The 57,671-nt window shown below is 44.3% G+C and carries 40 protein-coding genes and 1 pseudogene (1 of these 41 running past the window's edge); 21 read left to right on the forward strand and 20 right to left on the reverse strand.

The window, feature by feature from the left end; genetic code table 11:
* Positions 1-275 precede the first annotated feature (275 nt).
* Complete coding sequence (locus tag NX845_RS17940; protein WP_260257057.1) at positions 276-2,018, forward strand: diguanylate cyclase domain-containing protein; 1,743 nt, start codon at positions 276-278, stop codon at positions 2,016-2,018.
* A 132-nt stretch (positions 2,019-2,150) separates the two neighbouring features.
* Positions 2,151-2,873, forward strand: a complete 723-nt coding sequence (locus tag NX845_RS17945; RefSeq protein ID WP_260257058.1) for a tRNA (adenine(22)-N(1))-methyltransferase TrmK — start codon at positions 2,151-2,153, stop codon at positions 2,871-2,873.
* 151 nt (positions 2,874-3,024) lie between these two features.
* Here the strand turns inward: NX845_RS17945 and NX845_RS17950 are convergent, their stop codons facing one another.
* Positions 3,025-3,969, reverse strand: a complete 945-nt coding sequence (locus NX845_RS17950; RefSeq protein ID WP_260257034.1) for an acyltransferase — start codon at positions 3,967-3,969, stop codon at positions 3,025-3,027.
* A gap of 343 nt (positions 3,970-4,312) precedes the next feature.
* On the opposite strand from NX845_RS17950, the gene NX845_RS17955 reads away from it, so the two are divergent.
* The 3 genes from NX845_RS17955 (at position 4,313) to NX845_RS17965 (ending at position 6,731) form a co-directional block, all read left to right on the forward strand.
* Positions 4,313-5,116, forward strand: coding sequence for a ferredoxin--NADP reductase (locus NX845_RS17955; RefSeq protein WP_260257035.1), 804 nt, complete (start codon positions 4,313-4,315; stop codon positions 5,114-5,116).
* A 66-nt stretch (positions 5,117-5,182) separates the two neighbouring features.
* Positions 5,183-5,515, forward strand: coding sequence for a DUF1971 domain-containing protein (locus NX845_RS17960; RefSeq protein WP_260257036.1), 333 nt, complete (start codon positions 5,183-5,185; stop codon positions 5,513-5,515).
* Positions 5,516-5,738: 223 nt separating this feature from the next.
* Entirely contained in the window at positions 5,739-6,731 is a 993-nt protein-coding gene (locus tag NX845_RS17965; RefSeq protein ID WP_017081793.1) for a 2-hydroxyacid dehydrogenase, read from the forward strand.
* A gap of 120 nt (positions 6,732-6,851) precedes the next feature.
* Here NX845_RS17965 and NX845_RS17970 read toward each other — a convergent pair whose 3' ends face one another.
* The 8 genes from NX845_RS17970 to ltnD all read right to left on the reverse strand — a co-directional run bounded on the left by NX845_RS17970 (position 6,852) and on the right by ltnD (position 16,117).
* On the reverse strand, positions 6,852-7,724 hold the full coding sequence (locus NX845_RS17970; RefSeq protein ID WP_076649263.1) for a patatin family protein: 873 nt from the start codon (positions 7,722-7,724) through the stop codon (positions 6,852-6,854).
* 217 nt (positions 7,725-7,941) lie between these two features.
* On the reverse strand, positions 7,942-9,393 hold the full coding sequence (locus NX845_RS17975; protein WP_102492340.1) for a catalase: 1,452 nt from the start codon (positions 9,391-9,393) through the stop codon (positions 7,942-7,944).
* Between the two features lie 200 nt (positions 9,394-9,593).
* A complete protein-coding gene (locus tag NX845_RS17980; RefSeq protein ID WP_260257037.1) occupies positions 9,594-10,760 on the reverse strand; it encodes a glycerate kinase in 1,167 nt (388 codons plus the stop codon).
* A gap of 113 nt (positions 10,761-10,873) precedes the next feature.
* Positions 10,874-12,328 carry a GntP family permease gene (locus tag NX845_RS17985; protein ID WP_054545884.1) on the reverse strand — a complete coding sequence of 485 codons (1,455 nt, stop codon included), beginning with the start codon at positions 12,326-12,328 and terminating at the stop codon, positions 10,874-10,876.
* Positions 12,329-12,490: 162 nt separating this feature from the next.
* On the reverse strand, positions 12,491-13,267 hold the full coding sequence (gene otnI / locus NX845_RS17990) for a 2-oxo-tetronate isomerase (protein WP_065682626.1): 777 nt from the start codon (positions 13,265-13,267) through the stop codon (positions 12,491-12,493).
* Complete coding sequence (locus NX845_RS17995) at positions 13,267-13,932, reverse strand: aldolase (protein WP_370736682.1); 666 nt, start codon at positions 13,930-13,932, stop codon at positions 13,267-13,269. The genes otnI and NX845_RS17995 overlap by 1 nt, the downstream gene beginning before the upstream one ends.
* Before the next feature lie 11 nt (positions 13,933-13,943).
* Complete coding sequence (gene otnK, locus NX845_RS18000) at positions 13,944-15,200, reverse strand: 3-oxo-tetronate kinase (RefSeq protein ID WP_065682625.1); 1,257 nt, start codon at positions 15,198-15,200, stop codon at positions 13,944-13,946.
* 2 nt (positions 15,201-15,202) lie between these two features.
* Positions 15,203-16,117 (reverse strand): L-threonate dehydrogenase, encoded by a 915-nt coding sequence (gene ltnD / locus NX845_RS18005; RefSeq protein WP_065682624.1) that lies wholly within the window; start codon positions 16,115-16,117, stop codon positions 15,203-15,205.
* Between the two features lie 280 nt (positions 16,118-16,397).
* Between ltnD and NX845_RS18010 the strand changes: the two genes are divergently transcribed.
* Together NX845_RS18010 and NX845_RS18015 are read left to right on the forward strand one after the other, a co-directional pair.
* Positions 16,398-17,162 carry a DeoR/GlpR family DNA-binding transcription regulator gene (locus NX845_RS18010; protein WP_004732187.1) on the forward strand — a complete coding sequence of 255 codons (765 nt, stop codon included), beginning with the start codon at positions 16,398-16,400 and terminating at the stop codon, positions 17,160-17,162.
* Between the two features lie 226 nt (positions 17,163-17,388).
* On the forward strand, positions 17,389-18,288 hold the full coding sequence (locus NX845_RS18015) for a GyrI-like domain-containing protein (protein WP_065682623.1): 900 nt from the start codon (positions 17,389-17,391) through the stop codon (positions 18,286-18,288).
* An 81-nt stretch (positions 18,289-18,369) separates the two neighbouring features.
* Here NX845_RS18015 and NX845_RS18020 read toward each other — a convergent pair whose 3' ends face one another.
* From NX845_RS18020 to NX845_RS18030, 3 genes are all read right to left on the reverse strand, one after another.
* A complete protein-coding gene (locus NX845_RS18020) occupies positions 18,370-18,708 on the reverse strand; it encodes a Fis family transcriptional regulator (protein WP_065682622.1) in 339 nt (112 codons plus the stop codon).
* Between the two features lie 198 nt (positions 18,709-18,906).
* The gene (locus tag NX845_RS18025; RefSeq protein WP_065682621.1) at positions 18,907-19,881 is read right to left on the reverse strand and encodes a Gfo/Idh/MocA family protein; all 975 of its coding nucleotides are present in this window, start codon (positions 19,879-19,881) and stop codon (positions 18,907-18,909) included.
* A gap of 3 nt (positions 19,882-19,884) precedes the next feature.
* A complete protein-coding gene (locus tag NX845_RS18030) occupies positions 19,885-20,208 on the reverse strand; it encodes a putative quinol monooxygenase (protein ID WP_260257038.1) in 324 nt (107 codons plus the stop codon).
* 106 nt (positions 20,209-20,314) lie between these two features.
* Between NX845_RS18030 and NX845_RS18035 the strand changes: the two genes are divergently transcribed.
* Complete coding sequence (locus tag NX845_RS18035; protein ID WP_065682620.1) at positions 20,315-21,172, forward strand: LysR substrate-binding domain-containing protein; 858 nt, start codon at positions 20,315-20,317, stop codon at positions 21,170-21,172.
* A 28-nt stretch (positions 21,173-21,200) separates the two neighbouring features.
* Here NX845_RS18035 and NX845_RS18040 read toward each other — a convergent pair whose 3' ends face one another.
* The 3 genes from NX845_RS18040 to NX845_RS18050 form a co-directional block, all read right to left on the reverse strand.
* Positions 21,201-22,409 (reverse strand): winged helix-turn-helix domain-containing protein, encoded by a 1,209-nt coding sequence (locus NX845_RS18040; RefSeq protein ID WP_065682619.1) that lies wholly within the window; start codon positions 22,407-22,409, stop codon positions 21,201-21,203.
* Between the two features lie 34 nt (positions 22,410-22,443).
* Positions 22,444-23,091 (reverse strand): DsbA family oxidoreductase, encoded by a 648-nt coding sequence (locus tag NX845_RS18045; protein WP_065682618.1) that lies wholly within the window; start codon positions 23,089-23,091, stop codon positions 22,444-22,446.
* Positions 23,092-23,272: 181 nt separating this feature from the next.
* Positions 23,273-24,070 carry a Cof-type HAD-IIB family hydrolase gene (locus tag NX845_RS18050; RefSeq protein ID WP_065682617.1) on the reverse strand — a complete coding sequence of 266 codons (798 nt, stop codon included), beginning with the start codon at positions 24,068-24,070 and terminating at the stop codon, positions 23,273-23,275.
* Positions 24,071-24,349: 279 nt separating this feature from the next.
* Here NX845_RS18050 and NX845_RS18055 point away from each other — a divergent pair, with 279 nt between their 5' ends.
* The gene (locus NX845_RS18055; protein WP_065682616.1) at positions 24,350-25,513 is read left to right on the forward strand and encodes a glycosyltransferase family 2 protein; all 1,164 of its coding nucleotides are present in this window, start codon (positions 24,350-24,352) and stop codon (positions 25,511-25,513) included.
* Entirely contained in the window at positions 25,510-26,172 is a 663-nt protein-coding gene (locus tag NX845_RS18060; protein ID WP_065682615.1) for an START domain-containing protein, read from the forward strand. Before NX845_RS18055 ends, NX845_RS18060 begins: the two co-directional genes overlap by 4 nt.
* Positions 26,173-26,248: 76 nt before the next feature.
* Here NX845_RS18060 and NX845_RS18065 read toward each other — a convergent pair whose 3' ends face one another.
* Positions 26,249-26,824, reverse strand: a complete 576-nt coding sequence (locus NX845_RS18065) for a TetR/AcrR family transcriptional regulator (RefSeq protein WP_065682614.1) — start codon at positions 26,822-26,824, stop codon at positions 26,249-26,251.
* 139 nt (positions 26,825-26,963) lie between these two features.
* Here NX845_RS18065 and NX845_RS18070 point away from each other — a divergent pair, with 139 nt between their 5' ends.
* The 3 genes from NX845_RS18070 to arsB all read left to right on the forward strand — a co-directional run bounded on the left by NX845_RS18070 (position 26,964) and on the right by arsB (position 29,125).
* Complete coding sequence (locus NX845_RS18070; protein ID WP_065682634.1) at positions 26,964-27,488, forward strand: HPP family protein; 525 nt, start codon at positions 26,964-26,966, stop codon at positions 27,486-27,488.
* Between the two features lie 134 nt (positions 27,489-27,622).
* Positions 27,623-27,964 carry a helix-turn-helix transcriptional regulator gene (locus tag NX845_RS18075; protein WP_065682613.1) on the forward strand — a complete coding sequence of 114 codons (342 nt, stop codon included), beginning with the start codon at positions 27,623-27,625 and terminating at the stop codon, positions 27,962-27,964.
* Positions 27,965-28,069: 105 nt separating this feature from the next.
* A complete protein-coding gene (arsB, locus tag NX845_RS18080) occupies positions 28,070-29,125 on the forward strand; it encodes an ACR3 family arsenite efflux transporter (protein ID WP_046223233.1) in 1,056 nt (351 codons plus the stop codon).
* Between the two features lie 77 nt (positions 29,126-29,202).
* Here arsB and NX845_RS18085 read toward each other — a convergent pair whose 3' ends face one another.
* Positions 29,203-30,093 carry a LysR family transcriptional regulator gene (locus NX845_RS18085; RefSeq protein WP_260257039.1) on the reverse strand — a complete coding sequence of 297 codons (891 nt, stop codon included), beginning with the start codon at positions 30,091-30,093 and terminating at the stop codon, positions 29,203-29,205.
* Between the two features lie 130 nt (positions 30,094-30,223).
* On the opposite strand from NX845_RS18085, the gene NX845_RS18090 reads away from it, so the two are divergent.
* Positions 30,224-30,655, forward strand: a complete 432-nt coding sequence (locus NX845_RS18090; RefSeq protein WP_102498100.1) for a PACE efflux transporter — start codon at positions 30,224-30,226, stop codon at positions 30,653-30,655.
* Positions 30,656-30,713: 58 nt separating this feature from the next.
* Here the strand turns inward: NX845_RS18090 and rtxA are convergent, their stop codons facing one another.
* From rtxA to NX845_RS18105, 3 genes are read right to left on the reverse strand one after another with little or no spacing between them, the layout of a single operon-like run.
* Positions 30,714-45,341, reverse strand: a complete 14,628-nt coding sequence (gene rtxA / locus NX845_RS18095; RefSeq protein WP_260257040.1) for an MARTX multifunctional-autoprocessing repeats-in-toxin holotoxin RtxA — start codon at positions 45,339-45,341, stop codon at positions 30,714-30,716.
* A 21-nt stretch (positions 45,342-45,362) separates the two neighbouring features.
* Positions 45,363-45,824, reverse strand: a complete 462-nt coding sequence (rtxC, locus tag NX845_RS18100) for an RTX toxin-activating lysine-acyltransferase RtxC (RefSeq protein WP_017078533.1) — start codon at positions 45,822-45,824, stop codon at positions 45,363-45,365.
* A gap of 26 nt (positions 45,825-45,850) precedes the next feature.
* Entirely contained in the window at positions 45,851-46,195 is a 345-nt protein-coding gene (locus NX845_RS18105; protein ID WP_004732223.1) for a hypothetical protein, read from the reverse strand.
* A gap of 351 nt (positions 46,196-46,546) precedes the next feature.
* Here NX845_RS18105 and NX845_RS18110 point away from each other — a divergent pair, with 351 nt between their 5' ends.
* The 7 genes and pseudogenes from NX845_RS18110 to glpD form a co-directional block, all read left to right on the forward strand.
* A complete protein-coding gene (locus tag NX845_RS18110; protein WP_104214806.1) occupies positions 46,547-48,652 on the forward strand; it encodes a peptidase domain-containing ABC transporter in 2,106 nt (701 codons plus the stop codon).
* Positions 48,649-50,010 carry an HlyD family type I secretion periplasmic adaptor subunit gene (locus tag NX845_RS18115; RefSeq protein WP_004732228.1) on the forward strand — a complete coding sequence of 454 codons (1,362 nt, stop codon included), beginning with the start codon at positions 48,649-48,651 and terminating at the stop codon, positions 50,008-50,010. The genes NX845_RS18110 and NX845_RS18115 overlap by 4 nt, the downstream gene beginning before the upstream one ends.
* 104 nt (positions 50,011-50,114) lie before the next feature.
* Positions 50,115-52,205: pseudogene (locus tag NX845_RS18120) on the forward strand (type I secretion system permease/ATPase); the annotation flags it as partial.
* 590 nt (positions 52,206-52,795) lie between these two features.
* Positions 52,796-53,650, forward strand: coding sequence for an MIP/aquaporin family protein (locus NX845_RS18125; protein WP_004732234.1), 855 nt, complete (start codon positions 52,796-52,798; stop codon positions 53,648-53,650).
* Positions 53,651-53,709: 59 nt separating this feature from the next.
* On the forward strand, positions 53,710-55,233 hold the full coding sequence (gene glpK, locus NX845_RS18130) for a glycerol kinase GlpK (protein WP_004732235.1): 1,524 nt from the start codon (positions 53,710-53,712) through the stop codon (positions 55,231-55,233).
* A gap of 292 nt (positions 55,234-55,525) precedes the next feature.
* On the forward strand, positions 55,526-56,311 hold the full coding sequence (locus NX845_RS18135; protein WP_004732237.1) for a DeoR/GlpR family transcriptional regulator: 786 nt from the start codon (positions 55,526-55,528) through the stop codon (positions 56,309-56,311).
* 268 nt (positions 56,312-56,579) lie between these two features.
* Positions 56,580-57,671: the 5' portion of a glycerol-3-phosphate dehydrogenase gene (gene glpD, locus NX845_RS18140; RefSeq protein WP_102569525.1), read on the forward strand. Its footprint extends 468 nt past the window's final position; only the first 1,092 of its 1,560 coding nucleotides appear in the window; it begins with the start codon at positions 56,580-56,582; the stop codon falls past the right edge of the window.

The following is a 57,671-nucleotide window of genomic DNA, read 5'->3' on the forward strand; positions in this document are numbered from 1 at the left end:
CCTGACTCCGATAGAATATCGAACTCAGGCCTTGAAAGCCGCTTAACAGAAATGTCCAACTTTACGGGGTCACTTCACGTGAGCAGGCTTTTTTGTTAGCCGAATATCACAGAAATCATTCATTTATATGGAATCATTTGCATTGATGTGATTACGAAAACTGTTTAGTATGGCCGTACTATAAAAATGAATCTATAACGTCTTTGGATATCATGGCTTTACCTAAAACATTAATTCGGCTTTTTAAACCATACATCATTTTATTAACTGGAGGGATGCTCTATCTTGCTGTGGCTCAGCTTGAAAAAGTAGAAACAGCAGCAACCGAACAATCATCATCAAATATTCGAATCGCAAGCTCCACGATTCGTTCCAACATCGAAGCCACATTTGGCAAGCTCTATTTTCTAGAAACCAGTCTAGGCTTACCTAAAACGGCTCCAATCGGTGATCGAAAATTCAGAGAACTGAGTGATAACATTCTAAAAAGAACACCTAACTTCTCCGATATCGTTCGATACCAACCTCAAACCCAACAATATATATCAAGTCGTGGCTTACCTCTTTCCAATGAACAAGTTGGCTCCATCAAATGGAATCCAATAGACAGTGTTGTTGACAATTTTTATATCTCTTCTATTTATCAAAAGCCCGATGGTCGTTGGGTATTCGCGGTAAAACATACAGCGGAAAGATTGAACGAAGAGATATGGATTGAGTTTGATCTATTGCACACAACCCAAGGATTAAGAGACTTAAAAACGCTTAATCACGGCTATGTGTTTGTGGTTGATCGAGCAACAGAACGACTTGTCTTTCACCCTAATCCAAAACGTATCGGCTCTAAATCGATCAGCTACCACGCTGGAATAAGCCACCAACTCTCGCAAGGCGAAACCGTCGGTAAACACGAATACTACTATCAAGATAACTTCAAAATATCGGTATTCGATGCTGACAACAGCTTGAACTGGGTGTTCATCGCAGGTACCGATCGTCACGATATCCTAACCAGCTCATATCAATTCACATTAACTGGTGTCGTACTTGGTTCTCTGATTCTGTTGTGGGTTGGGGCAAACTATTTGTCTTATCGCTTGAACGTATCTTTATCTCAACTGAATAAGGTCGATGACCTCGTAAGCTTTAAGCGAGAGTTGAAATCCATACTGGCTAGCTTTACCTACCAAAAAGGGATTCAATTCTGTCTCTATCAGCCTGAAAACCACGCATTCAGTACCATCGACTATCACGGAAACAAATCAACGGTACATTGTGACAAGGCCCTTGCAGAACGATTTACACCAGACACCATGGCTTATCGAAGTGGTAAGTACGCCGATCCTCTGGCATGTAAACTCAAAATACACCAACGTCACTACTGCATTCCTTTGCACTCTCGCAAACAGTTGGTCGCAGTACTTTATGTGAACGCGAACTTACCGATCAGCCAGAGTATTCTGCGTATGATCAGAGATTACACCGAGGTCTCGCTGTCTAACTTACTGCTCCACCATCAATTGAGCAGTAAAGACCTGATGACTCAGTTGGACAACAAAAGCAGTTTCAATATCGCATTGGAAAACTACGCCGACGAGCCAGATACCTATGTTGCTCTGCTCGACATCGATAACTTTGACCACGTTAATCGCGCCTATGGTGAGGCGGTCGGTGACAAGATGATCAAGCTGACTGCAGAAGCGATACGCTCATACTTCCCTAAACCTAAAGGGCTTTGTCTAGCACGTATTGGAGGCAAGGAGTTCGCTGTATTGTTCAAAGCAAATGATGTGAAGGATGCCAAATTCCAGCTGGACCAATGTCGAATTGGAGTTAGTGAGCAAGCCGTTGCCACGCCAGATATCACGTTATCATTAGGTGTCAGCGTCGGATTCTCGCAAATAGTAGGTGAAACGGATTCGGCTTTAGCGCTTGCGGAACAGGCGAAACTCATCGCTCAACAGCTCGGAAAGAACCGAGTGGAAGGCCATATTAGAGCCGTCGCGCAAGCTTCATAATCCGCCGCAGATTCACGTGTACACATAAAGCACCTAGAATTTAACCTCTAGGTGCTTTTGTTTTTGTATAAAGTCATTACAATGCGCCTTCGATACGACAACGCCCTATCACTTTCTAACGACACGAATCTTATGAAGCTCAGCAACCGACTGCAAACTCTCCACTCTCTTGTCAGCAATGACTACCAACACATTTGGGATTGTTGCTGTGATCACGGCTTTTTGGGTGTTCAACTGTTGTCGGATAATAAAGCGCCTCAGATTCACTTTGTCGATATTGTTCCGTCTCTGATGAATGAACTGGAAGACAAGCTAACTCGTTACTTTCCCCAAGATAATTCAGACCAACAAACGGTTACCAGCCAATGGCAAGTTTACTGCATGGATGTCGCCGCTATTCCACTCCAGAAACATACTGGTAAACACCTGGTTATTATTGCGGGCGTCGGTGGCGATCTCACTCAGAAGCTCGTCGATGATATTCATCATCAACATCCAGACAAAGATATCGATTTTTTGCTTTGCCCAGTCCATCAGCAGTTCGAGCTAAGAAGCCATTTAAAAGCGCTCAAGTTCGGTCTTATTGATGAAGTGCTGATCGAAGAAAACCGTCGTTATTACGAAATTTTATTGGTCAGCAATAACCAAGGCGAAGCTGAAAAGAACCAAGCTGTTAGTGATATATCAAACGTGGGTGACAAGATCTGGGCGCCGAGTTGCGAACAGCAGTTACAGATATCTCAGCAATACAAAGCCAAAACATTGCAGCACTACTTACGCATCCATCAAGGACAAGAGAAGCAAGGCAAACCGAGCCAAGTGAAGCACATCATCAATGCTTACCAAGCGATTTAACTTTGCACTCTCTTTGAGTATCTTCACTTTAAAAAGTTAAGAACATAGTAAGCACTAACTTCACTGTTCAAGCCGATGAAACCGATTCAATAAAAAAGCCGACAGTTCAATGAACTATCGGCTTTTTTGATGCTATTTGTTTGGTTTGATCTTACTGCTCTTGCTTCTTATCAACTGTATCAACTGTATCAACTGTATCAACTGTATCAACTGTATCAAGAGCATAAACCGTATCGAGATACTCGTCTTTCTCTTTCCACGTGTTATTCAACCAACTGTGGAAACGGCGCTTAAACGCTTTGTCTTCAAAGTAATTGCCGTTCACGTTCTCATCCATCGGATGCAATTTAATACGCACGACCACCTTTTTCATCTTACCTTTCAGCATGTCTTCAAACGGAGATATCTGATTCTCTGGATAAGCCAGAGTAACATCGACGATACCATCTAAGATTGGGCCCATCGCAGACAGAGCAAACGCCACACCGCCGGTTTTTGGTTTGAGTAGATGTCGATACGGTGTTTTCGCTGTCGCCAGCTTCTCGTGATTTGCACGTGTCCCTTCGACAAAGTTGACCAATGTTGTTGGTGCCCATTTGAACTTAGTGCATGCCTTGTTGATTGCGTCGAAGTCATCATTACGACGCTCAGGGTTACGAATCAAAAACTCACGCGAGTGACGTCTCATGAACGGCATATCCAAGCCCCAACAGGCCAATCCAACAAAGGGAACATACAACAGTTCGTGCTTGAGGAAGAACTTAGTCATCGGCATCTTGTCTTTCAAGATTGATGACAAGATCACGATATCCGCCCAGCTCAGGTGATTCGACATCATCAGGTACCACTGCTTGGTCGAGATATCTTCCCCTCCTTCGACTTGCCACTCGATATCGTTATTCACATTCAACATCCAAAGGTTAAGCGAAGCCCAACACCAAAATGTGAAGTTCGCTAAACGAGTACATGACTTTTGAACAATAGAGATTGGAAGAATCAGTTTGATGAGGCCAAAGAAGCTCACGGTAAACGCAGTCATTGCGGTATTGATAGTCACGAACAATACGTTCAAGACCATACGAAGATTATCAAGCATAAAACACGGCTATATTGAGATCGAAAGCCGACATTATACTCATCTGTAAAATATTCTCTTTAGTAATTGGTTGAATACCCTGGGGGTCAAACCACTGTATCAATTTTGGTCTGTGTCCATAGAGCAACTCATCGTTCTTAATCACAAGGAACCACATCAAAAAACAACAAAGATGTCATTTAGACACAGTAAATACGAAGTCTATTTGACATCATTTAAGTTCATTCTCACCGAATCGACAGTATTGATAAGCATTCTCATTAATGGCATGGTACATGCAACTCCAAAGTGTAAATAGTTGAGTATCCTTAATGAGATAACTTCTCTAAGTAAAGGTGATGATATGACAGATATTCCTCATGGTTTGGTAACTGGCAAAGTCTTACATAAAACACAATGGACAGATCAACTGTTCTCGCTGCAAGTCAGTGCTCCCGTCTCTCCCTATCAGGCGGGTCAGTTCACGAAACTTGGCTTGCTTAACAGTGAGGATGAGTTCGTAAGGCGAGCCTATTCGATGGTGAATGCGCCAGAGCACAAACAAGGTCACCAACACCTGGAGTTTTTGATTATTAAGGATCAGAACGGTCAGCTTTCACCTCAACTTCATGAGTTGAAGGTAGGCGATGACATCTTTGTTGGCAAAGACCCAAGCGGCTTTATGACCTTAGATGAGATCCCAGAGATCGCCGAGGATCTATGGATGCTTTCAACCGGGACGGCCGTTGGGCCTTTTATCTCGATGCTCGAAAGCATGCAGATACAGCAGCAAAACGGCTCAGATGTCGAAAAAGTAATGTCATTCAAAAACCTTGTACTGGTTCATGCCGTAAGAACAGAACAAGACCTGACTTATCGAGACCGTATCGCTCAACTCGTTAATCACTTCCAAGGGAAACTACAATATGTGCCAATTATTTCTAGAGAATCAGTCACCGGAACTTTGCGCGGACGAATCCCAAGCTTGTTACTTGGAGGCGACCTTGAGCAAACCACGTCTGTCGCTTTCAATCAAACCCGCAGTTTTTTCTACCTTTGTGGCAATCCGCAAATGGTTCGCGACACAAGTGAAGCACTAACCAGCTTAGGTTTCGAGAAGCACTTACGCCGAAAACCCGGCCAATTCAGCAGTGAAAACTACTGGTAATCACGGTCACCAATTCAATCAAAGCTAAAGCTTGTATTTAAAATACAGACAGATAAGAGGTTTTATATGAGTCATTTACGTATTCCGTCACACTGGAAAATTCAACGTTCAACGCCATTTTTCACCAAAGACAACATACCGACTGCGCTTCTCAATCATCACAATACCGCTGAGGGCGTATTCGGCCAGATTTGTGTAATGGAAGGCACGGTCACCTTCTACGGTTTTGCCGATGCCGACGCGACAGAACCAGAAAGTGTTATCACGATCCAAGCAGGGCAATTTGCCACAAGTCCACCTCAATATTGGCATCGAGTAGAGCTGAGTGACGACGCGCAATTCAACATTAACTTCTGGTCAGAAAAAGAGACCAAGAAGATGTTCAACACCCGAAAGTAAGATCCATTCAATATTGATGAACTTATAAGCAAGCTACTTCGTAGTGTGATTTCCGATGTTCAAAAAGTGATGATAGAAGATCAAATAACCATAGTAATTACAGTGACTAATGGTGATAGACAAGACAAAAAAACTCTAGCACACTGGACAAAGTTATTAGTTTTAATCCCGTTTCAGATAATGAATCAGTGGATTATTTATATTTTAGGTAAGAGAGGAAGCCATGCTCAACATTGCTTTTTTTAGCTCAAAATCATACGACGAAAAATCATTTGAACTTGCAAAAGGCGAACTCAACGCCGAGTTCCATTTTCACGATTTTCGACTCACTACAACAACAGCAAAAATGGCGCACGACAACGAAGTCGTTTGTGCGTTTGTAAACGATGACCTATCGCGAGATGTGCTAGAGATTCTAGCAAAAGGCGGCACTAAGCTGATTGCGATGCGCTGCGCGGGCTTTGATAAAGTCGACTTAGACGCAGCCAAAGAGTTTGGTCTGCAAGTGGTTCGCGTTCCTGCTTATTCTCCCGAGTCTGTAGCAGAACACACCGTCGGTATGATGATGTGTTTGAACCGCAAGTTGCACAAAGCATACCAACGTACTCGTGATGCGAACTTCTCTCTTGAGGGACTAGTTGGCTTCAACTTCCACGGTAAAACCGTTGGTGTAATTGGTTCAGGAAAGATTGGCTTAGCGACGATGCGTATTCTGAAAGGTTTAGGCATGAACATCTTGTGCTACGACCCGTACCCGAACCCATTGGCAAAAGAGCTGGGTGCTAAATACGTCGAACTCGACGAGCTTTACCAAGAATCTGACGTGATTTCTTTGCATTGCCCAATGAGTAAAGAGAACTACCACCTGTTGGATGCAACGGCATTTGGCAAAATGAAAGATGGCGTGATGATCGTCAACACCAGTCGTGGTGAACTGCTGGATTCAACTGCTGCAATTGAAGCACTCAAACAAAGCAAAATCGGCGCGCTTGGTCTTGATGTTTACGACAATGAGAAAGAGTTGTTCTTCCAAGACAAATCTAACGACGTGATTGTCGATGACGTATTCCGTCGCCTATCCGCTTGTCACAACGTATTGTTCACTGGTCACCAAGCCTTCTTGACTAAAGATGCTCTGTTCAACATCGCCAATACAACGCTCACCAGCGTCGATGCCTTCTTTACTGGCAACACCAGCGGCAACGAACTCGTTTAATAACAGATTGAGTTAATAGCTGGCTGAGTTAATAACAGACCAGATCTACAAACACAAAGCCACGCTATTCCTAAGTGAACAGCGTGGCTTTTTCGTTTATCCAGTATTCTAAAACCGTTCCTAGACGCAGAAATGACAATCCTCGGTATCCAAACCATAAATGCCTTTACGAATGGCCAGATGCTCTGCGCCAGCCTTCACACCCATTTGATAACCTGTATCCAAAACAGTTTGATCCATAGTGAGTCGCTTAACCGCAAACGCTTCTGGCGGCGCAATCACCTTGATGGTCGCATCTTTTGGAGGGTTACGAATGAACTCCAAAGACTGGTTATAGTTTTCAGCACGCACTGCCATCGATTCTGCAATGTTAGGGAATTTCTTTAATAGTTTTTTCAGCATCCATTGGTGCTTTTGAGGCTTCATTCGGTAACTCAAAGGATGAGAAAGAATCACGGTAATGTCTCGCGCACCACGTCGGTATGCTTCACGCACCGGAATTGAATCGGCTACGCCACCATCGGTATAACAACCACCAGAGAAGCACGGCGTTTCACGATAAGCGATAGGTAAAGCGGTTGTCGCTTCCACCACGTTAGAGAGGTTTTCTGGCTTGATATGGTAGTAGTCTGCACTGCCTGTATCGACGTTTGTTACAGCAGCAATGAGTGGGATACTTGAAAACAGCTCACCACAATCGAGTGGATAACGTTGGTTAGACTCATCCCACAACCACTTCACGTCCACCAAGTTACCGCCTTTAGCAAAGCGAGTTGGATTAAAGAAAGTTTTGTCGGTCGCCATCGTGGTGATCACATCATAACTGCGTTTTGGTGCATGAGATAAGTAACCAACCAGATTCGACACACCTGCAGATACGCCGATGGCAAAGTCATAAGGACGGAAATCGTCTTGCATAAAGGCGTCTAAAACTCCGGCAGCAAAAATGCCTCTCATTGCCCCACCTTCAACGATTAATGCGCTCTTATTCATCTCAAATTCTTCTACTTTATAAACTGATAGTCGTAGAATAATCCGATCGTTCTTACAAAGATAATGGGATAAATTTATCAATTCGATAGGTAAAAACTATCAAAGTGAATAGTTCAACTTTTCAATGATTTAGGGTTGCTTGATGATCAGCGAGATCAAAAAAGGCCATCGAGTGATTCACTCAACGGCCTTTCGATTAACGAATCAAGATGATTAATTACGACTTAAATTCGCTCACGTCGATTTCAAGCAGTTTACCAATGCCTTCACCGTATGCAGGGTCTGCTTTGTAACAGTGTCTTAGGTGACGCAATTGAATCTCTTTTGGTACGCCGCCTAGGTTACGAGCAGTGTTATCAAACAGAATCGCTTGCTTCTCTGGTGTCATTAGGCGGAACAAGTCACCCGGTTGCGAGAAGTAATCTTCATCTTCACGGTGATCCCAGTGCGCTGCAGCACCATCGAGGTTCAATGCTGGTTCAGCGAAATCTGGTTGCTCAGCCCATTGACCTTCGTTGTTTGGCTCATAACCCAATGTGCTACCAAAGTTACCATCAACACGCATCGCACCATCACGGTGGTAGCTGTGTACAGGGCAACGAGGTGCGTTCACTGGGATATGCTGATGGTTAACACCCAAACGGTAACGCTGCGCATCACCATAAGCAAACAAACGACCTTGCAGCATCTTGTCTGGTGAGAAGCTGATACCCGGAACCACGTTGGCAGGATTGAATGCCGACTGCTCAACTTCAGCGAAGAAGTTTTGTGGGTTACGGTTCAATTCAAACTCACCCACTTCAATTAATGGGTAATCCGCATGAGGCCAGATCTTAGTCAAATCGAACGGGTTATAAGACACTTTCGCTGCATCCGCTTCTGGCATCACTTGCACTTTCAACGTCCATTTAGGGAAGTCTTGGTTGTCGATACTGTCTAACAAGTCGCGTTGGTGGCTTTCGCGATCATTACCGATTAATTGTCCGGCTTCTGCATCAGACAGGTTTTTAATACCTTGCTGAGATTTGAAGTGGAATTTCACCCAGAAACGCTCGTTGTCTGCGTTAATAAAACTGAACGTGTGGCTACCAAAACCATGCATGTGACGGTAAGTCGCAGGGATACCACGGTCACTCATCACGATAGTGATTTGGTGTAGAGCTTCCGGCAAAGAAGTCCAGAAATCCCAGTTGTTCTTCGCGCTGCGCATATTGGTGCGAGGGTCACGCTTAACCGCGTGGTTTAAGTCTGGGAACTTAAGAGGATCACGAAGGAAGAATACTGGCGTGTTGTTACCCACCATATCCCAGTTGCCTTCTTCAGTATAAAACTTCAATGCAAAGCCGCGGATATCACGCTCAGCATCAGCGGCACCACGCTCACCCGCAACTGTTGTAAAACGTGCAAACAGGTCGGTCTGTTTACCTATTTCAGAAAACAGTTTTGCCTTGGTGTATTTGGTAATGTCGTGCGTAACAGTAAATGTGCCGTAAGCGCCTGAACCTTTCGCGTGCATACGACGCTCTGGAATGACTTCGCGGTCAAAATGCGCCATCTTTTCTAAAAACCAAACATCTTGAAGAAGTTGAGGACCGCGCTTACCCGCAGTTTGAACATTCTGGTTATGAGCAACAGGACAACCCGCAGCCGTAGTTAGTTTTTTACTCATGATCTATTCCTTAAGGTCCAAAGGTGCAGCAATAGTGAGTGCACCTTGATATTTATACTGGCTTCCTTTCAAAAGCCCCTAAAATACTATGGATATAGAATAGACCTCTAATGGCATAAAATATAATCGTTTGTATTTATCGTTATAATCTATAAAACCTATTAATCGGCCAACTTAGAAACCACGATGTGACACACTGATTAGCTCAGTATCTTTCTTCCTAGCTTGAGCGTCGCTGCTATATTTCTTGCCGTTCTGGTTAGATTCATTTCAGCCTCCTGCAGAACTTGGTCAAGTGACTGAGGAGAACGAACCGTCCCGAACAAGCTGCTCATTTCACCATATAAAGCTTCGACTTCAGTACCTAAAGATCCTGCAATTCCTATGGTGGGAATACCTTGTAAGCTCGCACGTTTAGCAATGCCATAAGGTGTTTTTCCCTGTAGCGTTTGGTTGTCCATTTGCCCTTCGCCAGTAATCACAAGGTCAGCACCTTTCAGTACTTCATCGGCTTGAAGAACATCAAGCACCATCTCAATCCCCGGTTTAATCTGCATATTAAATAGCAGACCAAGTCCCATCGGCGTGCCACCAGCCGCGCCATACCCCGTGCGGCTGTGAACGGGTTCATCACCAACACAACCTTGCTTTTCTGAGATTTGAGCAAAATTCGCTAGCGCCTTATCAAGCAGTAAGACTTGTTCAGGCGTCGCCCCTTTTTGTGGGCCGAATACGTGGCTAGCACCGTTGTCACCACACAGTGGATTATCAACATCGCACGCGACGATCAACTCGATACCAGCACAGCGCGAATCTAAGCTGGTAAGTTCTATTGATGCGAGTTCTGCAAGTGCAGCACCACCCCTACTCAGTTCTTGTCCTTTGCTGTCCAACAAGCTACCACCAAGCGCCTGAACAATACCCGTTCCACCATCATTGGTCGCACTGCCACCCAATCCAAGAATGATGGTTTGAGCACCCTGCTCTATCGCTTCCAAAATCAATTGCCCTGTGCCGAATGAAGAAGCAATCAACGGAACACGCTGCTCTGGTTTCAATAAATCCAAGCCCGATGCAGCAGCTATTTCAATCAATGCCGTTTTGTTCGGGTTGCGATCGGATGGTTCAAGCATCGCCCATTCAGCATTAACCAATGCGCCCAATGGCCCTTCCACTTGATGGATTCGCTTTTGTCCTGCTAAACCTTGTAGCAATACATCTACCGTACCTTCACCGCCATCGGCCAGAGGTAAGGTCACGTATTCAGCGTCAGGGAAGATTTCACGAAAGCCCTTTTCAATACACGCCGCCACCGATACAGCCGATAAAGATTCTTTAAACGAGTCTGGTGCAATAACAATTTTCATACTGAGAGATCCAAAAGAATATTAGGTTTGATGAGTGCCCGATCCAAAAATGCCCCTATTGAAGATCAGCAAGCTAATCACTTAATAGGGGCAGTATATAAAGGTAAGCAGTATTAGTTAGTAACGGCTGTCTTTACTTGTGATTTCTCTTTGCTTTTTAGCCATACAAATACAGCGCCTAGGACCGCAATTGGAATCAGTGGGTCGATCAACGTGCCGCCTTTACCAAAGACTAGGTTTAGAATCATTATGATACTTGCACCAATTGCCCATGCTACGGTTGAAGATACAGACCAGATTTTGATTTGGTCAGCAAGTTCAGTAATACCTAAGGTACGGTTGATAATATGGAAGTAAGAGTCGTTCAAATGAGAGAAGCCAACCGGGCCTACCGCACAAGCTAGTGCAACGAACACAGGGTCTAGACCTAACGTTTCAACTAGAGGCAGTGTCATCGTTGCTGCCACCATCATTGATGCCGTTGCTGAACCTTGGATTAAGCGAAGCATTGATGCGATGGCTAGCGGAACTAATAATGGAGGAATACCGCTGCTTGCAATCGCTTCTGCTACTTGAGGACCAGCACCTGATGCTTTAAGTACGGCCCCCATTGCGCCACCACAACCAGTCACTACAAGAATTAGCCCCGTAGTAGACAGAGCATCATCCATAGAGCTAACCATGTCTTTACGCTCAATATGGCGAGTAAGACCGTATAGCGCCATAAGAACACCAATACCAACTGCAACTACAGGATTACCAATTAAAGAGATCACAGTGTGCATTGCGCTGTCACCCTGACCAACAAGTGTGTTGATTAGGATAAAGGCGATTGGAAGAAGGATTGGACCAAATGATAAGAAGTTACTTGGCAGTTCTTTGTCATCCGTCTCTTTTACTTTTTCTAGGTTTGCCCAATCAGCTTGGTTAGTAATCCATGTTTCACCGTTTGGTACACGGTAGTATTCATTGCCCACGCGGCGAATGTAAATCATAGAAAGCAACATCATAGGGATAGATACCATCAAACCCCACATCATGTACTCACCTAGGTCAACGCCTAGAATACCCGCAACAGCAACTGGCCCCGGTGTTGGTGGAACAAGTGCGTGGGTGATCAGTAGGCCAAGTGCCAGTGTCACCCCTAAACCTACCGCTGACTTACCTGTATCACGTGAAATTGCGCGAACAAGCGAGTGTAAAATAATGTACGCAGAGTCACAGAATACTGGGATAGCGACAAGTACACCTGTGAAACCAAGTGCCAAGTCTTCACGACCTTTACCACATAGCTTTACAAACGTTTTTGCCATTCTTACAGCAGCGCCAGAACGCTCAAAACATGCGCCCATAATCACGCCAAACGCGATAATTAAACCAATACCACCAAGAACGCCACCAAAGCCCGCTTTGATTGCATTAATAAGTTCAGTGGGTGCCATCCCAGCAAACAGACCCATGATGATGCTTGCGATAATCATAGCAAGCGCCACTGGGATTCTTGTTTTTATGATCATGCCCATCATGGCTAAAATGCCAATTACAATGCCTATCAGTGCTCCGTCCATTGTGTATTCCTTTTTGTGTCTATTTTTGTTGTGTAGGGTTTGCAAACGAGAGACATAGGTGCGCCTCCCGCTGCACTTTGTTGTACAGCGACTTTTTGTTTTGGCCGCTTTATCTTATTTTTACGAGTTCAAATCTGCCTTAAAGGCTCGTGCTGGCTGCGTCTATAAATACGGTTTAACCCATTCCAAACCAGCTTCAGTTGTATTTTTGGGGTTGTATTCACAACCAATCCATCCTTGGTAACCTGAATCATCTAGAACATTAAATAAATGTGGATAATTCAGCTCGCCTTCCGATGGTTCGTGCCTTTCTGGTACAGAAGCGATTTGAATATGGCCGGTATAAGCAGCAACTTCGCGAATCAAAGTACTTAAGTCGCCATCCATGATTTGCGCGTGGTACAGGTCGAGTTGCAGTTTCACATTTGACCTATCGACCAGCTTAATAAGTTCGACAGCATCACGTTGGTGAGCCACGAAGTAATTAGGAACATCACGGCTATTCAGCGGTTCAATCATCAATTCAATGCCTTGCTCAGCAAACTTATCTGCGGCAAAACGAATATTCGAGATGAAGGTTTCAACGTGTTGTTGTCTCGTGAAGTTCGCATCATGTAGACCCGACATCGCATGGACTTTTTTGCAGTTCAGCGCTTTAGCGTACATAAGTGCGGTATCAACACTGGCTTTAAACTCATCTTCACGGCCAGGAATCGCTGCAAAGCCACGTTCGCCTGCGTCCCAATCGCCTGGAGGCATATTAAAAAGTGCTTGTTCAAAACCAAATTCCTGCATTTTTTCTGCAAGCTCTTCGACCTCAAATGCATAAGGGAATAGGTATTCAACTGCTTTGAAACCGGCTTTGTGTGCCTTATCAAAACGATCTAGAAATGGTACTTCTGTGAATAACATCGTTAAGTTTGCTGCGAACTTAGCCATTATTTGCCTCTCCCTTTTAAATCCATCACTTCTTCGTCCGTTAGATAACGGATATCATTTCCTTTCAATAAGAATGCTAATTTGGCGGTCTCTTCTAGCTCTTCAGCGTTATCAACGGCATCAACAAAGTCAGTGCCTGTTACTACTGGGCCGTGATTCGCCAACAAAAATGCTCGGTAGTCGCCCGCTCGCTTTGCCAATTCTTCAGCGATTTGTGGGTCACCGGGGCGTAGGTAAGGAATCACTGGTAACTCACCAATTCTCATCACGAAATACGGTGTGAAAGCCTTAATCGCGTTGTTACGATCTAGCCCTTCAAGGCAAGACAGTGCAGTTAGGTATGTAGAGTGCAGGTGCACAATCGCATTGCACTCTGCATTGTTTCTATAAATCGCTAAGTGGAACGCGGCTTCTTTTGATGGCTTCTTACCTGATATATGGTTGCCATCGATATCGACAACCGACAATTCCTCAGCTACAAGACGACCAAATGAAGAACCTGTTGGTGTTGCTAGAAAATGTCCATTTGGCAATTTGATAGATAGGTTACCTGCGCCACCTGTGGCGTAACCTCGTTCGAACATTGAACGAGCGAGCGTGACCATTTGTTCGCGCAACTGCTGTTCGCTCAAGAGTGGCTGTTCGTTCATTAAATCATTACTCATCGAATCACCACCTATAGAAAAAATGACTGTGCTTTAGCAAAGAAGTTTTCGTCACCAAAATTGCCTGACTTAAGAGCCAGAGAAAGCTTACCTTCAACCGATTTAACCCAAGGCACACCTGGTGCGATTTGAGGGCCAATATGAAAACCTTTCACAGCTAGGCTTTGCGTCACGACGCCTGATGTTTCACCACCAGCAACGATGAAGTTTTTCACGCCATGTTGTTGTAGTTTGATAGCGAGTTGACTAAAAAATTGTTCAACGGCATGGCTTGAAGCGTGTGCACCGTATTCTTCTTGAATAGCTTTAAGCTCAGCAGCGTCTGCCGTTGCATAAACCAAAGGAGCAAAATCTCCTTGGCTGTTGGTCATTACCCAATCGAACACTTCATTGGCGTATTGATCATTGGTTAAGCAAACCTTCACATCGATAGCAAAGTGAGGAGCAAGCTGCTTGTATACCGCAACTTGTTGGTTAGTCATCACAGAACAAGAACCAGAGAACACAACGGTTGGTCCTTTTACTGGGCTGCCTGCATGTTTTGCATCACTTTGGTCAGCTAGATGTTCTGTCCAATTTTTAGCGATACCCGCAGCTAAACCTGAACCACCAGTAATTAGCTTTAATGATTTAGCAGCCTGTCCTAACGTGACTAGGTGCTGCGCATTGAATGCGTCTACCACGGCGTAGCGACAGCCTTGAGCTTGGAGTTCGTTAAAACGAGAGGTGACTGCATCAGAGCCCTGTTCAATGGTTTGGAAGTTAACCAAGCCAGAAACACCCTCTGATTGTGCATCCATCATTCGAACCACACTTGAATCCGTCATTGGTGTAACAGGGTGATTACGCATACCTGAATCACTTAATAGCTCACCAAAAACAAACAAGTGGCCGTTGTAAACCGTGCGACCATTTACTGGCAATGCAGGGCAAACGATAGTGAAAGATTCTCCAAGCTCAGTCAAAAGCGCATCAGTTACAGGGCCAATATTGCCCTCAGCGGTACTGTCGAACGTTGAGCAGTATTTAAAGTAAAACTGTTGGCAACCTTGAGATTGAAGCCATTTAAGCGCAGTAACCGAATCCGTCACCGCTTCGTCAACTGGGCAAGAGCGAGATTTAAGGCTGATAACCACAGCATCTGCTGATGCGTCAAACTCTCCCGTTGGAATCCCATTCAGTTGAACAGTGCGCATACCGTTTTCAACCAAGAAACCTGCAATGTCTGTTGCACCAGTGAAGTCGTCCGCAATTACACCTAATAACATAATTACTTCTCCACCTTTGACGGGGTTACACCCGGCAGATCAATACCTTGGAATACTTTTATCACAGCGCTGTCGTCTTCTTGGCCAAAGCCAGCATTACTCGCACTCACGAACATATTCAGTGCTGCACTCGATAGTGGAAGTGGGAATTTCAGGTCTTGAGCGGTATCCGCGACTAAGTTCAAATCCTTAACAAAGATATCGACCATAGATTTTGGAGAGTAGTCACCATCAACAACGTGCTTCATGCGGTTCTCGAACATCCAAGAATTGCCCGCCGCATTGGTTACTACGTCGTACATCAGATCTAGAGGGATGTTTGCGCGTGCCGCTAATGCCATCGCTTCCGCGCCTGCAGCAATGTGAACACCTGCAAGTAACTGGTGAATAATCTTCACAGTCGCGCCAAGTCCAATCGCTTCGCCGATATTGTAAACCTTAGCAGCTGTTGCATTAAGAACAGGAGCAAGCGTGTCGAATGTGCCTTGAGCACCCGATGCCATGATCGTCATCTCACCAGCTTCCGCTTTCACCGCACCGCCAGATACCGGAGCATCAAGCATTACAAGCTTATGCTCAGCGAGCTGGGCTTCAATTTGTTTTGCATCTTCAGCAGAGATCGTTGCGGACACCATCACTGGAGTATTTGGCTTTAGTGCCGCAGCAAGGCCAGTCTTAAACAAAACTGTGTTCACTTGTTGTGCGTTCACAACCAACACCAATACCGAATCAAGTTGATCTGCAAACTCGACAGCATTCGTCGATACCGCTTTTGCACCAAACGAACCCAGTTCTTCTAGTGCTTGAGCATTTAGGTCAAAACCATAGACATCAAGGCCAGCACGTACACACGATTTCGCTGCGCCCATTCCCATTGAACCTAAACCGATCACTCCGACAGATTGAACTTCACTCATAATATCAATGCCTTCTTGGTAATTTCGTACATTTTAATTTTGTTAATTCTTGTTTATGTTTGTGATTATATGTGAAGCACCTACCGATGACTTAGTGATAAGTCACATTTTTAACAAAACTTAACACGCGAACTCAATTTAGCCCTTTAGAGGCAGCACAAATTCACGTAAAAGGCAGCTATCACACTTTAAAGTTCAAAAAGGGACATAAGTTCACAGATCTTCACAAACAAGGTAAAGGTTGTTAGGATGATGAAAAACAAGAACATAGAAGAAAACCATGATTCCAGCAGAGCGTCAGAGAACCATTTTGTCACTGTTATCACACCAAGAAGTGATTAGTATTTCTGAGTTAGTCGAACAGCTCGACGTGTCACACATGACCATTCGTCGAGACATAGTAAAGCTGGAAGCTTCTGGAAAAGTCGTTTCAGTATCTGGAGGGGTCCAATTAGCTCAAGCCTTGCATCGCGAGCTGTCTCATGATGCTAAAGTAGAACAGCAAGCAAACGAAAAGGTCCAAATTGGTAAGCTTGCTGCCCAACTTATCGAAAAAGATGCCACTGTCTATTTAGATGCTGGAACGACTTCATTGGAAATCGCCCATCAGTTAGCAACACGTGAAGATCTGTTAATCATCACCAATGACTTCTCAATCGCGGCTTATTTAATGAACCACTCACCATGCGAGATTTATCATACAGGTGGTAAAGTCGATCGAGAGAACCAATCGAGTATTGGGGGCAAAGTAGCTGAGTTCTTGGCAGGGATGAATATTGATATTGCGTTTATTTCTTCTTCTTCTTGGAGCTTAAAAGGCTTATCGACACCAAACGAAAATAAAGTATTAGTGAAAAAGGCGATTGTAAAATCAGCCCAAACCAATTACTTGATCTCGGATTCCACCAAATATGGTCGAGTAGCAAGCTTTCACGCACTTGATATGGAGTCACTTGATGGTGTCATTACCGATACCAATCTCCCAAGCAGCGTAATTGAAGAGTTAAATGACAAAGGTATTGAAGTAATTAACGCTCCGGCATAATAGTCATCAAATAATTGGATGTGCGAGCCTTTAATGGCTCGGCTATCTACCCAACCAGTTTTCTTTTTCTTCTGTAGAACACCTAAACGATCTGGTCCCCTCATAAACATACTGTGATTTCCGGTACCCAATCTCACCTTTACACTGTGAATATTGAAACTCAATTTGAATAGGTTAGGCTCACTGTCTAATACCAATAATCAAGCCAAGACAGGCGAGCAAAGCAATGAAAGTTGACTATCACAAACGGCTGATTCCCGTTATCCGTTATCTAGAAAAACGCTTTAACGAGCCATTGAACCTGCCAGAAGTCGCGGCGTTAGCCAACTTTTCACCCTACCATTTTCATCGTACTTTTAAGGCTGTTCAGGGTGAGACACTTGCTGATTTCATCAGACGATTGAGACTCGAAGCGGCAGCCAATGATCTCTTCAAATCCAAACAACCTATTATTAACGTCGCATTGGATTATGGCTTTTCATCGTCTCAGAGCTTTGCCAAGGCATTCAAACAACATTTCGGTGTAACACCGAGTGCATTTCGCGATTGCGAAGATTACCAAGCGTTCAGCGAGCTAACTCGAAATAGCAAGATTGGACACTCATTGCGCAAGAATGGAAACGATGCAACTGACGGCAATTCATATACTAACTCCGAACTTTCAACATGGAGTATGACAATGAAAACGCAACAATTTGAAGCATCAAAACTGGCGTATGTACGAGTGACAGGCCCCTATGGACAAGGCTATGAAGAGCCAAGCGGTCGTCTTTATCAATGGGCAGAAATGAAAGGACTAGCGAGTAATAGTTGCATCTTTATCTATCATGACAATCCAGAAATCACTCCGACAGATAAGTGCCGAACAGACATCTGCTTGATGGTTTCAGACGACACTGAAGTGCCAAGTGGGATCGAATTAAAAGATTTTCCCGGTGGGCAATATGCGGTGATGAGACAAACGATCACCGAAGTCGGTCAATATGCAAAAGCATGGGATGATTTAATGAGTAACGTCATTGAATCCGGCATTGAAACCGAAGACCGACCTTGTTTTGAGCTCTACCACAGCTACGATCCGCAAACTCAGCATTCAGACGTCAGCTTCTGTACTGCAATTAAGTAACAAGAGTAAATACAATAACAAAGCCTACTTCGCGTAGGCTTTCGTCTCTTTAGATCGCTTTACACCTAACGCTACCGCTTATTAAAGCCTTTTGTTCCACTTCCCTTGATGGTCACGGTCACAATTTTCTTGTGTATCGAAGCTAACGTGCTTATCGATGTTCTTCAGTTGAATACCAACCTGATTGAACGCTTGTTGGATAGCGCCAGAGACACTCTGTTGACCTTCGCCATTTAAGAAGTTCGTTCTATCTTGGTTGGTATCGAATACGCAGACGATTTTCAAACTTTGCGGGAATGAAGAGAAGTTGACCGAGTGAGTCACCCACAAAAAACCGTTGAAGCCTTTCAGCGTGTCTTCACAAACGTCAGTTAACACGTCTCTGATTTGATTCTCGATTTTCTTATCTGATTTACGCATGCGGCAAAGGTCCTATTTAACACCTTAAAAAATAAGGTTTTTCGGTCAGTTTTGTACTACCTGATATTGGACACTGTGGCGGTTTCAAATGCAAAGTATTTATTGGGAGAGTCGACTAGAAGATATAGAGGAAACGCCTCATGTTTGATCGCTTACGAGGCAATCATACATGAGGCGAATATAGAATTTACGACGATGTTAGCTCGCCGCTTGTTCCCAATCAGTCAGTAACTTCATGATTACGCGAGAGTCTTGCTGAGTCGCCATCGGTGCAGCAAGTTGTGTGTCACCTTGCTCAACCGCTTGGCGGATATTGCGCACTTGATAATGGAAACCATCGCCTTGCGCTTCGACTTTCACTTCACGTATCGACGTCTCATAGATCTCTACGGTAAACGTGTTTTCTGCCGTCGGTAGCCATGGATTAGTATCTAGCGTGATACAGCCTTTGCTACCTAGGATCGTAAAACCATGCTTTAAGCCGTGATCTTCAGCAGTGTGGATTTGCGCGGTAAAACTGCCGTTGAAACGCATCATCGCCGACGACTCACAGATATTGCCATCTTCGCCTCGTCGGCCGATTGCTGAGATCTGCACATCATCAAACACACTCTCACCAAACTGTTGTTGTGCGACAGAGTGAATCAAAGACATTGGGTAACAACCCAGGTTGTACAACGCGCCTTTACTTGCAGGATTAACGAACTGATCAATCGCCGCAACGTATGAACCTTGAATTGATCGCACTTCGCCAATCTCACCGGTTGCTAGTTCTTGATGAAGCTTGGCGATGAGTGGATGGTTTAAGTACATCAGACCTTCAGCAAAGAATACGTCCGCTTCTTTCACCGCTTGCAAAGCTTGCTCGGTTTTTTCCATATCAACCGACAGAGACTTTTCACACAAGATCGCTTTGCCTTTTTGAGCCGCTTTAATCACATACTCATGATGAACATGGTTTGGCAGAGCAATGTAGATGATGTCGACTGACTCATCTTCAATCAAGGCGTCATAGCTGTTGAAGGTTCGTGTTGGTTGGTATTGGGCAGCAAACTCGTTAAGTGTTTTTTCAGTACGACCAGCAACGGCATACAGCTCGCTTTGAGCATCGCCTTTGATCGCATCCGCCATTACGCCTGAGATAAAGCTGGTTCCTAGGATTCCCCATTTCATGTCTTAGATCTCCTGCTCTTGTGCTTTGATAGGTCCACGTTGCGTTTCGAATGCTTGCACTAATCCCGTAATGTCACGCTCAATAAACGCTTGGGTATGAGACATCACAAAGTGATGATTGATCGCTTCACGGTTAGCGTATTGCTCAAGCAAGATCACACGATCGCTTTGGTTTTGATCATAGGTTGCAATCGCTTGTAGGCAGCCCGGTTCGCTTTGCATGTCTAAACAAAACTGTTCGATAGCTTCGATCGCAGCAGCTCGCTCTATGTTGGTTTTGATCTTAAGTTCGGCAGTAACAAAGATGGTTTCATTCGTTTGAGGCATTTCACGCTCTTATTTTAGTTAATTATCGGTTTGCCATTAATATAATTAACCCCTAATAATTGATAAACTCACCTTTTGTTTATTGTTTATCAACCAAGAGTGTTCAATGGATAAGTTAACCAGCATGAAAGTCTTCGTCTACGTAGTGGAACAAGGCAGCTTTCGTAGCGCCGCAAACCACTTCAACTTGTCGGCGACCATGATCAGTAAGCATGTCCATTCCTTAGAAACCAGTTTGAACTCTCAGCTGATCCACCGCACCACGCGTAAGCAATCGTTAACCGATTCAGGGCAGCTTTATTACCGAGAATGTAAGCGAATTCTCGAAGACATCAGCAATGCTGAAAACCTCATTCAAACCTTGGAAAATCAACCGCAAGGCACAGTAAAAATTAACTGCCCCGTCACCTACGGCAACAAGGTGCTCGCCCCTATCGTGGCCAAATTTCTCGCACATCACCCAACCATCAACGTTGAGCTGATGTTGAATAATGACCTTGTCGACCCTTATTCATCCGACATTGACCTGATTGTGCGAATTGGCGACCTGTCCGATTCAAGCTTGGTCGCAAGGTATTTAGGGGACTATAAGATGTGTTATTGCGCGGCGCCCGATTACCTTAACCAACATGCTGAAATCAGAGTATTAGAAGACTTGGCGCAGCATCCATCACTTGGGTTCAGTTACAGCAGCCAAGCCCCTCACGCCACACCGAATAAAGAGCGTGTGCGCTTGATGTCGAATAATGGTGATGTGTTGCGATACGCCGCTCTACAAGGTGTGGGCGTGTTGTTGCAGCCGACTATCTTGGTCGCAGAAGAGATTGACCGTGGCGCGCTATTGGAGATCTTGCCCGGCATGGCGCCGTTACCAAAGCCGATTCACTTGCTCTACAAAACTAAGCAACTTTCCTTAAAGAACCGAACTTTTGTCGAGTTTTTATTAGCCGCTCTTTCTGAGTAACTAAGCGCTTTCTAAACAACAAAGACCGCTAGACTGTTTGCCAATGGCTCATCAAGCGTTTGCCAAGATCAGAAGGTGTGGTGTTATGGACGGTCATCTCATCACATTGGTTGAACACCATGAAGTGTTTAAGTTCTTCGCACAAAGCGTGAATCAATGACTCATGACTTTTAACTTTGTCTTCAACAACCAAGTTACGAATATTGAGTAAACGGGTCTTCCTATCGACCTTACAATCCATTCGCGCCACCAGCTTACCTTGCCATAGAATCGGCAAACTAAAGTAACCAAACTGACGCTTGGCCTCTGGCACATAGCACTCAAGGAGGTAGTCAAAGTTGAACAATGATTGCATTCGCTTTCGTTGAATCAACAGGTTATCAAACGGAGACAGTATCTTTAGCTTGGTTCTGGAAAGGGGTTGATTCAGCAGATCAAACGCATCAGGCAGGACATAATAATCACAACCTTGAATCTCCACTTTCAGCACCTGCTTATCTTCAAGCATCTGTTGGAGTGTTTTCTGAATCAGAGGCTTAGTGTTCTTAAGCAGGTAACTCATTTCCGACGCTATTCCAACTCCGTTAGCCTCTAAATAACGTGTTATCAAATGCTCGATGTACTCTTTTTCAGTCGGCTCAGAGGTATCAATTCCGCTTGGCAAAACTCGCTCGGTTAGGTCATACACCTTATGGAAGTTCACTCGGCTTGGCACCATTAAGTCGCCTTGCATGAACAAGGTTTCTAATGCTTGCTTGGCCGGTTTAGCGCCCCACCCGCCGGGGTTTGGCCTATCCCCTTCAAAGTCTTTCGCCATCAACGGCCCTTCATTCTCAATACGTTTGAGAACATGAGCCATCAGTGCGTCATCCTTTTTATACCAATGTTTAAGCTTACCGCTCGTAAACCCGTTCTTTCGATGCAGGCTGAAACGGTAGTCACGCATGGGTAAATACGCGGCGGCGTGCGACCAATACTCAAACACTTCTCGACGCTCTAGCAGCTTGTCGAGATGATCAAGCTTGTAGTCTTGATTGCGATTCCACAACGTATGATGGTGTGCTCGCTGAATCACAGAAATGGTATCAATTTGCACATAGCCAAGGTTTTCAATCGCAGACAACGTGTTCGCCAAAGCGCCACTATTACGTTGCTTCTTTGGGGGTAGATTCTTAGGTGGCAATTTTTGCGAAAGCAATACCATTTTTTGCGCTTGGGCGAGTGACAATGATTCCATGTAATTCAGACTCTAATTGATACCAATGATCCGTTTATGATTCAGCAATAAGCTCTTGAAGAATCTGCTTATATGTTTCTATCGTCTGCGCGCCCGTTACTGCACTCTTACGATTGAACACCACAGTAGGAACAGCTGAGATCCCCATGCGTTGCCATTCAAACTCTTGCGCCTCAATTTTCTTCAAGTTGTCGGTGTTCTTTAGGCGTTTCAATGCATTCGTTGAATCTAGCCCAACCGCTTCAAGTTCTTGTGCGATGACCTCAAGATCAGACAGATCTTTTTGCTCTGTGAAGTGAGCGGTAAAGAAGCGTAGCTTTAACTCAGTCTGTTTACCGTGCGCTAGTGCAAAATCGAGAAGTACATGTAGATGACGTGAATTGACCATTCTCATGCTGTCATAGAAATTGAAATCGAAACCAACCGATTTGCCACGCGCCGCAAGTTGCTCACGCGAACTTTGGCTCTCTTCCGCACTAGAGCCGTATTTTCTCATGATGTGATCGCGCAGGTTTTCACCCTCTTGCGGCATATCAGGATTGAGCTCAAACGGCTGCCATTCAAGTTCAATTTGCTCTGCTAAGCCAAGCTCAGCAATAGCTTGCTCTAAGTTTTTGTAACCGACCACGCACCACGGGCACATTACGTCAGAAATAATATCGAGTTGAAGTTTCTTGCTCATCGTCATTCCAAATGATCATTGATAAGGCATGTCCGCTGTATAAGCAGGCATCCAATTTATCTTCAGACTACAACAACCTGAACAATCGTTCAAATTTAACTAACTGGATCTGTAGCCAACAAAAAAGCCAACTCATGTTCACGAGTTGGCTTTCATAAAAATCTGTTGGAGCTTAAGAGCGTTACGCTAGCAGCTTCTCAAGCACTTGGAATACACCTGCATCCACGTTACTTGGCGCGCCAAAACGAGCGATCTCTTTCAGCTTTGGATGTGCGTTTTCCATCGCGTAAGAGTGGAAGCTCTCTTTAAGCATTTCCAAGTCATTGAGGTAATCACCAAAGCTCATGGTCTGCTCGTAAGTGAAACCTAATGTGTTTTGTAGATGTTTAATCGCCGCACCTTTTGACGCTTCAGCGTTCATCACATCTAGCCAAATTTTCGCACTCACAACCACTTGGTAGTTCTCACCGAATTTGGCATCAATAGTTGGGTTCACTTTCTCTTGTGAACCGTCGAAGTGGCAGATAGCCACCTTGATGAAATCGTCTTCTACCGCCAGTAAATCTTCTACTTGCTCACGGCGGTGGTAGTACTTAGAGATCTCCGCTAGAGCACGCTCATCTTTGGTTTCGATGTATGCAGACTTCTTACCACATAGCACCACATGAGCACCTTCAATCGCGCGAGCTTCTTTAATGATCTCTTTGATGGCATCAGTATCAAGTAAGCAGCTGTAAAGCTCTTGGCCTTTATGCATCACCAATGTGCCGTTTTCAGCAACGAACATCATGCGATCTTTTAGCGGGGCAAAGGTTTCCATCAAGCTGTAGTACTGACGACCCGATGCCGCAGCAAAAATAATGTCTTGAGCTTCTAAGCGCTCGTAAAGGTTGAAAAATTCTGGGTCTAACTTTCCGTGTTCATTAAGCAGAGTGCCGTCCATATCAGCAGCGATAAATTTGATGTTCTGTTGTGGCATTTCAGGGCTTACCTATTAGTAAAAATTAAAGTGTAAATTATGATTTTTTGTTATCTTTCGTAACGGTTCTACGTTCGATTATATCGCTAGAGTAGCCAGTGAATGCAATGCTTATTTCTGAGCTCTAATAAATCGCTTCAAATGTGATTCAAACGCAAAACTGAGCTAACCGAAATGTCACTTTGAATGATTGAGTCCTACATACCAGAGGTGAACGAAACCCCTCCAGGCTATACGCTCCTTAGATCTCTATCACTTTATTTGTTGACCACTGTAATCATGATTCTAGCTATCACTTCGACTTTGTTTTGCATCGTTACCATCAAGTTTTTAATCACACTTGCCAATTTAGCGCGCCATCGCGTTCACATTACGCCTAAAATTTCGTTGAACCGAACCAAGTGGCCAACCGTGTCCATTATTATCCCTGCGAGAAATGAAGAAGATAATATTGAGACCAGCCTCAGTTCGCTAATGAAGCAAAACTACCCAAAAGACAGGTTTGAAATCATCGTGGTTGATGATTTTTCTACTGATTCGACAAGGGCTATTGTTGATACGCTAATCGACGCATCGAGTGTTAACGTTCGCTGCATATCGGGAAGGAAGTTACCACCCAATTGGCTAGGGAAAAGCAACGCTTGCATGGTGGGCTCACAGCAGGCAACGGGTGAGTATTTGTATTTCATCGATGCTGATACAAAGTCTGAACCCTTGATGCTACAGAGCGTTATCAATTTCGCCTCAAGACACAAAACGGATTTGCTGTCGTTCAACCCTAGGCAAGCATTCACATCAACCGTTGAGAAAATCACCTTACCCGGCATATTTCTTTCAATCGCGTCTTACATGAACTTCAAGAACGCAAACGACAATTCAAAAGCAGACGCCATTGCTAACGGCCAAGCCATGCTTTTTACACGAAAGTCATACGATGCGGTAGGTGGACATACTGCGGTAGCCAGCGAGATATCCGAAGACATCGCTTTTGCAAAGCTCATGAAGATATGCGGTTTAAAAGCATTTTGGGCTTTTGCGGACGAACTCATGAGTACTCATATGTATTCCGACTTTGGTTCGATTTGGGCGGGTTTCTCCAAAAACATGAATCTTATTGTAAATTGCCAATCAAGATTCCAAGTACTCGGTGCATTCATCAAAACGAATATCATTGCATGGGCTGCCCCGGTGATGCTGCTTGTATCAACTCACTATTTCATCGGCGACCCTTCATCATTCAACGCCTATTCCTTAGCGATCAATGCTCTGATGTTGTTCGCTTCCATTGTCACTTATCTTATTTTGGTCAAAGAGCTCTTTATACCAGCTCGTTATGCGCTAACCGTGCCTTTGGGGATTTCGTTGCAAAGCTTGTTGATTCTCAACAGTTATCGCTTATCAAAGAACAATAAAATCTCTTGGAAAGGACGAGCACTGTCGTGATCAGTAAGATTCTAACTTTCATTATGGTTGCGACGTCTTTTTCAGTGTTAGCGTTGGATGGCAATGAGTGGAAGCTCGTACGTAATAAGCAAGGCATCGAAGTCTACAATCGAAAAATTGAAGGTAACGACTTTAAGGAGTTTCGTGCAGAAGCTGATATCAAAGCCAATCTAACTTCAATCATCGCTTTGTTTACTGATACTTCAGTAGGCAGTCAATGGGTAGAGAACATTGATGAAATGGAAGAGATAGACCACTTTAGTGAAGTACACACTGTCACTAAAACTTATACAAAAGCGCCTTGGCCCGTCTCGGATCGCGAAGCCATTGTCGAGAACTTTATCGAGCAAGATCCCGACACATTAATCGTCATAATTAACCAAAACGGTAGGCCTAATTACCTTCCAAATAAAGATAAAAGTGTGGTCAGAGTGGCTCATTTAGAATCACGATGGGTTCTCACACCCCTGAACAACAATACAACTCATATTTCTTATCAAGTATTGAGTGACCCAGGAGGGTCTATTCCATCTTGGTTAATTAATATGGTTGCGGTATCTCAACCTTACAAGACACTTCGTGGTTTGTCTGAGATGTTGGGTTCACATACATACGCTGATCGTACACTTGATTACATCAAGAACTATCAGTCACTTTAATGAAGTTGATTACCCAACACGACGCTGCTGAAACGGTGCAGCGAGGGTAGGCACAACCTACCCTCATCAGTTAATTCTAAGTTAAGTCTAAAGCTGCCAATGCATACAGTGCTTTTCGACAAGCTTCTTTATTTGAATGCACACTCGCGTCTAACTCACCAAACTCACTTCTCACGATAAGTCCTTCAATGAAGGTCATGACTGGTTCACTGCGTAATTCTAATGTTGCAACGTCTACCTCTTCGCCACCACTGACTACTTTGTAAATAGTACTCTTGAGCCAAGCCTTGTGCTGTCGCGAGAGCATCGCAATGTCATCTTCGGACTCTTTGAATTCCGCCAAGGCGTGCATGAACATGCAGCCTTTGAAGTCAGGTTGTTCAAACCACGCAAGATGCCAATCTAACAGCGCATCGAGTTGTTTTTGTATCCCAGAAGTTGATGATAGCGCCGCTTCTAAACTCGACTCGAAACGCTGGTGACGCCTTTCCAACACGGCTTCAATCAGCTTGGTCTTCGATCCAAAATGGCGGTACATGGAGGTTTTGGAAACCGCCGCCTCATCACGAATCATATCTACCCCAACAGCGGTATAGCCATACTGATTAAATAGCGACTCCGCTACATCCAAAATCAGATCTTTTTTACTCATCGTTAATCAACCTTAAAATCGCTCTGAAATAGCTGAGCTCACTTTCTCGTTGCAAGAAGTGTACAGATCTGTATCATTCAAATCAAACAGTACAGACCTGTACACTTGCAATAAAAAGAGATAACAAGAGGAAATGATTATGATCGGTAAACTATCTGGTGGTGGAGCCCTTCCTCCGAAAGCAAGCATTAGCCAGCTTATTAAAGGTTTTATTGGCGGTACGCTGGGCATCTTAACCTTGTGCCTATTAGCAGAAAGCTCTGGGTTCCCGTGGTTAATGGCTCCATTTGGTGCGACGTGCGTACTGCTGTTTGCGGTGCCTACATCGCCATTAGCTCAACCTAGAAACGTCATTGCGGGCCACTTTATTTCGGCTGCTGTTGGTCTAATCGCGTTATATGGCTTTGGGGATTCCTATTTAACCATGGCAATCGCCGTCGGCTCATCCATCATGCTAATGCAATACTTTCGAGCGGTTCACCCACCTGCTGGCGCTAATCCTATTGTGATAGCTTTAGCAGGTACTGCGCATGTGGATTGGACGTTCTTATTTACTCCAGTATTAATCGGCAGCATCGCTTTGGTCGGTATTGGTGCGTTATTGAATAACAGCGATTCACAACAAAAATGGCCGTTATACTGGTTTGGTTCATCTAAGTCTTAGTCTATTGAATTTCAATGATAAATATGGATTTTGACATCCAATTTAGAAGCAAATTGAAAGATCACATTGACCCTTATATAAAATGGGCTTACTATTAATCGTCATTTAACGATTATGGAAAGCGAAACATCAATATGAACGAAACTTGCTCTACAACTGGTGGCAGTGCTCTGCCAATCGGACATGGTGATGCCGAAGCTGAAAAGCAAATGGCAACTCTAGCGAAAGCGCTCGCTCACCCGGCAAGAGTTCGTATATTGAGTATCCTTTCAACGTTAGAAAAATCGGGCGGCTGCTTGAACAGTGATTTAGTTAGCGAATTAGGTTTGGCACAATCAACCGTATCAGAGCACCTAAGAATCTTGAAAACCTCAGGCTTCATCACTGCTGAATCGATACCACCGAAGATGTGCTATCGCATTAACCGAGATAATATTCAGCAATTTGAATCGCTTATCGACACCATTTTAAAATAGATTAACCACGCTTAGTTTGTCGAATACAGAATAAACTAAGCGTATTTTTTTGTTTTTTAATATCGCTTTTCGACGATTAACGATATCAACCAAAGAGAAAATATCATGAAGCCAAAATTAGGTTTTCTAGATCGCTACTTAACGCTGTGGATCTTTATTGCCATGGGTCTTGGTGTACTGCTTGGCATCCTATTCCCACAGATCGAGCAGTGGAACGAATCTATGTCTGTTGGTACCACCAACATTCCGCTTGCGATTGGCCTTATCTTAATGATGTACCCACCTCTGGCTAAGGTTAACTACAACCTACTAGGCACCGTGGTAAAAGATAAGAAAGCGATCAAGCTATCTTTGATCATGAACTGGCTTGTTGGGCCTATTCTGATGTTTGTATTGGCACTGACTTTCTTGGGTGACCACCCAGGTTACATGGTCGGCGTCATTCTGATTGGTCTTGCTCGCTGTGTGGCGATGGTTCTGGTTTGGAACGACATCGGCGGCGGTAACAAAGAGTACGGCGCGGCATTGGTTGCTCTAAACAGTGCATTCCAAGTGGTGAGCTACAGCTTTATGGCGTGGTTATTCATCAGCGTTCTACCACCGATATTCGGTTACGAAGGCATGATGGTTGATATCTCGATGATCGATATTGCACACAGTGTACTTATCTACCTAGGTATCCCATTCCTAGCGGGCTTCTTGAGCCGTAAGATCCTTGTGTCGATGAAAGGCGAGCAGTGGTACAACGATGTGTTTATTCCACGCATCTCTCCAATCACACTGATTGCACTACTGGCCACTATCGTTCTGATGTTCAGCCTAAAAGGCGAGATGATTGTTGAGCTGCCAATGGACGTATTGTTGATTGCGGTTCCACTGACTATCTACTTCACAGCAATGTTCTTCATCAGCTTCTTCATTGGTAAGAAGATGGGTATTGAATACGACAAGAACGCATCAATTGCATTCACAGCGACGGGTAACAACTTCGAGCTAGCGATTGCCGTAGCAATCTCTGTATTCGGTATCAACTCAGACCAAGCGTTTGCCGGTGTTATCGGTCCACTGATTGAAGTACCTGTGTTGATTTACCTAGTGAACGTGGCGCTTAAGATGAAAGACAAGTACTACAACGGTCAGACGGTTAAACCTAGCGTCTAGCCTCTACATCTAGAGCTAACAAAAAGTAGCATCACTTTGAACAGAAAGGCTCACACGCTAAGCGGTGAGCCTTTTCTTTATTCAGTTTCGTCTAATAAGCCTTTCAATGCTTGTTCAAGCCAAAGCAATGCTGGGCCTTTCGAGCGTGTTTTAGACAGAACAAGATCAACGGGCGGCGACCACGTTTTGTGATCGAATGAGACATTAATCTCCACTAAACGCTGCTTATTCAGCTCCTCTTCGACAAGGTGCTTGGGTAAGTATGCCCAGCCAATATCGCTGCCAAGTACCATCTCTTTGATCACAATAAAGCTGTTTGACCACCATACCTTTCCGGCAATCAGCGGAAACTGATCCATCACCTTGCCTTTGTCTCCCCTCAACATTAACTGACGATGCGGGAGTAAGTCAGTGAGTTTCGCCACACCTGTTTTTGCGAGCGCATGACTTGGATGACACACAGCAATAAACGGTAAGTGACCGATAAAGCATGGCTCAGAACCTACATCAAAAGCCAAATTGGTAAACATTAATCCAATGTCGGCTCTCTCTTCGATAATCAACGGATTGACCTCTGTCGTGGTACACGCAACCAGTTCGACTTCCGTCGCAGGGAACTGTTTACTGAACTGACTAAGGATCTTAGATAGGTTCGGGACCAATAATGAATCATCTAAAGCAATTTTGATGAGCCCCTCTTCACCGCTACCCATCGCACTAACCGTCACATTCAGATCTTCAACCTGCAGCACGATCGCTTTCACCTGTTTAAATAACTGCTCGCCCGCTTTGGTTAATGAAGGCTTTCGAGTCGAACGATCAAAAAGCTCAACATTAAAATCTATTTCAAGATTACTGATGCCTTGGCTCACCGCCGACTGCACCTTACCCAAATGACGAGCACTGGCAGAAAATGAACCTAATTCAACGGCATACACAAACATTTTCAGCTGTTCAATGTTGTACATTCGGTTTCTCCCAAAGCTTACTATCACAAGATGTGATGCTAACTATCTTTATATTATCACTTAAGTAGATATTATCTAGCCAAGTCATTAGCCCATCGGCGGCTATTTAATCGTAAAGAGAGTTAGAAAAATGTCACATAAAGAACGCATGTTGCACATGGTGCTATTTGAATTGGTTGCTTTGGTTTTGATGGCAGGGCTTGCAACCTATATTACAGGAAACGGCGCAGGTGAAATGGCAGGCTTAGCACTCGCAATATCATTGATAGCGATGGCTTGGAACTACGTTTACAACTATGGTTACGACAAAATTTACGGAGCAGACCGAAGCAAAAGAACCACGAAAACACGTGTCCTGCACGGATTAGGTTTTGAGCTTGGCTTAATGACAGTGACTCTACCTGTCTTGATGTGGGTTCTACAACTCGACTTCCTAACCGTACTGATCATGGACATCGGCCTAGTTATTTTCTTCGTACTTTACGCGATAGCGTTCAACTGGGCGTATGACTCGGTTCGAGATCAATTGGTAGCGAAAGGGAAAGTAAGTGTACTGAATTAATAAAGCCGTCTTCAAAAGAAGACGGCTCATATTATTTACCTAAAGTAGAGGTTATTTGCTACGAAATAACACTGTTCCCTTTAGATACATCGGACCATGCTGTTGTAATCGCAACGCGAGATTTACTATCAAGGTTATCGATAAAGCCATTATCACCAGCCTGAGGCTCAAAAGCGCTCATAGCTTGAACTAATGCATCAACCGCATTATTGGACAACACAGTATCATCTTGGGATGTGCCTTGATCTCCCATCGCCACAACAACTTGCGCACGGTTACCATTGAAGTAATCATTGAAAGTGACAGAACCAATGTGTTCAAACTTGGCTTGGTCAGTATCACTTTCAGGATCGCGCAGTATCGACAATTTAAGATCATAGCCACTGCGTTCTAACCACAATTTCTGCCAGTCAATCCCATTGAAAACAATGTTGTCTTCGCTGCGAATGTCTTCAACGAGGTTGTCAATGACGTCACCACTTACAACAAAGCTATCTACGCCAGTGCCGCCCTTGAAGGTATTTTGGAATCCACCAAGTACCATCACGTCACTTCCTTCGCCACCATTGAGCTGGCTGAACTTAGAAAGCGCAGCAGCAATTAGGTGATCATCATCTTCGCCACCGTTGAGCACCGCGTTATAACCCATTAACTTAACAACATCATTGCCGCCACTAGCATTGATACGGTTGTAATTGCCAAAGACATTGGCGAAGTCATTACCAGCCCCCAACTCAACTTGGTTATTATTACCAATCGTAACTGAGTAGTCTTGGTCGCCGCCTGTATCAACACGGTTATAGTTACCAGATGTGACGACATAATCACGGCCAGTTCCAGTGTCAATTTCGCCACCTTCACCAAAGACAAACGACTCATCATCACCCGCGCCCAAGAACACGTGATTGATTCGTCCAGCAACGACGGCTGTATCATTGCCTTCGCCACCGAACATCATATTTTCACGTCCCATTAGCACACCCATATCATTGCCTTCACCGCCGGTAAAGATATTAGATGTTCCTGTCGCATAGTAGACATCATCACCTCGACCACCCCAGAAGTTATTGTTATCTCCTAGGTACGCGCCGAGATCTTTACCATCACCACCCCAGTTGAAGTTGTAATTGCCTAAAGAAACGTTGATGTCTCCATCACCTTGCAAGTGACCGCTATTACGAAGGAAATCAAATGTTTTCTCCTTCATATTCAGTAGATCAGCCGTCAGGTTTTCTTTTAAGTTTTCCACCAGCGACTTCATTTCTGTTTGCTTATTTTCACTGAAAATAGTCGCAAACAAATTAGGTAGATTTAGCGAATTAAAACCAAATGCACGATCTTCTTTAGCGGAGCTATCTGCCGTTATTGCATCGCCGTTATCCTGAGCTCCAGCGACATTAGTGCCATTAACAGAAACGGATGAATTATCTTCTTCCTCTTCCGGTGCTTTTTCTTTCAAGCCGTGTGTTTCTGCGAACGTCTTAATGCCGTCAGCACCCATATTGACGCCCGACTCTAGGTTGTCTAGCAACTTAGCTGGGTCAACGAAGGCTTGTAATTGATCGCCACTAAACTCACCAACAACTTCCAGCATTTCTTTTAGGATTGCGACACCATCTACTGATTCGCCAGTACGAGACACAATATGCCCTGCAGCTGTGTAATCCACACCGAAGATATCACCTAGCGTCGTCTCTGCACCTACACCGGCAAGTTGGCCTAGAAGCTTGTTTTTTAACTGACGAGGAAGATCCTCGGGGCTGTAAGTAAACGTTGTTTTAGCTTGCCCCGTTGTGGAAAATTGTTGAGTCATAAGACCAAACAACGAACCCAAATTGGTATCAAGAATCGACTGAATATTATCACCGAACATAAAGTTCCAGTTACCCGTCGTCATTTGAATATCAGCACCTTGGCCACCAACAGCAAAGTTAAACGCTAGCTTCTCATTCGCTTGACGGAACTTATCTGCACGACTCATTTTACTTGAGTCAGAGTTATCATTTCCGCCTAACCACTGGTTGTATTGCTTGTTTAACGTCGCTTCAGCGTCATTTTTCAAGCCGCGGCTACTGCGTTCATTTTGAGAATCCAAGTCAACCAAGCTTGTGTAATCAACACTGCTACTCTGATCTAAGCCAGACATATCTTTAACGAACTTTTTAGCCCCAGATAATGTCCACTGCTGCTCTTGAGCAGCTAACCAATCTTGACCTTCACCTGAACTCGCTATGCTTTTTAACACACCAGAGATTCGAGAGGCGCCGTCAAACGGATTAACCAGAGGAGGCGTAGGAATTGATTTATCCATCATCACAATAAGATCGTTGCTTTGCCCCAAATTGAAGCTCACATTACGATTACCGATGAACATCTGTGCGCCTTCTAGAGCTTGATATCCGCCAATATCAAAGCTGTGTTTACTTTCTCCGTCACCAACGTGAACCATCACGTTGTTGTCACCAAAAGCGAGAGATTTAAAGCCACCAGTGCCGACTTTAATGCTAACGTTCGAAGTGCCCCAGTTAACTGCAGTAAATTCACCATCACCGACATTAACTTGGATATTGCCAGAATAGCTGAGCTTGCTCTTACTGCTACCAGATGATGAGGACTCAGTATCATTCTTGCGTTTTTCTGGTGCATTGAACACATCACTGTTTTCAGCAATTGCGCCGCGAGCGGTCTCATCAACGTCGCTGGTACCTACGCGAGAAAGATCGATGTCTCCTTCTGCGATACCATTTCTTATACGTTCATGTTTTTCGGTCACTTCGCCTTGTTCATCCCAGCTAAGTGTCACTTTGTTGCTTTTCTCTTTTTGTACCCAATGACCATTTTCGTCATGGGTATGTTTACGACCATTCGAGTCAACAGCAACTTCTGAGCTACGGACAGAAACATCGCTACGGATATCGTTGTCACCCATCGATTGAATAAGAAGTCTTCCGAAGCCATTTTGTTTGTCATCACTGATTAACGAACAACCGACTACACTAATATGATCAGGGCTAGCCTTGACATTTTCAGCTTCACTAAACGCTTGATTGAACGCTGCTAGTTTCACGGCTAACTCATCTGCGCTGTAACCGCTTAGATGAGTATTATTGTTTTCAGATTCATCACGACCATGACCAACTAGTTGCCAACGTAATTGTCCAGTTGACTTGTCTTTAGGTAACTTAGACGGGTCACCGTAAACCACACGATAATTACCGTCTGAGTCTAGCTGAACAACCACGGTACTATCTGGATGTTTGCCTGCTAAATTTTCAGCTGCTTTGGAAACCGAAGAATCATTCTCCATTTGAATAATGATTTGACCGTCAAAACGCGTTTCACCACCGTCAGATTGAGGGGATACGATGAGGCGTTCCCAACTGTTAACGTCTTTGTTTTTAACCGTGTCATCCGAGCCATTTAAGCTTGCTCGGAAATCAATCTTAGGTTTGCTCGCCACATCATCGTAGACAGTGCGTAAAGTCTTATCATCTTGTTCGATGACAAACTGATCCGAGGCACTCACTTTAAGTGCCGGCAACCCTAAACGATGGGTAATACCTGGAACAAAGCTTTCGATGCCTTTATGTGACTGCAAGTGCGCTTTCCCGTAGATAGCGACAAACTTTTCGCCATCAGGAAGAGCTTGCAATGCATCGACGGCAACGTTGTTCGCAGCACCAGCACGGTACATCAAGCCATGCTCTGTACCTTGAACTGTAGGTCGCGCTGTACTATTTGCATCTAGAGCAAGAATACGCATCCCGTTAGCACGGGCGTTTTCAAACAACGTAATATCTAAATGCTTAGTTTTGATCATTGCACTCAACTCACTAGACATAATGCCTGTGGACAAATAGTTGTCGATCAGTGGTTGGGCAAGGTCGGAACGAAGATGCTCTAAGCCGATGACTGTCACACCTTGCTTTTTGAGCGCGTCCATTTGTTCATTAACAAAGCGCAGACCATTCACATCGCTTCCATGAACTTCTCCAATTAAGAGGCCTTTGCGCTCTTTGAGAAGTACTGACAATTGTTCTTCAACACCGCCGTTCGCACCCGCAAGCTTGTCGCTTAACTCATCATAACCAGCACCAGAATAACGGCGATCCCAATTGTCAACGTCGGTCTCATGACTGCTGCGATATATACCCTCAATGTGATCCATACGATCTGTCTCAAGCTGAGATATATAGCCTTGATCAGCGAATTTTTTCAGCAATATCATTTCAGCGGAATCACTGGTCGTTGAGTCAGACTTTTTAGCGGCTTCTTTCAAGAAGTAGAAAGCCATTTGTACCGACTCAACCCCCGTCAAATCCTGCAGCTCCTGATAGCTATAGCCAAGGTGAACGGTTTTTGTTGCCTCATCCAAAACAGCTTTGCTAAGCAAGTCAGCAGACTGTGACTTTTCTAACCATAGTTTAAAGTCAGAATACTGTTCACCAAGCTCGATGTGATACTTCGCGTCAAAGCCCAAGTCACTCGGAGTTTCTCCTGCATAACCTTGTTTTGGCGATAAGTATGGGTCTTCATTAGCCCAGCGCACCATCATGTCCGTTAGGCCAACATGCTCGCCATTTGCTTCTTCCATAGCAACAACATAAATACGAGCGGCCAAATCAGTTCGCGTCTGTGCAATAGCATCAATGCTCTCTTGGGTTACTTTCATCTTGCCACTGAACAGCGCCGTGTTTACTTGCTCTTTCAATGTCGTCAACGCAAGGTTACGTCCAGAGGTTGGATGTTCGGCCAAATAATTATTGATCTGCTTGTTCAGTTCAAAACTCGCCCCCACCTGATCTCGACCAATAGAACTATGCACTAATTCAACTTGATCCAAGATGGCTTGATAAGAAGCACCAATCGGTTTAGCAAAGACTTTACCGCCATCTTTCAACTCTTGCTTCGTCATAATGGTAGACAAATCAACGACTAATTTTGTCTTGTTTCCTAACGATTCAAGGTCCGTTACTTTTACTTCTGTTGACTTCTTAATTGGTGTTGCGTCAAAGACAGGTAAATCAAGAATTCCCTGCAATGTCGTCTTGTCACCTAATGTAGGCTTGTAAGTAGCTAACGTATTGCCGTCCATCACCACAACACGGTTGAAAATAGCTTCTCCAACATCATTTTTTGGTAGTCTGTAACGTTGAGCCATATCCAAATCAGACTTACCAAAGAAGCGAGTTAAATAAGTGCTAAACTTGTCTTTTGATGAAAACTCTACAACACCTGCATTCGGATCATAGAAACCGTAAACACGATTTTCTCCATCACCTTTTGCCCAAGCAGCCATTGCATGACCAGGAGCATCTAACTCTAATAAGACAGGCTTGTTGTCAACTGAAACGTCTGTGATCTTTTCAATTACACCCGTAACCGTTAGAGCTTTCTTACCCTCAAGCTTCTCTTGCCATACTTTCATAGAAGTATCATGCATTGGGTTTTTAGTATGGATCGCTGCAAGGCTATCCATTAGCTTACTGGCGTTTGCCCTCTCCGTTTCCGAATAGAGCGTAGGGTTACTTAAGACTGCAGCTGTTGAATACATCTTTTCTAACAGCTTTCTCGCCACGCCAACCTGACCATCGCTTTCTAGCTGTTTAGCGACAAGTATCAGCTTAGATAGCGGATCACAACGGCCACCAAACCCATCGTTTGATAAATTCAATAACAACAATTGAGGAGCAAGTTGTTCACTGGCTTTAGCGTCAGTGACTCCTGAAGACGCCACGTCACGGAATAAGCGATTATGCTTCTCCGATTTAGCTTGGAACGTTGCCTTCAAACCTCGGCTTTCGACTTCCCAAGCAAGCGCACCTTTCTGTTCTGCACTCCAGTTACCTTCGACCAATAGGTCCACTAACTGCTTGATATTCATATCAGGTCTAAAACCTTCCACAATATCTTTCGCATGGTCAATTTTGTAACCATTCAAGAAATCTTTGGTAGTGCGAATGTCTTTTGATTTACCTGGCACCGTTGTGTCTGGTTTTAGTGCTTCACCGTAGCGAGAAAGGTCGTTTTTGATGCCTTTTAGTACGTCGCTGGCATCCGCTGATACGCGGTCTGCGTCAAACAAACCAGATACGATTTGCTCAGCGTATTGGCTCATCAAGCGATTACTCGCCTCGTGGCCATAGAAGGTTTGCTCACCGGTCACATTAAAGCCAGATACCGCTAGCTTGGCACGAAGCTTCTCACCTTCACCGCCTAAACCTTCATTATCAGTTAACAGCATGATCGGCGTATCTTTCGGTAAACCTTTCAAGTTTTTCTCTACGGAGAACTGGCCATTGACCGCTTTAGACAAAGCTCCAACAATTCCTGCCGGATTCGCCACTTCATGCGCAGTGATCGCTTTGGTCATGCTCGGCATTGGTCTATCCAATAACAAGCCCGAAACAGCTTGACCATTTTGAGCAGCGAAACGCGCGAGATCAGCCGCAATCGGACCGCCCATAGAGTACCCGTGAATAATAATGTTACTTGGGTCTATACCCTTATCATTCACGAGATACTTGAACATAGTACGGGCATCTTGATAGAGACCTTTTTCACTCGGCCCACCGTCGCTTTCGCCATAACCACGCATGTTAACAGCCAACATATCAATATTTTGCTTGTGATAATGACTGCGAATCGCGCTCGCTTGTTCTTCTGAGGATGAACCAGAACCGTGTAGGAACAGCACTACTTTACCGTTCCCAACACTCTCTTCGCCTTCAGATGCTTTAGCCCCCTTATGGAAGTATCCTGACAAACGACCAGCTTCACCTTTCAGAGTCACTTTTTGAGACTCGCCTTTTTCGACAGCAAACCCTAGCAATGTTTCGGTGATATCATCAACCTTACGACGAGCATCTTTAGTTCCGAACAACTCATTGTTTAGGAATCGAGTTAACGGGCTAAGAGACTCTTTGTCGCGCGGTGGCGTACCATCATTTTCAATCGCTACGTTTTCTTTGTTCCGTTCTGAAATAGGTTTACGCTTACCACCAAGAGCTTCTAACTCGTTTGATGCGGAGTTTGCGTGCTCTTTGTAGAACTCAAGAGTTTTACCCAAGGCGTTGTCCAACGCATCACGCACTGTGCCCTTCGAGCTATCATCAACTAGATCTATCAGATCCTGATAATTAGCGGTATAGCTTTCCAGTACAGCTTTGCGATCATCTCCCGTTTCCTGAAGAGCCTTGTACACAGCAAGACTCTCGTTGACTGAGTGACCGCCGTCAAAGACTAGGAAAGACAATGTATTCAGATACGCTTGATCAACAGAGAATCCTGGATTCTTACTCGCAATATATTGGTTCAAGTGGGTCATGATATTGGTTGAACCCGACGCGCCCGTCACTACCGAGAGACCATTATTCAACGCATTGCTTTCAAAGGTTGTCTTTTTGCCCGGGTTAAGAATTCGACCATCCGCAACACTACGACCTTCTTTAAAGTCATCGTAAGTATCACCCTTCGGCTGGTAATGAAGCGCTGTACCATAATCACTGGTTTTCTTTTCAATAAGGTTAACTTGGTTTTCACCATCAACCCCTGATGAGATTACTGTATTGGTTGAGCGAGCTTTGGTGATCACATTTTGATAAAAACGATCGCCTTCAGCTTTCCACGGAGCCATTTCCATCCCCAAGCCAGGGGTAATTGCCATTTTTACAGCAAGGAAAGGAACTTTAATCACTCCGAAACCATCATCAACCTGTGTCATCATGGTCTTGAAGTTGGCATGGCTCGGTGTATCTAAGAATTGAGTTAAGGTAGGTACTCGGCTAAACCATGGTCGCTCATCTTGAGCTATCGCTTGGGCAAATTCTTCCATTTTTGTCTGGATTCGCTCAGCTCTCAGGGCATCATCCGCCGCGTCCGGTAACAGGCTATGCATCCACTCGTCGAAATCATTAACTAAGCTATTCCCGATTTGAGCTGAAGTATTAATCGCTTTATCTGTCGGTGTTTTTACCAACTCATGAGCTATTTCAGAATCAAAACGGCGTCCAAACAAGTTATCAAAGTACTGACCTATTTCTTTTTCTTTCTTTGCATCAAAAAGCAACTTGCTTGCCAAAACTTGAAGTTTAGGGTGCGCAGCAAGCTTGTCATTAGCTTCCGTAAACAGCTTAACGGCGCTGTCTTGAGTCACATTACCGCTCATCCATAGCGTCTTAGCTTGCTCTGCTAACTTGTTTATTTCACTCGTAGAGGTTTCTGTACTCTCTACCTGACCTAATTTATAAATAAACTCAACAATACTCTCACTTTCAGTTTTTGCCGTTTCTCTGTCCGATGTTGAATTCGTCAGAGTCGGAGAAACCACTTCAAGAGACTTTAAGCTATTAATTTGGGCATCAGCTAGAGGTTCAACTAAACCAATTACACGGCCAACACCATCAAACACGACCTTAGACTCAAACGCTTCGACAGATTTTGGATCGATTGCAATACCAAAGATACCTGCATCCTTCGAACGGTTTTTCTGAATATGGCTTTGCAACGACACAATTTCAAACTGAAGTGTCTTAACCATCTCACCGCGTTGAGCAAATTCTTTCGGATTATTTTGCTGCCATTGTTCAACAGCTAGCTCTAATACAGCAAGGTTACTTTCAGATGGAATACGCTGAATTGACTGAATGTGACTTCTGACAGCTTTCAGCTCTTTGCTAGGTAAATCAGTTGAAAGTTTGCCAAGATGTCTCTTAGTCGAGTCGACAAATCTCACATCGTCAGGACCAAGTAATGAGAATTTAAAACCGTCTACGTTTTTCGTTATCGAAGCTGAAACATCAGCCGTTTCGCCCAACCCGTAAAGATTAACCCCTGAAATACGGATCTCTTTTCGAGCCACATCCTGAGAGTGCGTAGTTGGCAGCACAATGCTATCGGCATTGCTCTCAGTGAACAGAGAAGTGACTGAGCTTCCGGTATTTTTAGAACGAATGCCTGCGTTGATTTGTAGTCGATTTACGGCTTGTACCGCACCGTCTAACGCTTCTTGTTCTTGATCGGTTAATCCTTCACTGAATCGACCGTCGGCACTCTGTGGATTTACCGTGTCGACATCGCTACTGGTTGTCTCTTCACTTTGAGTAAAGTGACTTTCATTAGATAAGCCGCTGCCAGAGGCACCTTGACGATCAGGACGGTCACTTTCATTTTGCTTAGAACCTTTCGCGTCCGCTTGTGCTTGATTTGCTTTATTTTCAGCATTTCTTGCATCACTATTACCACGTTCTTCAGCGTCTCTAGCTGAATTATTGGCATTCGATTCCGCTTGTTTAGCTTCATTGGTTTTCGTGGTCGCTTCTGCTTTACGTGCATCAGCATCGGCTTTAGCGTCCGCAATATCTTGCTCTGCACTAGAACGATTATCTTCGCCTTTCGCAACGCCTGCTTCTGATTTAGCCACCGAATCGTTGACGTTCTTTTGGTTGTCTTTATGAGCCTGTTTCGCATCGGCGATCTGCTCGCCAGACACATCTTTGGCATTGTCTAATTGGGTTTGTACATCCTTTAGAAGACCACCAGCAAAACGATCGCGCCAATGATCACCAGACACTCCCGTATACTCAGCTTTGTTGTCAAGTGCATCAAGGCCTTGAGCCATTGCCGTTAAATCTTTAGTTACCGCTTTAGACTCTTCGTTCACAGCGTCGCGCTGCGCTTGACCATTACTCTCTAATGCTTCTTGATCGGTTGATTCTAATTGAGCCTGAGAACCTGATACAGCTTCAAGTTGTTTCTGCTTTTCTTGCTCTAAACGCTGGCGATCGGCTTCCGCTCGTTCTTTGTCAGACATTGCATTTTTTGCAGCTTGATTTTGTTCCGCATTATCGGCAACAGCATTAGCTTGGTGTGACGTTTCAGATTTCGCCACCACATTATCTAAAACATAGCCCAACCCATCATTATGGCCTGTGCCTTTGAATTCTATTCGGTTGCTGCCAGAATTTGCAGTCAACTTAAGTGTTTTTTGTTGCCAAGCTGCTTCATCGCCAGAGGTTGAGAATACAACATCACCGTTCCAGAGAACCTCTATGCCTTCATTGCTTGAAATGCCTGCACGTTTCGCAAAATCAAAGCTAACCGCAATGACTTCACCTTCCGCTAAATCCGTTAAATCTTGAGAAAGACTTGTATTAGTATAAGTATCTAGCTCTGTTACACGTGAGCCATGGCCTTCGCCACTTACGCCATAAGCGCTACTTGAATATGATGCTTCTACGCCATGAGTAGATTCCCAACCGTCGCCACCTTGTTCAAAATCGCCATTAACTATCAGGTTAGGTGCTTGCGCTTGATCTGAAGACTCTTCGATGTTGAGTTCATTTTCCATGCTGCTGAGATCAGGCGTTTCAACGTTAGTCACGCTTCCACTTAGCCCGTCTCCTAGATCGGAACCTACCTCTTCGATTTCATCCAGAGCGAAACCATCAAGTTTCGTGATTTCAGGCGTTGAAATAGCACCTCGCCCTTTCTGAATTCCTGATGACGAAGCTTCATCACCTTGAACTAGGTAATTAATCGCTTGGCTGCCACCCACTCCAAGAAGAGTTTGTTTAATATTATCAAACAGTGCGGAAAGCTTATTGCTGCTCGTGTTACTTGACGCGACGGCTAGGCTATAGAAATCACCGTTACCCACTTTGATAGCAACGTTATTTCTGGCATAAGAAGCGTTAATCCCTAAGCCATCACCTACGTGAATATTCACGTTTGCTTTGCCTTTCATCACCGCAACATTTAGACCGTCACCCACTTTGGTGTTGACGTTATATTTGCCCCATGCAACGTTAACTGAAATACCGTCACCAATTTTGGTGTTGATATTCGCATCACCATAGGCCGCCGTTACACTCAGGCCATTACCCACGGTTGTCGTAATGTTAGCTTTACCTTTCGCCGCCGTGACCTGCATACCATCACCGACTTTAGTGACAATATTGCCCTTGCTCCAAAGTGCGTTGAAGCTATCTCCGTCACCCACTTGAGTAATGATGTTCGCTTCACCTTTCGCTAAAACAACATTACGGCCATCACCCACTTTCGTAATGATATTCGCTTTGCCCCAAGCTCCCGTGTAATCATCGCCATTACCGACGTGAGTAATGACATTCGCCTTACCTTGAACCACAGAAACTTCTTGGCCATCACCTACTTTGGTAATGATGTTCGCTTCACCTTTGGCGAAGTTGTATCGATCACCGTCACCGACGTGAGTGAAGATATTTGCTTGTCCCCAGGCCACGTTAACGCCTAATCCATCGCCCACTTTTGTGATGATGTTAGCTTTACCTTTCGCCAAACCAATAGTCGTACCATCACCCACATGGGTCATGACATTACCCACTTTTGATATCAGTAAACCAACGGTGGTTCCTTCACCAACTTTGGTTAAGATATTACCTTTACCCGCCAACACAGCTGCGGTTGTTGCATCACCAACATGGGTCACTACGTTTGCTTTCGCAGCTGCGACAACACCCATGAAGTCATCACCGACTTTCGTTATGATATTCGCTTCACCAAGGGCTAGTACGCCAGTAAGACCATCTCCTACGTGAGTCATAATGTTTGCTTTACCAAACATCGCGGCTAAGGTTGTTCCATTACCCACTTTCGTCATCACGTTTAGTTCGCCAGCAAATAAACCTAAGCTTGTGCCATCACCAACGTGAGTATAGATATTCGCTTTACCGATCATTAATGCAGCAGTTAGGTCATTACCCACTTTAGTCATGATATTGGCTTGGCCAAGCATTGCAGCAAACGTGCTGCCGTTACCCACCTGAGTGAATATATTTGCGTTACCTACCATAGCGGCTATCGAAGTACCATTGCCCACTTTGGTTGCGATATTACCTTTCGCCACCATTAACGCGACTGTTGTACCGTCACCAATATGCGTAAAGACATTGGCTTCCGCGACCATAAGCGCTAATGCATCACCATGACCAACCTTGGTAAATACATTGCCTAGGCCACCCATTAGCGCCCACGCGTTGCCTTCACCAACGTGAGTGAAGATATTGCCTACGCCGATCATAGCGGCTATTGAAGTGCCGTCGCCTACTTTGGTGAAGATATTACCCGCAGCACCCATTACGCCAATTGTTTGGCCATCGCCGACATGAGTCAGTACGTTACCAATACCCAACATAATGCCAGTGGTATCACCATCGCCCACCTTGGTTAGAATGTTCGCCCCACCAACCATTACGCCAGTTGTCGAGCCATCACCAATATGTGTAAGTACGTTAGCGCCTCCTCCCATAACGGCAAGCGCATTGCCATTGCCTTTTTTGGTTAGGATATTTGCACCACCAAGTGCGACTGCGGTCGTATTTGAGGCCGTATCATCACCGCTAATATGAGTAATGATATTGGCACCACCAAGCATACCTGCCGTGAGGTCACCGTCACCCACTTTAGTCATGACATTCGCGCCACCGACAAGTACAGATGCGATGTCACCCTTACCAACCTGTGTCATGACATTAAAGCCACCGACCGCTAACCACAGCCCGTTGCCAGAACCAATTTGGGTGTGCGTGTTGTAGCCGCCTAGCATAGTCAAACGACTATTACCGTTACCTTTGTGAACTGAAATATTGCCATAAGCAAGTAAGTGAGCTAAATATTCGCCATCACCAATACGAACCAATACATTGACCGCACCGCCTGCATAGACATCCATTTTGCCTTGCTTGCTCTGATGGACTAATACGTTAGCCAAGCCAGCACCACGGAAAGTGAGATCGCCTTCATCGCCACTTTTAACAATAACGTTAGCCGCGCCACCACCAATAAATTCAGTATCACCAAACTTAGAGCTGTGAAGGATAACGTTGGCAATCCCTCCACCATTAAAATGAACATCACCGCGGGTAACATTGGATTTGATGACGTTACCACCACCAACACCATTAAAACGCACATCTCCTGAGCTTTCACCGGTATCTGTAGCAGGTTTGATCAATGCTTGTTCATTGTACTCGTCAATATCTGCGACCGTTTCGCTAGTACTTCTTACCGCATTTACACTGTACTGAAGATCACTCAGCGAATATCCACCTCGACCCATTGAGTGATAACCATTTGCTGACGAAATATCCTCATTGGCCAAATTTCCGGTGTAATTACCTTCTTTGTACCAAGAACGGGCCTGGTACTTTAACTCGCCAGTTTCTGAATCATTCGCTAATTCAACCACCACAATTTTTGTATAAGGGCCAAGCACTTTCGCATATACATACGTGTTTGATTTGCGATTTGACTTAACACCTTTAACATCAACTGTTGTGCCATTTGTAGAAATAGCATGGCCACCCATTTTTGCATCGGCCAAAACAACATCTTCAGCATCGATTAAGGCACCGTTTGCGTATGTAACCCATTCATATTCAGTCAGGTCTTTCTCAATAGCATGAATCGTAAACACTTGTTGATGTTCGAGTTCGATATTAGATAGGGTGTAGCCGCCATTGATTGGATTTGACTCAAATCCACCTGAACCAGAAACATCGGATCGAGCAAGGCTAGTTAAATGATTTCCACGCTTATACCAAGCTTCTGAGTAGTACTTAAGATTTCCAGTTTCCGAGTCATTATAGAGACGAATTTTATTAATTTTGGTGTAAGTACCATCAGCGATAGCAAACAAGTAAGTATTTGCCTCTCGTTCTGATTTTATTGCCTTAACAGAATGGAACTTATTCCCATTACCAATCGATAACCCATGCATTTGTGCAGTAGTCAGAACGATCTCATCGGCATTGGCATTGGCTAACCCTTCGTCTTTGAAATCGTTACCAGACCCTTTACGGGTAATCTTGTTGTAAGCCCCGCCTCCAGAGAAATGGATATCACCGTGTGCCACATCAGAATAGATACTGTTGTATCCGCCAACACCTTCAAAGCGAATGTTGCCACGTGTTTCCACATAGACATCATCCGATTGTCGCGTACGTTCAATACGGTTTGATGCGCCCGCACCCTGCAATGTTATATCACCGACTTTACCTTTTCGAACGAGATGGTTATCGGCACCAGCACCACGGAAAGTGATATTACCCGTTTCTACTCGTGAGCTAATACTGTTAGCAGCGCCAACACCATCAAACGTCACATTACCGCGAGAGCCTTGGTATTGATTGAACCAAGTTCGATCAAGTTTGTTACCAGCCCCAGCTCCAGTAAAAGATAAGTTACCTTGGTTTGTTTCATGCCAAAGGCTGTTATAGCCACCAGCACCACCAAATGTCACATTACCACTTAGGCCTTTACGGGTTATCCCATTATATGCAGCAACACCGCCATAGTTTACGTCACCGCGATTACCTAGATGATCAATAGAAACTCCGCCAGCAGCGCCAGCGAATGAAACGTTTCCATCGCCACTTTTGTTAATGTCCGCGTACCCGGCAGCACCTTTTACATTTAGGTTGCCAACAGAGTCTTCTACTCTTAGATATGCCGCACCACCTACTACCGTATCATTTCCGCTACCCGTATAAACCGTCGCCCCAATAGAACCGACAGTGACGTGATCATCACCTCCACGAGCATGTATTTCGCCGCCAAAACCGATAGCAACAATGTTGTTGTTACCTTCATCGGCGGAATAGTTCCCTGTAAAGAAGTATTCAACACTTCTCCAAAATGGTTTTCCCATAAAAAAAACTCTAAATTTGGGTTAAATAGAAAACCACTGTACTTTTCTGATACAGCGATCATTTTGAACATCGACCTTGCCGCGGACAGTGCAAACTTTCTGCCCCTTCCACGGAAGGAATACACGGCGTCGAAGGTCATTTACGACCTCTCGACCATGCCCGAATGGCGCTATCATCTCTGGAATATAAATATGCTGACCGGACCTCCAGTCAGATAAAGAGATTTCTCGATTCCCTGATAGCAGTGCATCTCGACTCTGCTCAGACAAAAACGCCCAATTACAAAATGCAATTGGGCGACCTTGTTCATCTTCGTAATAGCAAAACTGGTTTAGCTCAAACGCCGGCATAATGCGCTGCTGCCATTCAGCAACAACGTATCGGCTGTGGAGAGGAGAATGCTGACTTAACAACATCACCCCACCAATTAAATTTTTAATTTGAGCTAAGGTAAGATTTGCTGATTGATGTGTAATAGACATAGGCTCTATATCACCGAATACAGCTATTATTTAGCTTTAGAAGCTCTCTTCTTTGGCGCAGGTTTTTCTTCTGTCTGCACTTCTTCAGTCTGCTCAACATTAGGCTCGTCTGAAGGTAAAAAACCTGCTGCAACTAGCTTGTCAAATTCTGCCGACATGCGAGGATCTTCGAGCATATTTTTAACCATTGAGACCATATACATAAAACCAGAAGCTGGCATATGAACGACTTGTTTAAGTTCGAGGTCACCATCATTTTCAGCCATTACGCCGCTAGCCATATTGTTTTGATCTTGACCTACGAAATAAAGAGAGAAAACACCTTTATTGTAATTAACACTAGATACTGTTTGAACAAACTTTTCTGTCATAAATTAAACCCGATTAATTATATACAACGGCTTGATTAGCCTTGGAAACAACTATTATTAAAATAGAAAAACACAAAATAAGAATTAGTTGCGTTTTATAAATTAATTTTACACCTCAAAAAAACTTGAATCAACTTACTTTTATTTTTGTTTTAGAGTATATATTCTATTAATTGAAAAACTTAAAAACCTCATTATCATAATAAAAAAAATAAACAATGCATTTTCCAAGAAAAATGTTGCATGTTTTATTTTTCTTATTAGTAAATATAAATTTGAAGAGTTTCTAAGGTGCTGATACTATGCCGCCCTTTTTTAAACATCATAAAAATCAGCAATGAAGCTTAAATAATGACACAAAATGAAGTTCTAACCCTGAAGTGTATAAACCTATACTTAAGTATTTTAGGCGTAAAAAAAGACATAACTAATATAAAGAACACAACTGAAGAATCAAAAAACTTCAACGATGAATTAAAGAAAATACAAATAAACAACAAAGTTAATGTTGTAATTAAACGCTCAAAAACAAAAAAAATTAACAATATAACAACACCTGTTATTCTATTTGATGCTCAAGGCTTACCATTTATTTTAGCTAAAGCTAATAAAGAATCTTGTTTAATACAAAACCCTAATAAAGAATCTCCTGAAGTTATTCCCTATGATAAAATAAACTCGATATGGAACAAAAGTTGGCTTGAAATAAAACAACCTCAATCACGTTTTGATATCACCTGGTTCATTCCTGAGTTTTTGCAACACAAAAGAATACTCGGGGAAATTTTTTTGTTTTCTTTTGTATTGCAAATACTCGCCTTAATCTCACCGCTATTTTTTCAGGTTGTGATGGATAAAGTGCTTGTACATCAAGCTTGGTCAACCCTTGACGTGCTTGTGATAGGGCTTGTGATCACTGGCATTGTAGAGGTTATACTTCGCGGCTTGCGCGAATATCAATATGCGCACACAGCCAATAGAATTGATATTCAATTGGGGCTTAAATTAGTAAAGCACTTACTTGGCCTTCCTTTGATGTTCTTCAAAACACGCCAAGTAGGCGCTATCGTAACTCGAGTGCGTGAGCTCGATACCGTACGAGAATTTTTGACAGGCTCTATGTTCACTTTAACTGTCGAGTTCTTGTTCATGTTTGTCTTCCTCTACGTAATGAGCTTACTTTCGTCGACCCTCACATGGTTATTTATTGCAACCATTCCTCTTTATGTATTGCTCGCTTGGTGGCTTACGCCTCGAATGCAAACAGCGGTAGAAGAGCAATTTACACATGCTGCTGCAAACACCTCATTTCTAACAGAAACAGTGGCTGGCAGTGAAACTCTAAAAAGCTTAGCTGTAGAGCCACGCTTTGTTCGCCGTTGGGACGAACAAACAGAAAAAATGGTTTCTACTGGATACGTAGTCCAACAAATCAACAATCGCTCTAATCATGCTGTTCAACTTATACAGAAGGTAACCAGTGTCGGTATTTTATGGCTAGGAGCAACTGAAGTATTGTCATTGGAGATGACTATTGGCCAACTCATTGCCTTCAACATGATGACGAATCACATCGCTCAACCCTTATCTCGTATGGTCGAACTATGGGGGCAGTTTATTCAAACCCGCGTAGCGTTAGAGAAATTAGGAGACATGCTCAATTTGCCGGTAGAACAACATACAGGTAACGACATGGTGACAATGCAAGGGGCTATTTCTTTCAAAAACGTTCTGTTTCGTTACCAACTTGATACCCCTCCTACTCTCCATAATTTATCTTTGGATATACAAGCAGGAGAAACCTTAGGCGTTGTCGGCACATCTGGTTCTGGGAAAAGCACCTTAGCTCGATTATTACTGCGACTATACAACCCAGAGCAAGGGTTAATCACGGTTGATGACACTCCACTGAATCAAATTAGTATTCAGCAACTGCGCCAACAAATCGGCATAGTGCTGCAAGAAAACTATTTATTTAACAAAAGCGTTTGCGAGAATATTGCCCAATCAAAACCTGAGGCAAGCTTAGAAGAGGTTATCGAAGCGGCGAAGCTCTCTGGAGCCCACGAGTTTATTATGAAGCTCCCAATTGGCTATGACACGATATTAGCCGAAGGCGGGCAATCTCTTTCTGGCGGGCAGAAGCAACGGCTCGCGATTGCACGAACTCTGCTTTCTAACCCCAAAATCATTATTTTAGATGAAGCTACTAGTGCTCTTGACGATGAATCACAGGCGTTGATTCAATCCAATATGGCGAACATCGCAAAGGGCCGAACGGTCATTACTATCGCTCACCGATTATCCACCGTACGAGATTGTGATCGAATTATTGTTCTTCACCAAGGGAGTATCGTCGAGCAAGGCAGCCACCAACAATTATTAACGTTGGGTAAACAGTACAAACAGTTGTGGCAACTTCAACAAGAGCTCAAACAAGAGGATTCAAACGCATGAAAAGCGTAATCAAGCAATTCTTGGCTAGATTCAAGTTCAACCAAGCCGCAGAGAACCACTACGAATTTTTGCCTGCACACCTCGCTTTGTCACAGCGCCCTCCTTCACCATTTGCTCGTTTAACGGCAATCACTCTTAGCCTAGGGGTAATGGCGGTATTGCTTTGGGCGTATTGGGGAAAACTGGACGTACAAGCGACAGCAACCGGGCGTTTCGTTGTCTCTGGACGTTCACAAGTAATTCAATCTTATGAACAAAGTAGAGTCCTCTCCATTCACGTTAAGGACGGGCAGCGAGTTGATAAAGGCGCGCCACTTCTTACTCTCGACACCCTAGGCATTAATCAAGATATTACACGTCTCATCACTCAATCCGAATATCAGACAAATGAGTTAGTTCGCTACCGATCTCTGAACAGTGGCCTTCCACTCTCTAAAGACCTTCTGTTTTCGACCTTACCATCGGCACAGCAGACATTAATTAATGAAAACCACCTTAGCGAGAAACGCGAGTACGAGTCGACTCTTGCAAGTATCAAGGCAGAAATGCACGTCAACAATGCATCACAGGCAGCCCGTCAAAGCGATATCAACGCTTTAATTCAGTTGACCGAAAATATTAGCCAAAGACTCGCGGCACGAAAAACGCTGAATCAAATAAAAGTCATTGGACACGTAGAGTATCTAGAGCAAGAAAAAGAGCTACTGGAGGTTCAGCGTCAAGTGTCTCAGCAGCGAGCTGAATTAGAGGTTTTGAAATCCCAATATCACAGCCTTGAAGAGAGGTTAACTGGTTTCAAAGCACAAAAGCAAAGAGAGTGGCTTGAGAAACGAAAGCAAGCAAAGTTGCAGTTGGTTGGGTTAGCTCAGGAGTTATCTAAAGTTCGTGAGCGTGAACAATTAGAAATAATCCGCTCCCCTGTCGATGGCACGGTGCAGCAACTCAGCATTTACACGCTAGGCGCGGTACTTCAACCTGCACAAAACTTGATGATTATTGTCCCTGGAAATTCCGTTCAGCAAGCAGAGATACAGATTCTCAACAAAGATGTAGGTTTTGTTTATCCCGGACAGTCAGTGACCGTAAAAGTAGATGCGTTTCCATATACTCGCTACGGCACTATCGAAGCGGAGTTGTTAAGTATTTCTCGTGATTCGACCACGGATGAACGTCTAGGGCTTGTTTTCCCAGCCCAAGTTAAACTCATCAATAACAATATCTTAATTAACGGAGAAAGCGTCGAGCTAACGCCTGGTATGTCCGTTGTTGCTGAAATCAAAACGGATAAGCGCCGAGTTATCGACTATATACTTAGCCCAATACGTGAATACCAAGCTGAGTCGCTACGAGAGAGATGAGAATGTATATGGCCTTATCAACAACACAAGATGTGTCTATCGCCCAAGATACATCTTGCACTCAAGATACCTCTAGCAATCAAGATATATCTGCCACAAAAGATAATGGCGGAATAGACGCCGTCGTTTATGCCGGAAATCACTTTCACAAAAAATCGACTAAAACACAGCTGAAACATGCATTGGGTGTCAATCATTCCAATTTGAGCGACATGCAAATAAGGGAAGCGGCGGATTATATCGGCCTGAAAAGTCAAGTAACGAAAGTAAAATCAAACGAGTTAGATACCCTTCCACTACCCGTTTTAATTGAAATCGACAATAGTTGGAAAGTGCTCACAAAGTCAGCTGATGGTTCCTCTCTTTTATATGACCCAACCACTCAATTAGACCAACAGAGTGAGCTTAGTCTGAGTAGTCAATTATCGATGTACAAGGTAATGCTGGTCGCGGATGAAAGACTAAGTAACAAAGAAGTGAAATTTGGCCTTAGTTGGTTTGCCCCCTCTATTTGGCGTCAAAAAAGCCAGATGCGTGATGTGTTTTTCTATGCTATTGCACTTCAGATATTCGCACTAGTAAGCCCGTTGCTATTTCAAAATGTCATCGACAAAGTACTAGTAGGTCGCAGTTTATCAAGTCTTCATGTGCTCGCAATGGCCATGCTCGCATTAGCTATTGCTGAACCAGCATACAGCTACTTACGCAATACCGTCTTTGGTCATTTGGCGAGTCAGGTTAATGCAGAGCTATCAGGGCGCCTTTATCGTCACTTAGTTGGCCTTCCACTCACTTATTTTAAGCAGAGACAAACCGGGCAAATCATTGCGCGAGTTCGTGAAATGGCACAAATCCGTCAGTTTTTAACGGGTTCGACGTTAATGTTAGTACTCGACTTAATTTTTGTGGCTGTCTTTATCGCCGTCATGTTCCACTATGCTAGTACTCTGACTTGGTTAGTCATCGGTTCATTGATCATCTACTTCTTACTTTGGCTTATCGCTGGTCCCTTAATAAGAAAAAAAGTGGAATCAGAATACGAATCAGACGCCGACGCCACAACCTTTTTAACTGAAGCAGTAACAGGCATTGAAACCATTAAAACAACTGCGACTGAACATCGATTCTTACATCAATGGCAACGCATACTCAGCCAGCAACTAAAGCGTAGTTTCGATGCTCAAAAGTCTGGGTTAATCGCAGGGCAAAGCATCGCACTTATCCAAAAGCTTACCGCCGCATTATTGCTATGGTGGGGAGTCAGCGCTGTACTAAATGGTGAGCTAACGCCCGGTGAATTGGTCGCATTCAATATGTTAGCTGGTCATGTTACCCAACCGGTACTTAGACTTGCTCAAATTTGGCAAGACTTTCAACATACTCTCATTGCATTGAAGCGAGTGGGTGACATTCTTGATGAACCAAAAGAAAACAGTAAACAGGGGCTAGCTTCTGTCCCTGAACTCAATGGTGGCATAGAGTTTCACAACATTAGATTCCGTTACCACGAAGACGCTCCAGAGGTACTAGCTAACCTCTCATTAGAAATAAAACCAGGGCAATTTATCGGTATTACAGGCCCATCGGGCTCAGGGAAAAGCACCATAACCCGGCTACTACAACGCTTGTATGTTCCCCAGCATGGTCAAGTGTTGGTCGACGGTATGGACCTAGCTATCGCGGACCCTATATCGTTACGCCGCAATATGAGTGTTGTGTTGCAAGACAGCATTCTTTTCTCAGGAAGTGTTGCAGATAACATTCGCCTAAGTAAGCCACAAGCTTCAGATGAAGAGATGCGCCACGCAGCGCAACTTGCTGGCGCTCTAGAATTTATTGAAGAGCTTCCCCACGGATTCGATCAACCGGTTGGTGAGAAAGGCTCTTCTCTATCTGGTGGTCAGCGTCAACGTGTCGCATTGGCAAGAGCCTTACTCGTAAACCCTCGAATTTTGCTGCTTGATGAAGCGACTTCTGCTCTCGATTATAACTCTGAAGCTGCCATCATGAGCAACATGGACGAGATCTGTCGAGGTAGAACCGTAATTAGCATCGCACACCGCCTCAACACTCTTCGTCATGCGGATAACATTCTAGTTCTTGATAAAGGCCAAGTGTGTGAAAACGGAACTCACGATGAGCTGGTTGAGAAAGAAGGGCTTTATGCCAAACTCTGGAAACAACAGATAGGGTAATAAAATTATCATATCTATTGCGAGAGAAGATCGAACTTAGGCTGTACCTGAGTATCCGTATTTGATTAATTCAATATCAAACATCGTTCAATAACTAGAGTCTCAAACACCGATCGTAGACAATTCTTTATAACTTGTTGTTAACCAACTACGGCAAGTTAAAAGCCATGAACTGACTAACTATTAAAACTGCCAAACTACAACATAGTTGGCAGTTTATTCATTTATGCATATAAGCTCATTTGTTAACTCCCTTGTTACATAGCAAAAACATCACACAGCCCTCCCTAATTAAGTCTAATAATCCGCCACTCACGAAGTAGCATCACAAATCCAAACATAAACTCCTCGTACCAGTTGCGCATTCATTTACATATAGGTAGTTTGAGCGGCTTCGCAACCTATCAATTCGAGCAATGACGTTCATGCGAGCATCTTTTTCGAGCAAAAGTGTTCGGATTAACATTTCAAGTGACTTTAATTAACAATTTTATGCTCAAACGCTCACTTTTGATGTTCGTTTATTTTCGAGTTCGCAAATATATGCACAATACACGTGCTAGATAAGCAAAACTAAAAAGGACTCGAACATGACAACAAACAAACACCCTTCTTTATTTGGGCAATGCTTGGCTGAATTTATCGGTACAGGATTACTCATATTCTTTGGCGTTGGCTGTGTGGCCGCTCTGGTATTAACTGGTGCGACATTCGGACAATGGGAAATCAGCATCATCTGGGGCTTCGGTGTTGCGATTGCAATTTACTGTACTGCCGGCGTTTCAGGCGCACACATCAACCCAGCCGTAACGATTGCACTGGCCATGTTCCATGGCTTTGATAAAGCAAAAGTGGTGCCTTACATCATTTCGCAACTGCTTGGCGCTTTCTGCTCTGCAGCATTGGTTTACAGCCTGTACAGCAACCTATTTACTGACTACGAAATCGCACATAACTTCGTTCGTAGCAGCCAAGACGCACTATCAACTGCTGGTATCTTCTCGACTTACCCACATGCTTCACTTTCTTTCTTCGGCGCTTTTGCTGTGGAATTCGTGATTACTGCAGTGTTGATGTTTGCCATTTTAGCGTTAGGTGATGAGAACAACGGCGCATCTCGCGGTGCAATGAACCCTCTACTGATCGGTATTCTTATCGCGGTTATCGGTGGTTCTTTAGGTCCACTAACGGGCTTTGCAATGAACCCTGCTCGTGACTTCGGACCAAAACTGTTCGCTTACTTTGCAGGTTGGGATTTCGCACTAAGCGGTGCTCGTGATATTCCTTACTTCATCGTTCCAATTCTTGCTCCAATTGCTGGTGCGTGTTTTGGTGGTTGGTTGTACCCACGTGTTATCGGTGCTTACCTACCAGTAGAAGGCCAAGGCTGCACAATTCCAAACCAATGTGAAACAGAAGAAGAAGCTGAACAAGCTCAAGCTTAATCCCTAAGCGACCTTACATTTACTAAAATATAAATAACGAAAGAAAAAGGATTCTTACCATGACCGAGCAAAAATACATTGTTGCCCTAGACCAAGGCACCACAAGTTCTCGCGCTGTAATCCTCGATCACGATGCAAACATCGTTAGTTCTTCTCAACGAGAATTCACTCAGATTTACCCGAAAGCGGGTTGGGTTGAGCATGATCCAATGGAAATCTGGGCGACTCAAAGCTCTACATTGGTTGAAGCTCTTGCTAAAGCAGGCATCCGCAGCGATGAGCTAGCGGGCATTGGTATCACGAACCAACGTGAAACCACCATTGTTTGGAACAAAGAGACAGGCAAGCCTGTTTATAACGCAATCGTATGGCAGTGTCGCCGTACTGCAGACATCTGTGAAGACCTAAAAGCTCGTGGACTAGAAGACTACGTACGTGACAATACAGGCTTAGTCCTTGACCCGTATTTCTCAGGTACCAAAGTAAAATGGATTCTAGACAACGTTGAAGGCGCTCGCGAAGACGCTGAAGCTGGCAAATTACTGTTCGGTACAGTTGATACTTGGTTGGTTTGGAAAATGACTCAAGGACGTGTACACGTTACGGATTACACCAACGCGTCACGTACTATGTTGTTCAACATCAACGACCTATGCTGGGATCAGAAGCTACTTGATGAAATGGGCATTCCCGCAATCATGATGCCTGAAGTGAAGCGCTCTTCTGAGGTTTACGGTCAAACGAACCTTGGTGGTAAAGGCGGTACTCGTATCCCAATCGCGGGTATTGCAGGTGACCAACAAGCTGCACTTTACGGTCAAATGTGTGTAGAAGCAGGCCAAGCTAAGAATACTTACGGCACGGGTTGTTTCCTTCTAATGAACACAGGCCAAGAGAAAGTAACATCGAAGAATGGTCTACTAACAACGCTAGCATGTGGCCCTAAAGGCGAACCTGCATACGCGCTTGAAGGTGCGGTATTCATGGGTGGCGCATCTATCCAATGGCTACGTGATGAAATGAAGCTACTGGCTGGTGCAGAAGACTCTGAGTACTTCGCAACCAAAGTAGACTCTTCAAACGGCGTTTACGTGGTTCCTGCATTTACTGGCTTAGGCGCACCATACTGGGATGCTTATGCTCGCGGTACGATTGTTGGCCTGACTCGTGGTGTTAACTCTAACCACATCATCCGTGCAACGTTGGAAGGTATTGCTTACCAAACGCGTGACGTACTAGACGCGATGCAAGCTGACTCAGGCATCAAGCTAGCGAAACTACGTGTTGATGGCGGCGCAGTAGCGAATAACTTCCTAATGCAATTCCAATCTGATGTGCTAGATACTGAAGTTCACCGCCCTGAAGTAACGGAAGTAACCGCTCTGGGTGCCGCTTACCTTGCTGGCCTAGCGGTTGGTTTCTGGGACAGTATTGATGAGCTTCAAGACAAAGCCGTTCTTGACCGCACATTCATGCCGCACCACGACGAAGAGAAGCGTAACCGCCGTTACAAAGGTTGGAAACGTGCTATCAAGTGTGCACAGGTTTGGTCTGAGCTACACGATGACGATGACAACGAGTAATACTAAGTACTCAGCTAATCGTTAATCATTAGCCGCTGATCTAGGAACTCGAGTAATCTAATCGACTAGATTGTTCGAACCTCAGCAAACGAAACTAAAAAGAGCACTATTTTGTGCTCGTTTTTGCGTTTCAGGCTCAAATTCCGCGTTTTGCGCAGCGTTTTTGCGGTTTAGACATGATTCCTTACCATCATTACTTCTCTCTTTTCATCAATTCGAGCACAATAGCGTGAGTTTATATTTTCGATTTTGACGCGCTAGAGCCCTTTGCGCGCAGGGAGTGGTAAGTTAAGTGAAGCAGATACCAAGACACCAGCAGATTGTAGATCTGGTAAAAACACAAGGATATGTGAGTACCGAAGAGCTCGTTGAAAAGTTCGATGTCAGCCCACAAACCATCAGACGAGACCTCAATGAACTTGCCGATAGCAACAAAATTCGTCGCTATCATGGTGGTGCAACCATTCCTTTAAGCTCGGAAAACACCTCGTATAACACGCGTAAAGCGCTTAACTTCAACGAAAAAGACGTGATCGCAGATGAACTGGTTAAACACATCCCAGATGGTGCAACCCTATTCGTTGATATCGGTACCACGCCAGAATCGGTGGCACGCGCACTCAACAAAAACCACAAACAACTAAGAGTCGTCACCAACAACATCAATGTTGCCAGCATCCTTCTGCCTAACCCAGAGATCAAGGTTATCCTGGCGGGTGGAGAAGTGAGAAACCGTGATGGCGGTATAGTTGGCGAAGCGACACTCGATTTCGTGAAGCAGTTCCGCCTTGATTTCGGTATTTTGGGCATCAGCGGCATCGACTTTGATGGCTCACTGCTCGATTTTGATTACCACGAAGTTCGTGTAAAACAAGCTATCATCGAAAACAGTCGCAGCATCTTCTTAGCCGTCGACCATACTAAGTTTGGCCGTAACGCGATGGTTAAGCTCGGCAATATCTCTCAAGCGCACATGGTCTTTACCAACAAGCAGCCACCGGAAGAGATTCTCAACATCCTTAAAGATTCAGCAATACCATTAGAAGTGATCGATACTGCTCGTCCTGTGAGCGAATAACTCAACATAAGTGCCCGGTGAGCCGCTTTCTATAATGAATCACGATTCTTTATAGAAAAGTTAAAAAAGTAAAACTTGCTCACTACCACTGTCGCTTCTATGCTCGAATTAGACTTATTTGAACCTCTGCTTTCATAAGCAGAGGTTTTTTTATGCCCAAATCACATAAAACGCGCATAAACGAAAATAATAAATGACCGCAAACGAAAGTTCATATAGGATTCAATTATGTTCTAAAATGCTCGTTCGCTCAGAAGAGGTCAAAACCATGAGTGCTCAACAAAATAATTCAAACAACAGTACATCTTCCACTTTAGACTTGATCGTGATTGGCGGCGGCATCAATGGTGCAGGCATCGCGGCAGATGCAGCAGGTCGTGGTCTAAACGTTGGCTTATACGAAGCAAATGATTTCGCATCTGCGACGTCTTCTGCTAGCTCAAAGCTTATCCACGGTGGCCTACGCTACCTTGAACATTACGAATTTCGTTTGGTTTCGGAAGCACTCGCTGAACGTGAAGTCTTGTTAAGAAAAGCGCCTCACGTTGCTCAGCCAATGCGTTTCCGTTTACCTCATCGACCATTTTTACGCCCAGCTTGGATGATTCGCTGTGGCCTATTCCTTTACGATAACTTGGGTAAGCGCACCACTCTTCCTGGAAGTAAGACAGTCAACCTAGCGAAATCGGGCCTACTGAAACCAGAAATGAAGACAGGCTTCGAATACTCAGATTGCTGGGTTGATGATGCTCGTATGGTATTGCTCAACGTGTTGGCAGCAAAAGAAAACAACGCAGAAGTACGTAACTACTGCCGTGTTGAAAAAGCGCACCGCGAAGGTGGTGTTTGGCATGTAACGATCCTTGATGTGATGACAAACCAACGCTTTGAACGCAAAGCAAAAGCGCTTGTTAACGCTGCTGGTCCTTGGGTTAAACAGTTCTTTGATGATGGATTAGAGCAGGCTTCGCCTCGTAACATTCGTCTTATCAAAGGCTCACACATTGTTGTGCCACGCATTCATGACGAACCACAAGCGTACATTCTGCAAAACAAAGACAATCGCATTGTGTTCATGATCCCTTACCTAGATAAGTTCTCGATCATCGGCACCACCGACCTTGAATACAAAGGCGACCCACGTAACGTCGCAATTGATGATGTCGAAGTGGATTACTTGATTGATATCGTTAACCAGCACTTTGTTAAACAGCTTGGCCGTGAGGACGTGGTTTGGACATACAGTGGCGTAAGACCGCTTTGTGACGACGAATCGGATTCACCACAAGCGATCACTCGTGACTACACATTGGAATTGGACGCAGAGCTTGATCAAGCACCATTGCTTTCGATCTTCGGT

Source organism: Vibrio sp. NC2 (genome assembly GCF_025195005.1).
GTDB classification, from domain to species: domain Bacteria; phylum Pseudomonadota; class Gammaproteobacteria; order Enterobacterales; family Vibrionaceae; genus Vibrio; species Vibrio splendidus.

Bases quoted from the DNA above. Each gene is read 5' to 3' on its own strand.
- NX845_RS17940 (WP_260257057.1), top strand. From the start codon at position 276: ATGCTCTATCTTGCTGTGGCTCAGCTTGAAAAAGTAGAAACAGCAGCA.
- NX845_RS17945 (WP_260257058.1), top strand. From the start codon at position 2,151: ATGAAGCTCAGCAACCGACTGCAAACTCTCCACTCTCTTGTCAGCAAT.
- NX845_RS17950 (WP_260257034.1), bottom strand. From the start codon at position 3,969: ATGCTTGATAATCTTCGTATGGTCTTGAACGTATTGTTCGTGACTATC.
- NX845_RS17955 (WP_260257035.1), top strand. From the start codon at position 4,313: ATGACAGATATTCCTCATGGTTTGGTAACTGGCAAAGTCTTACATAAA.
- NX845_RS17960 (WP_260257036.1), top strand. From the start codon at position 5,183: ATGAGTCATTTACGTATTCCGTCACACTGGAAAATTCAACGTTCAACG.
- NX845_RS17965 (WP_017081793.1), top strand. From the start codon at position 5,739: ATGCTCAACATTGCTTTTTTTAGCTCAAAATCATACGACGAAAAATCA.
- NX845_RS17970 (WP_076649263.1), bottom strand. From the start codon at position 7,724: ATGAATAAGAGCGCATTAATCGTTGAAGGTGGGGCAATGAGAGGCATT.
- NX845_RS17975 (WP_102492340.1), bottom strand. From the start codon at position 9,393: ATGAGTAAAAAACTAACTACGGCTGCGGGTTGTCCTGTTGCTCATAAC.
- NX845_RS17980 (WP_260257037.1), bottom strand. From the start codon at position 10,760: ATGAAAATTGTTATTGCACCAGACTCGTTTAAAGAATCTTTATCGGCT.
- NX845_RS17985 (WP_054545884.1), bottom strand. From the start codon at position 12,328: ATGGACGGAGCACTGATAGGCATTGTAATTGGCATTTTAGCCATGATG.
- otnI (WP_065682626.1), bottom strand. From the start codon at position 13,267: ATGGCTAAGTTCGCAGCAAACTTAACGATGTTATTCACAGAAGTACCA.
- NX845_RS17995 (WP_370736682.1), bottom strand. From the start codon at position 13,932: ATGAGTAATGATTTAATGAACGAACAGCCACTCTTGAGCGAACAGCAG.
- otnK (WP_065682625.1), bottom strand. From the start codon at position 15,200: ATGTTATTAGGTGTAATTGCGGACGACTTCACTGGTGCAACAGACATT.
- ltnD (WP_065682624.1), bottom strand. From the start codon at position 16,117: ATGAGTGAAGTTCAATCTGTCGGAGTGATCGGTTTAGGTTCAATGGGA.
- NX845_RS18010 (WP_004732187.1), top strand. From the start codon at position 16,398: ATGATTCCAGCAGAGCGTCAGAGAACCATTTTGTCACTGTTATCACAC.
- NX845_RS18015 (WP_065682623.1), top strand. From the start codon at position 17,389: ATGAAAGTTGACTATCACAAACGGCTGATTCCCGTTATCCGTTATCTA.
- NX845_RS18020 (WP_065682622.1), bottom strand. From the start codon at position 18,708: ATGCGTAAATCAGATAAGAAAATCGAGAATCAAATCAGAGACGTGTTA.
- NX845_RS18025 (WP_065682621.1), bottom strand. From the start codon at position 19,881: ATGAAATGGGGAATCCTAGGAACCAGCTTTATCTCAGGCGTAATGGCG.
- NX845_RS18030 (WP_260257038.1), bottom strand. From the start codon at position 20,208: ATGCCTCAAACGAATGAAACCATCTTTGTTACTGCCGAACTTAAGATC.
- NX845_RS18035 (WP_065682620.1), top strand. From the start codon at position 20,315: ATGGATAAGTTAACCAGCATGAAAGTCTTCGTCTACGTAGTGGAACAA.
- NX845_RS18040 (WP_065682619.1), bottom strand. From the start codon at position 22,409: ATGGAATCATTGTCACTCGCCCAAGCGCAAAAAATGGTATTGCTTTCG.
- NX845_RS18045 (WP_065682618.1), bottom strand. From the start codon at position 23,091: ATGAGCAAGAAACTTCAACTCGATATTATTTCTGACGTAATGTGCCCG.
- NX845_RS18050 (WP_065682617.1), bottom strand. From the start codon at position 24,070: ATGCCACAACAGAACATCAAATTTATCGCTGCTGATATGGACGGCACT.
- NX845_RS18055 (WP_065682616.1), top strand. From the start codon at position 24,350: ATGATTCTAGCTATCACTTCGACTTTGTTTTGCATCGTTACCATCAAG.
- NX845_RS18065 (WP_065682614.1), bottom strand. From the start codon at position 26,824: ATGAGTAAAAAAGATCTGATTTTGGATGTAGCGGAGTCGCTATTTAAT.
- NX845_RS18070 (WP_065682634.1), top strand. From the start codon at position 26,964: ATGATCGGTAAACTATCTGGTGGTGGAGCCCTTCCTCCGAAAGCAAGC.
- NX845_RS18075 (WP_065682613.1), top strand. From the start codon at position 27,623: ATGAACGAAACTTGCTCTACAACTGGTGGCAGTGCTCTGCCAATCGGA.
- arsB (WP_046223233.1), top strand. From the start codon at position 28,070: ATGAAGCCAAAATTAGGTTTTCTAGATCGCTACTTAACGCTGTGGATC.
- NX845_RS18085 (WP_260257039.1), bottom strand. From the start codon at position 30,093: ATGTACAACATTGAACAGCTGAAAATGTTTGTGTATGCCGTTGAATTA.
- NX845_RS18090 (WP_102498100.1), top strand. From the start codon at position 30,224: ATGTCACATAAAGAACGCATGTTGCACATGGTGCTATTTGAATTGGTT.
- rtxA (WP_260257040.1), bottom strand. From the start codon at position 45,341: ATGGGAAAACCATTTTGGAGAAGTGTTGAATACTTCTTTACAGGGAAC.
- rtxC (WP_017078533.1), bottom strand. From the start codon at position 45,824: ATGTCTATTACACATCAATCAGCAAATCTTACCTTAGCTCAAATTAAA.
- NX845_RS18105 (WP_004732223.1), bottom strand. From the start codon at position 46,195: ATGACAGAAAAGTTTGTTCAAACAGTATCTAGTGTTAATTACAATAAA.
- NX845_RS18110 (WP_104214806.1), top strand. From the start codon at position 46,547: ATGACACAAAATGAAGTTCTAACCCTGAAGTGTATAAACCTATACTTA.
- NX845_RS18115 (WP_004732228.1), top strand. From the start codon at position 48,649: ATGAAAAGCGTAATCAAGCAATTCTTGGCTAGATTCAAGTTCAACCAA.
- NX845_RS18125 (WP_004732234.1), top strand. From the start codon at position 52,796: ATGACAACAAACAAACACCCTTCTTTATTTGGGCAATGCTTGGCTGAA.
- glpK (WP_004732235.1), top strand. From the start codon at position 53,710: ATGACCGAGCAAAAATACATTGTTGCCCTAGACCAAGGCACCACAAGT.